At 73.2% G+C, this 57,077-nt stretch carries 56 protein-coding genes (1 of these 56 only partly in view); 28 read left to right on the top strand and 28 right to left on the bottom strand.

What is annotated here, in order from left to right:
* Both AB0B55_RS03100 and AB0B55_RS03095 read right to left on the bottom strand, forming a co-directional pair.
* Positions 1-773, bottom strand: the 5' portion of a protein-coding gene (locus tag AB0B55_RS03100) for an FUSC family protein (RefSeq protein ID WP_357169887.1). 352 nt of this gene lie to the left of the window's left edge; 773 of the gene's 1,125 nt are visible here — the first part of the coding sequence; its start codon is at positions 771-773; its stop codon lies beyond the left edge, outside the window.
* A gap of 159 nt (positions 774-932) precedes the next feature.
* On the bottom strand, positions 933-1,562 hold the full coding sequence (locus AB0B55_RS03095) for a TetR/AcrR family transcriptional regulator (protein ID WP_357118290.1): 630 nt from the start codon (positions 1,560-1,562) through the stop codon (positions 933-935).
* A 67-nt stretch (positions 1,563-1,629) separates the two neighbouring features.
* Between AB0B55_RS03095 and AB0B55_RS03090 the strand changes: the two genes are divergently transcribed.
* From AB0B55_RS03090 to AB0B55_RS03010, 17 genes are all read left to right on the top strand, one after another.
* Complete coding sequence (locus tag AB0B55_RS03090; RefSeq protein WP_357169884.1) at positions 1,630-2,793, top strand: FAD-dependent oxidoreductase; 1,164 nt, start codon at positions 1,630-1,632, stop codon at positions 2,791-2,793.
* 158 nt (positions 2,794-2,951) lie between these two features.
* Positions 2,952-3,758, top strand: coding sequence for a DUF3153 domain-containing protein (locus AB0B55_RS03085; RefSeq protein ID WP_357169881.1), 807 nt, complete (start codon positions 2,952-2,954; stop codon positions 3,756-3,758).
* Positions 3,759-3,906: 148 nt separating this feature from the next.
* Positions 3,907-4,242: a hypothetical protein gene (locus AB0B55_RS03080; protein WP_357118280.1), complete on the top strand. Its 336-nt coding sequence runs from the start codon at positions 3,907-3,909 to the stop codon at positions 4,240-4,242.
* 12 nt (positions 4,243-4,254) lie between these two features.
* Positions 4,255-4,863, top strand: coding sequence for a glycine zipper family protein (locus tag AB0B55_RS03075; RefSeq protein WP_357169878.1), 609 nt, complete (start codon positions 4,255-4,257; stop codon positions 4,861-4,863).
* Positions 4,860-5,558 (top strand): carboxypeptidase regulatory-like domain-containing protein, encoded by a 699-nt coding sequence (locus AB0B55_RS03070; protein WP_357169875.1) that lies wholly within the window; start codon positions 4,860-4,862, stop codon positions 5,556-5,558. The genes AB0B55_RS03075 and AB0B55_RS03070 overlap by 4 nt, the downstream gene beginning before the upstream one ends.
* Before the next feature lie 24 nt (positions 5,559-5,582).
* Complete coding sequence (locus tag AB0B55_RS03065) at positions 5,583-6,812, top strand: phage tail sheath subtilisin-like domain-containing protein (RefSeq protein ID WP_357118271.1); 1,230 nt, start codon at positions 5,583-5,585, stop codon at positions 6,810-6,812.
* 1 nt (position 6,813) lies between these two features.
* A complete protein-coding gene (locus tag AB0B55_RS03060; protein WP_355051208.1) occupies positions 6,814-7,296 on the top strand; it encodes a phage tail protein in 483 nt (160 codons plus the stop codon).
* Positions 7,271-8,596, top strand: coding sequence for a hypothetical protein (locus tag AB0B55_RS03055; protein WP_357169872.1), 1,326 nt, complete (start codon positions 7,271-7,273; stop codon positions 8,594-8,596). The genes AB0B55_RS03060 and AB0B55_RS03055 overlap by 26 nt, the downstream gene beginning before the upstream one ends.
* Complete coding sequence (locus tag AB0B55_RS03050; RefSeq protein WP_357169869.1) at positions 8,596-9,537, top strand: hypothetical protein; 942 nt, start codon at positions 8,596-8,598, stop codon at positions 9,535-9,537. The genes AB0B55_RS03055 and AB0B55_RS03050 overlap by 1 nt, the downstream gene beginning before the upstream one ends.
* Positions 9,534-11,126, top strand: a complete 1,593-nt coding sequence (locus tag AB0B55_RS03045) for a contractile injection system protein, VgrG/Pvc8 family (protein WP_357169866.1) — start codon at positions 9,534-9,536, stop codon at positions 11,124-11,126. The genes AB0B55_RS03050 and AB0B55_RS03045 overlap by 4 nt, the downstream gene beginning before the upstream one ends.
* Positions 11,126-11,464 carry a hypothetical protein gene (locus AB0B55_RS03040; protein ID WP_357118257.1) on the top strand — a complete coding sequence of 113 codons (339 nt, stop codon included), beginning with the start codon at positions 11,126-11,128 and terminating at the stop codon, positions 11,462-11,464. Before AB0B55_RS03045 ends, AB0B55_RS03040 begins: the two co-directional genes overlap by 1 nt.
* Positions 11,461-11,892, top strand: coding sequence for a GPW/gp25 family protein (locus AB0B55_RS03035; protein WP_355051213.1), 432 nt, complete (start codon positions 11,461-11,463; stop codon positions 11,890-11,892). Before AB0B55_RS03040 ends, AB0B55_RS03035 begins: the two co-directional genes overlap by 4 nt.
* A complete protein-coding gene (locus AB0B55_RS03030) occupies positions 11,889-14,540 on the top strand; it encodes a putative baseplate assembly protein (RefSeq protein ID WP_357169863.1) in 2,652 nt (883 codons plus the stop codon). The genes AB0B55_RS03035 and AB0B55_RS03030 overlap by 4 nt, the downstream gene beginning before the upstream one ends.
* Positions 14,521-15,066, top strand: a complete 546-nt coding sequence (locus AB0B55_RS03025) for a phage tail protein (protein ID WP_357118251.1) — start codon at positions 14,521-14,523, stop codon at positions 15,064-15,066. The genes AB0B55_RS03030 and AB0B55_RS03025 overlap by 20 nt, the downstream gene beginning before the upstream one ends.
* Before the next feature lie 9 nt (positions 15,067-15,075).
* Positions 15,076-16,008: a hypothetical protein gene (locus tag AB0B55_RS03020; protein ID WP_357118248.1), complete on the top strand. Its 933-nt coding sequence runs from the start codon at positions 15,076-15,078 to the stop codon at positions 16,006-16,008.
* Entirely contained in the window at positions 16,005-16,463 is a 459-nt protein-coding gene (locus AB0B55_RS03015; RefSeq protein ID WP_357118244.1) for a hypothetical protein, read from the top strand. The genes AB0B55_RS03020 and AB0B55_RS03015 overlap by 4 nt, the downstream gene beginning before the upstream one ends.
* 54 nt (positions 16,464-16,517) lie before the next feature.
* Positions 16,518-17,288, top strand: coding sequence for a hypothetical protein (locus tag AB0B55_RS03010; protein WP_357169860.1), 771 nt, complete (start codon positions 16,518-16,520; stop codon positions 17,286-17,288).
* 39 nt (positions 17,289-17,327) lie between these two features.
* On the opposite strand, the gene AB0B55_RS03005 is transcribed toward AB0B55_RS03010, so the two are convergent.
* From AB0B55_RS03005 to AB0B55_RS02980, 6 genes are all read right to left on the bottom strand, one after another.
* On the bottom strand, positions 17,328-18,212 hold the full coding sequence (locus tag AB0B55_RS03005; protein WP_357169858.1) for a PmoA family protein: 885 nt from the start codon (positions 18,210-18,212) through the stop codon (positions 17,328-17,330).
* Positions 18,209-18,892, bottom strand: a complete 684-nt coding sequence (locus AB0B55_RS03000; RefSeq protein ID WP_357169855.1) for a hypothetical protein — start codon at positions 18,890-18,892, stop codon at positions 18,209-18,211. Before AB0B55_RS03000 ends, AB0B55_RS03005 begins: the two co-directional genes overlap by 4 nt.
* Complete coding sequence (locus AB0B55_RS02995) at positions 18,876-19,757, bottom strand: carbohydrate ABC transporter permease (protein ID WP_357118232.1); 882 nt, start codon at positions 19,755-19,757, stop codon at positions 18,876-18,878. The genes AB0B55_RS03000 and AB0B55_RS02995 overlap by 17 nt, the downstream gene beginning before the upstream one ends.
* A complete protein-coding gene (locus AB0B55_RS02990) occupies positions 19,757-20,740 on the bottom strand; it encodes a sugar ABC transporter permease (protein ID WP_357118229.1) in 984 nt (327 codons plus the stop codon). Before AB0B55_RS02990 ends, AB0B55_RS02995 begins: the two co-directional genes overlap by 1 nt.
* A 32-nt stretch (positions 20,741-20,772) precedes the next feature.
* Positions 20,773-22,116 carry an extracellular solute-binding protein gene (locus tag AB0B55_RS02985; protein WP_357169852.1) on the bottom strand — a complete coding sequence of 448 codons (1,344 nt, stop codon included), beginning with the start codon at positions 22,114-22,116 and terminating at the stop codon, positions 20,773-20,775.
* A gap of 91 nt (positions 22,117-22,207) precedes the next feature.
* The gene (locus AB0B55_RS02980) at positions 22,208-23,266 is read right to left on the bottom strand and encodes a LacI family DNA-binding transcriptional regulator (protein ID WP_357118223.1); all 1,059 of its coding nucleotides are present in this window, start codon (positions 23,264-23,266) and stop codon (positions 22,208-22,210) included.
* 240 nt (positions 23,267-23,506) lie between these two features.
* On the opposite strand from AB0B55_RS02980, the gene AB0B55_RS02975 reads away from it, so the two are divergent.
* The 8 genes from AB0B55_RS02975 (at position 23,507) to AB0B55_RS02940 (ending at position 34,166) form a co-directional block, all read left to right on the top strand.
* A complete protein-coding gene (locus AB0B55_RS02975; RefSeq protein WP_357169849.1) occupies positions 23,507-24,835 on the top strand; it encodes a Gfo/Idh/MocA family oxidoreductase in 1,329 nt (442 codons plus the stop codon).
* A gap of 20 nt (positions 24,836-24,855) precedes the next feature.
* Positions 24,856-26,289 carry a glucuronate isomerase gene (uxaC, locus tag AB0B55_RS02970; protein ID WP_357169846.1) on the top strand — a complete coding sequence of 478 codons (1,434 nt, stop codon included), beginning with the start codon at positions 24,856-24,858 and terminating at the stop codon, positions 26,287-26,289.
* The gene (locus AB0B55_RS02965) at positions 26,286-27,590 is read left to right on the top strand and encodes an enolase C-terminal domain-like protein (protein WP_357169843.1); all 1,305 of its coding nucleotides are present in this window, start codon (positions 26,286-26,288) and stop codon (positions 27,588-27,590) included. The genes uxaC and AB0B55_RS02965 overlap by 4 nt, the downstream gene beginning before the upstream one ends.
* Positions 27,581-29,074, top strand: coding sequence for a mannitol dehydrogenase family protein (locus AB0B55_RS02960; RefSeq protein ID WP_357169840.1), 1,494 nt, complete (start codon positions 27,581-27,583; stop codon positions 29,072-29,074). Before AB0B55_RS02965 ends, AB0B55_RS02960 begins: the two co-directional genes overlap by 10 nt.
* Before the next feature lie 61 nt (positions 29,075-29,135).
* Positions 29,136-30,314: a Gfo/Idh/MocA family oxidoreductase gene (locus tag AB0B55_RS02955; protein ID WP_357169837.1), complete on the top strand. Its 1,179-nt coding sequence runs from the start codon at positions 29,136-29,138 to the stop codon at positions 30,312-30,314.
* 55 nt (positions 30,315-30,369) lie between these two features.
* Positions 30,370-31,719 (top strand): polysaccharide lyase family 1 protein, encoded by a 1,350-nt coding sequence (locus tag AB0B55_RS02950; RefSeq protein ID WP_357169834.1) that lies wholly within the window; start codon positions 30,370-30,372, stop codon positions 31,717-31,719.
* Positions 31,720-31,800: 81 nt separating this feature from the next.
* The gene (locus tag AB0B55_RS02945; RefSeq protein ID WP_357169831.1) at positions 31,801-32,529 is read left to right on the top strand and encodes an HD domain-containing protein; all 729 of its coding nucleotides are present in this window, start codon (positions 31,801-31,803) and stop codon (positions 32,527-32,529) included.
* Positions 32,530-32,678: 149 nt separating this feature from the next.
* Positions 32,679-34,166 (top strand): FAD-binding protein, encoded by a 1,488-nt coding sequence (locus tag AB0B55_RS02940; RefSeq protein ID WP_357169828.1) that lies wholly within the window; start codon positions 32,679-32,681, stop codon positions 34,164-34,166.
* Positions 34,167-34,473: 307 nt separating this feature from the next.
* Here the strand turns inward: AB0B55_RS02940 and AB0B55_RS02935 are convergent, their stop codons facing one another.
* From AB0B55_RS02935 to AB0B55_RS02855, 17 genes are all read right to left on the bottom strand, one after another.
* Complete coding sequence (locus AB0B55_RS02935; protein WP_357169825.1) at positions 34,474-35,244, bottom strand: BTAD domain-containing putative transcriptional regulator; 771 nt, start codon at positions 35,242-35,244, stop codon at positions 34,474-34,476.
* 137 nt (positions 35,245-35,381) lie between these two features.
* Positions 35,382-36,509 (bottom strand): hypothetical protein, encoded by a 1,128-nt coding sequence (locus AB0B55_RS02930; RefSeq protein ID WP_357169822.1) that lies wholly within the window; start codon positions 36,507-36,509, stop codon positions 35,382-35,384.
* A gap of 13 nt (positions 36,510-36,522) precedes the next feature.
* Positions 36,523-38,868, bottom strand: a complete 2,346-nt coding sequence (locus AB0B55_RS02925; RefSeq protein ID WP_357169819.1) for a hypothetical protein — start codon at positions 38,866-38,868, stop codon at positions 36,523-36,525.
* Positions 38,869-38,879: 11 nt separating this feature from the next.
* On the bottom strand, positions 38,880-40,316 hold the full coding sequence (locus tag AB0B55_RS02920) for a baseplate J/gp47 family protein (protein ID WP_357169816.1): 1,437 nt from the start codon (positions 40,314-40,316) through the stop codon (positions 38,880-38,882).
* Entirely contained in the window at positions 40,309-40,812 is a 504-nt protein-coding gene (locus AB0B55_RS02915) for a hypothetical protein (RefSeq protein ID WP_355051237.1), read from the bottom strand. The genes AB0B55_RS02920 and AB0B55_RS02915 overlap by 8 nt, the downstream gene beginning before the upstream one ends.
* A 1-nt stretch (position 40,813) precedes the next feature.
* A complete protein-coding gene (locus AB0B55_RS02910) occupies positions 40,814-41,137 on the bottom strand; it encodes a hypothetical protein (RefSeq protein ID WP_355051238.1) in 324 nt (107 codons plus the stop codon).
* 10 nt (positions 41,138-41,147) lie between these two features.
* A complete protein-coding gene (locus tag AB0B55_RS02905) occupies positions 41,148-43,175 on the bottom strand; it encodes a hypothetical protein (protein ID WP_357169813.1) in 2,028 nt (675 codons plus the stop codon).
* Entirely contained in the window at positions 43,172-43,819 is a 648-nt protein-coding gene (locus AB0B55_RS02900) for a hypothetical protein (RefSeq protein ID WP_357169810.1), read from the bottom strand. Before AB0B55_RS02900 ends, AB0B55_RS02905 begins: the two co-directional genes overlap by 4 nt.
* Positions 43,819-44,319 carry a hypothetical protein gene (locus tag AB0B55_RS02895; RefSeq protein ID WP_053659787.1) on the bottom strand — a complete coding sequence of 167 codons (501 nt, stop codon included), beginning with the start codon at positions 44,317-44,319 and terminating at the stop codon, positions 43,819-43,821. The genes AB0B55_RS02900 and AB0B55_RS02895 overlap by 1 nt, the downstream gene beginning before the upstream one ends.
* Before the next feature lie 2 nt (positions 44,320-44,321).
* Positions 44,322-45,797, bottom strand: coding sequence for a hypothetical protein (locus tag AB0B55_RS02890; RefSeq protein WP_357169807.1), 1,476 nt, complete (start codon positions 45,795-45,797; stop codon positions 44,322-44,324).
* Positions 45,794-49,015: a hypothetical protein gene (locus AB0B55_RS02885; protein WP_357169804.1), complete on the bottom strand. Its 3,222-nt coding sequence runs from the start codon at positions 49,013-49,015 to the stop codon at positions 45,794-45,796. Before AB0B55_RS02885 ends, AB0B55_RS02890 begins: the two co-directional genes overlap by 4 nt.
* Before the next feature lie 2 nt (positions 49,016-49,017).
* Positions 49,018-49,272, bottom strand: a complete 255-nt coding sequence (locus AB0B55_RS02880) for a hypothetical protein (RefSeq protein WP_357169801.1) — start codon at positions 49,270-49,272, stop codon at positions 49,018-49,020.
* A gap of 28 nt (positions 49,273-49,300) precedes the next feature.
* Positions 49,301-49,729, bottom strand: coding sequence for a hypothetical protein (locus tag AB0B55_RS02875; protein ID WP_355051244.1), 429 nt, complete (start codon positions 49,727-49,729; stop codon positions 49,301-49,303).
* A gap of 16 nt (positions 49,730-49,745) precedes the next feature.
* Positions 49,746-50,915, bottom strand: a complete 1,170-nt coding sequence (locus AB0B55_RS02870) for a hypothetical protein (protein ID WP_357118171.1) — start codon at positions 50,913-50,915, stop codon at positions 49,746-49,748.
* 35 nt (positions 50,916-50,950) lie between these two features.
* A complete protein-coding gene (locus AB0B55_RS02865; RefSeq protein WP_357118168.1) occupies positions 50,951-51,916 on the bottom strand; it encodes a hypothetical protein in 966 nt (321 codons plus the stop codon).
* 127 nt (positions 51,917-52,043) lie between these two features.
* Positions 52,044-52,346 carry a barstar family protein gene (locus AB0B55_RS02860; protein WP_357169798.1) on the bottom strand — a complete coding sequence of 101 codons (303 nt, stop codon included), beginning with the start codon at positions 52,344-52,346 and terminating at the stop codon, positions 52,044-52,046.
* 36 nt (positions 52,347-52,382) lie between these two features.
* Complete coding sequence (locus AB0B55_RS02855; protein WP_357118162.1) at positions 52,383-52,832, bottom strand: ribonuclease domain-containing protein; 450 nt, start codon at positions 52,830-52,832, stop codon at positions 52,383-52,385.
* A 230-nt stretch (positions 52,833-53,062) separates the two neighbouring features.
* Between AB0B55_RS02855 and AB0B55_RS02850 the strand changes: the two genes are divergently transcribed.
* From AB0B55_RS02850 to AB0B55_RS02840, 3 genes are all read left to right on the top strand, one after another.
* Entirely contained in the window at positions 53,063-53,836 is a 774-nt protein-coding gene (locus AB0B55_RS02850; RefSeq protein WP_357169795.1) for a hypothetical protein, read from the top strand.
* A 61-nt stretch (positions 53,837-53,897) separates the two neighbouring features.
* The gene (locus tag AB0B55_RS02845) at positions 53,898-54,401 is read left to right on the top strand and encodes a hypothetical protein (protein ID WP_357118156.1); all 504 of its coding nucleotides are present in this window, start codon (positions 53,898-53,900) and stop codon (positions 54,399-54,401) included.
* Between the two features lie 15 nt (positions 54,402-54,416).
* A complete protein-coding gene (locus AB0B55_RS02840; RefSeq protein ID WP_357118153.1) occupies positions 54,417-54,884 on the top strand; it encodes a hypothetical protein in 468 nt (155 codons plus the stop codon).
* A 74-nt stretch (positions 54,885-54,958) separates the two neighbouring features.
* Here AB0B55_RS02840 and AB0B55_RS02835 read toward each other — a convergent pair whose 3' ends face one another.
* The 3 genes from AB0B55_RS02835 to AB0B55_RS02825 all read right to left on the bottom strand — a co-directional run bounded on the left by AB0B55_RS02835 (position 54,959) and on the right by AB0B55_RS02825 (position 56,812).
* Entirely contained in the window at positions 54,959-55,906 is a 948-nt protein-coding gene (locus AB0B55_RS02835) for a DUF559 domain-containing protein (RefSeq protein WP_357169792.1), read from the bottom strand.
* A 117-nt stretch (positions 55,907-56,023) separates the two neighbouring features.
* Positions 56,024-56,572 carry a hypothetical protein gene (locus AB0B55_RS02830; protein WP_357169789.1) on the bottom strand — a complete coding sequence of 183 codons (549 nt, stop codon included), beginning with the start codon at positions 56,570-56,572 and terminating at the stop codon, positions 56,024-56,026.
* Positions 56,573-56,812, bottom strand: coding sequence for a winged helix-turn-helix domain-containing protein (locus tag AB0B55_RS02825; RefSeq protein WP_357118144.1), 240 nt, complete (start codon positions 56,810-56,812; stop codon positions 56,573-56,575).
* Between the last annotated feature and the right edge of the window lie 265 nt (positions 56,813-57,077).

Genomic DNA, 57,077 nt, shown 5'->3' with positions numbered 1-57,077 from the left:
AGCACCCGGACGTTGCGGACCACGTAGTCGATCTGCCGGACCGACTCGTCCACCGACCGCAACCGGCCGATGTGCCGGCGTCGGCGCACGTTGAGCCGCAGCGCCTCGCCGGCGGCCAGCACGCCGTCCCGCAGCCCGTCGACCCGGGCGTCCATGCCCCGGGCGCGCGCCAGGGCGGCCACCGCCGCCGGCTCGTCGCGCCCGTCCAGCGCGTCGGCGATCCCGCCCAGCAGGCCGGCCAGCTCGTCGAACGTGCGCCGCACCTCGACGACGAGCGGCGCGAGCGGGTGCCGGGCGTCGACGAGCAGGCTGACGGCGAGCGCCACCGCGCCGCCGATCAGCGCGTCGACGAAGCGGAACGGCACCAGCGACCCGTCCGGCGGCGCGACCACCACCAGGTAGAGCGCGGAGACGGCGGCCTGTACGAGGGTGACGCCGGTGGCCCCGAAGGCGACCGCGAGCAGGACGGTGAGCAGGATGACCGTGCAGACCGTCCAGGTGCTGCCGGGGCCCAGCGCCTGCACGACCAGGTCCGCGACGAGCACCCCGGCGGCCACCCCGAGCACGACCTCGACGGCCCGCCGGATGCGCTGCCCACGGGCCTGACCGAGGACGATCAGCGCGGCGGCCGGCGCGAAGAACGGCTGCGGATGCCCGAGCAGGCGGGTGGCGAGCAGCCAGGCCACGGTCGCCGCGACGGTCGCCTCCAGCACCGGCCGCCACCCCTGCCGCAACCGGTGGCCGGCGACCCGCAGGCCCGCGAACCACGCCATCGGCACCTCCCACCGGTCGACCGACGCGTTGTGCGGCCGTCAGCGATCACCGGCGTCCGCCGGCTCGCCCTCCGCGATCGTCCACCATCGGCCGGCGGAGCCGCCGACCGGGCCGCCCGTCGGCCGCCGTCGCGTCCGGCGCGCGATCACCGGCTCCGGTCACCTCCCGGTCAGGGCGCGCAGCAGCGTACGGACGGCGTCCGCGAGATCGGCGCGGCTGTCCGGGGTGCCGGGGGTCGGGGCGGTGAGCGCTCCCGCGCCGACCAGCCGGTCGAAGAGGAGCCCGTCGACGTACGCGACGAACTGGTCGCCCTGCCGGTCCGGGTCGGTGGCGCCGGCGCGGGTCAGCAGATCGCGGGACTGGGCCCGGATGCCGATGCCGTGTCGCAGGATGCCGCGTAGTTCGGGGCGGTGCACCGCCTCCAGCAGGCAGGCGTAGCGGGTCAGGGTACGGCTGCGTCCGACGCCCAGCCAGCGGTCGAGCACCTCGGCCACCCCGGCGGCGAGCTGGTCGAGGTCGTCGCCGTCCAGGCGGGGGCCCGCCTGCGGGGCGGGCGGCTCGGTCGGCAGGTCGTACGCGGCCAGGTCGGCCCGGTCACGCTCGACGAGGCGCCGCACCACCGCCTCGATCAGCGCCTGGCGGGTGCGCAGGTACGCCGAGGTGGTGCCGGGCGGCAGCTCGGCGCGGGCGTCGACGGCCCGGTGGGTGAGCGCCCGCATGCCGCCGTCGGCGATCAGCTCGATGGCCGCGTCGGTCAACAGCGCGATCCGGTGGGCGCGGGCGTTCAACGGGGTTCCTCCTCTGCGCGGTGCGCAGGTAGTATCCCCCTTCTACAGGTGTAGAAGGGTGGACGACATGGACGAGCCACACGCGGTGGTGGTCGGCGGGGGCATCGGAGGGCTGAGCGCGGCGCTCGCCCTGCACCGGCGTGACTGGCGGGTCACCGTCCTGGAACGCGCCCCCGAACTGCGCGAGGTGGGCGCTGGGTTGAGCCTGATGGCCAACGCGCTACGCGCCCTGGACGCCCTCGGCCTCAGCTCTGCCCTGCGGTCCAACGCACACGCCGAGGCCCCCGGCGGGGTCCGCGACCGGCGGGGCCGGTGGCTGTCCCGCATGGACGCGGCAGAGATGGTCCGACAGCTTGGCACCAGCGCGCTCGGCGTCCACCGGGCCACCCTGCACCGCATCCTGCGCGAGGCGCTGCCCGCGTCGTCGCTGCACACCGGGGCCGAGGTCGAGCACGTCGACTCCGACTCCGACCACGCGACGGTGCGCTACCGCGGGCCCGACGGCCCGCGAACCCTCCACGCCGACCTGGTGGTCGGTGCCGACGGCCTGCGCAGCCGGCTGCGCGCCCAGCTCTGGCCGGAGATTCCCGCCCCGGTGTACGCGGGCTCGACGGCCTGGCGGGCCGCCATCGCGTTCCCGGAGCCGATCCCGACGGCGATCACCTGGGGCCCGGCCGCCGAGTTCGGCATGGTGCCGATCGGCGACGGCTGGCTCTACTGGTACGCGGCCCGCAACGCCCCGCCCGGCGGCCACGCCCCGGACGAGCTGGCGGCGGTTCGGGAGCACTTCGGCACGTGGCACGACCCCATCCCCGCGCTGCTGGCGGCCACCCCACCCAAAGTGGTTCTCCGCAACGACATCCACCACCTGGCCACGGCGCTGCCGTCCTACGTGCGGGGACGGGTGGCGCTGCTCGGCGACGCGGCCCACGCGATGACGCCGAACCTCGGGCAGGGCGCCGGCCAGGCCATCGAGGACGCGGTGGTGCTCGGCGCGGCCTGCGCCGGGGGCGCGCAGGGGTTGCCGGCCGCCCTGGCGGCGTACGACGAGCAGCGTCGCCCCCGCACCCAGGCCATCGCCCGCGCGTCCCTGCGCGCCGGGCGGTACGGCCAGCAACTGCGGAACCCTCTCGCCCTCGCGGCCCGTACCGCCGCGCTGCGCCTCGTCCCGGCCAGCGTCACGCTGCGGAGCATGACCTGGTGCGTCGACTGGCGGCCGCCGCAGGGCTGAGTCGCCCGCCATTCCGGCCGGCGGCGCAAAGCTTCAGTCTATTCTTCGGGGCCGCTCTCCGCCTCGGCCAAATACGACAGTGCGCCGGTACAATCGGCGACTACCTTGTGACCAATCGCTGACTGCTCGTGGTGAATTGGATCACACACACTGAGCGCATGAACAGGAGCGTCAACCGCGGTAGGGCACTCCGCGTCGCGGTGTGCCTCCTTCTTCTCGTCGCGTTGAGCGGCTGCATGCAACTCAACATGGGGCTCACCGTGAACGCCGACGACACGGTCGACGGGCAGTTGCTGCTGACCGCCCAGAAGTCGGTGCTGAGCTCCCAGAACAAGAACATCCCGGCCGCGTTCGCCGAGCTGCGGAAGAACATTCCGGCGCTGCCTCCCGGCGAGGAGACCGGCTACGAGGACAGCAAGCTCTTCGGCGCACAGATCAATTATCGCAAGGCGCCGCTGGCCGGCTTCGACAGCGAGAGCGTCAAACTGGTCCGGGACGGCGACTTCTACCGTTTCACGTTACCGCTGGATCCGAAGAAATACGGCGGGAAAGCCGCCCAGCAGAATCCGCAACAGCAGCAGGCCTTCCTCAAGCTGATGTCGTTCGAGATCTCGGTGACCTTTCCCGGACGGGTGATCGACACCAATGGCACCGTCAACGGTCGATCGGTCACCTGGAAGGTCGACGCCAACCAGGACAAGCCGATGGAACTGCGCGCCGTCGCCGAGGCGCCGCCGCGCCCCTCGGCCTCGCCGGCAGCCGCCGACACCGACTCGGGTGGTTTCCCGTGGCTGCTGGTCGTCGGCGGCGTGCTCCTGCTGCTCGTCCTCACCGCTGTGGCCGTACTCCTGTTGCGTCGCCGTCGCTCGACGGCGCCGGCGGCAGCCGGTCCGACCGCGACCGACCCGACCGCGCCCGGCCCGACCCCGCCGGGGCCGCCCGCCGGCGCGCCCGGGCCCGGCTGACGCATCCGGTGGCCGGCCTCCGCCGGCCGCGTCCCTGCTCCGGCCGCCCCGCGACGGCGGCGACCGGCGTCGGCACTCCCCGCGCGGGAGCGCCGGCCTCACCACCACCACATCCCGGTCGCACCACTGCAGAAAAGGGGGGATCGCCGTGAACGATCTCTTCACCTGGGCAGCCCTGGGCAGTCTCGCCGGAGCGAGCGCCGCCACCCTGCTGGCCACCAACGTCATCGGCGGGTTGATCGGTCCGAGCGGCGACAAGCTGCGCAAGTGGATCGCCATCGCCATCGCCCTGCTGCTGTCCTACCTCTCGGCGGTGTTCGCCGACGAGGTCGGCGGCGAGAAGTGGGTCATCGCGTTCTTCAACGCGCTGGTCATCTTCTCCGCCGCGCTCGGCGTCAACCAGTTCCCGCCCGGCAACCGCCAGGCGACACCCACCCAACTCGCGAGCGGTCGCGAGCCCCGCGTCTTCCGCTCCTGGGTCTGAGGGGGTGTCGTCATGATCTTCGGAATCCTCAGCGCGGTGATCCAGATGGCTGCCGGCGCCGTCTTCGGCCTGCTGGCCGGCGGGCCGATCGGCCTGCTCGTCGGGGCCGTCGTGGGCCTGCTGGTCGGGGCCGTGTTCGGCTGGGCGGTCACCTCCGCCGGGGTGTACGCCCCGGACGCCCGCGGCATCGTCCTCTTCGTCGTCGACCACACGTGGAGCCTGCTCAACACGGTGGTCGGGGCCGTCTACCTGGTCGTGCACCTCGTCTTCGGGCACTCGTTGGACCGGCCCACGTCGGCCGCCAGCGGCCGGGTCTGCGTGGTGCAGGGGGTCTCCCCGCGCTACGCCACCACCATCGGCACCGTCTGCGCGGGCTCCAACTCCGGCATCCAACGCCACGAGGACGTGCACATCTTCCAGGCGCGACTGCTCGGACCGCTGTACATCCCGCTGGTGCTGGCGAACTACGCGCTCTTCACCATCGCGCCGATCTGGCTGATCTACCACGACCACACCAACGCGCCGATCAACCGGTTCACCCGCTACTTCGAGATCGGCGTCTACCCGCACGTGTGGAACGAGGCCATCGCGTACCGCATCCAGGGGACGCCGCCGCGATGACCGTTGACGGGCGCGGACCGATCGAGACGGCCACCGCCGAGCTGGTCGAATGGCTGACCGGCGCGGCGGGGGAACCCGTCCCGATCGGTCCACCCCGCGCGGGTGGCGACGCCGACGGGCTGACCCTGTGGCCCCTCGAACTGCGCCCGGCCCAGCAGACCCGCTCCAGCGGCGCGGTCCGCGAGCCGTACCGGTTCACGGTCCGCTACCTGCTCAGCGTGGCCGGTCCGGCCGGGCTCGCCGTGCTGGACCGGGTGCTCGCCGCCACGACCCGGGACGGCCGCTACCCGGTGGTGCTGGAGGCCGGAGCGGCGGCGCTGTGGCACGCGCTGGACGCCGCGCCCCGCCCGGCGCTGCTGATCGACGTACCGGCTCAGGTGGACCACCCGACACCGGCCGCGCCCCCGGTCCTGCAGCCGCTGCGGCTGCGTCAGGTCGCGGTGCGCGCGCTCGCCGGCCGGGTCGTCGGCCCGCAGGACCAGCCCCTCGCCGCCATGCGCGTCGAGGTGCCCGGCACGGCGTCCGCGACCCGCACCGGGCCCGACGGCCGGTTCCTGATCGCCGGGGTCCCGCACGACCCCGAACACCCTCATCCGGTACGACTGCGACTGAGCGGTCGCGGGCTCGTGCTCACCGCCGACGTGGACGCGGACGACGACGACATCGTCATCGTCTGCGCGCCACCGACCCACTGACGCCCGCCCCACACAGGAGGACCGATGCCCAGCTACTTCTCCCCCGGCATCTACGTCGAGGAGGTCCCCAGCGGCGCCCGACCGATCGGACCGGTGAGCACCAGCATCGCCGCGTTCGTCGGCGTCGCCCCGAACCGCGACGCCCACCTGGGCAAGGCCGTACCGGTCAACAACTGGACCGAGTTCCTACGGCTCTTCGCCGACGGCGACCAGGTCGAGAGCACCCCCCTCGCGCGGGCCGTCTTCGGTTTCCTGGACAACGGGGGCGCGCGCTGCTGGGTGGTCAACGTCGGCGACGGCGGCGCGATCACCGGCGCCGGCAAGCAACGCGGCGGCCTGCAACTGCTGGAGGCCGTCGACGAGATCTCTATCATCGCCGCTCCGGGCTTCTCCGACCCGGTGTCCCACGACGCGCTGATCAGCATGGCCGAGCGGACCCGCACCATGGTGGCGATCTGCGACCCGGCCCCGGACATCGACGACATCTCCGCGCTGACCCGGGTCGCCACCCCGTCCTCCGGCAAGCCGCCGAAACCCGCCGAGGGTGCGGGCCCTGCCGCTGGTCCGGGCGGCGGGGAGGGACCGCCGGCGTACCGGCCCCGGCAGTCCGAGTTCGCCGCGTTCTACTACCCGTACCTGCAGGTCCGTGACCCGATCACCGGCGAGCTGGAACTGACCCCGCCGAGCGGGCACCTGGCCGGCATCTGGGCCCGCACCGACGCCCTGCGCGGCGTGCACAAGGCGCCGGCCAACGAACCGGTCCGGGGCGCAGTCGACCTCGGCTACCGGGTCACCCGCCCCGAGCACGACGTGCTCAACCCCAAGGGCGTCAACGTGATCCGCTACTTCGCCGGCGAGGGCATCCGCGTCTGGGGCGCCCGTACGCTCGCCGCCGAGGCCAGCGAGTGGCGCTACCTCAACGTCCGGCGGCTCAGCATCGCCATCGAACAGGCCATCGCCAACGGCACCCGGTGGATGGTCTTCGAACCGAACGACTTCACCCTCTGGCGCTCGATCCGGCGCGACATCGGGGCGTTCCTCACCCGGGTGTGGCGCGACGGCGCGCTGCTGGGGCGCAGCCCCGAGGAGGCGTTCTTCGTCAAGTGCGACGAGGAGACCAACCCGCCGGACGTCCGCGACGCCGGCATGGTGATCGCCCACATCGGCATCGCCGTCGTCAAGCCCGCCGAATTCGTGGTGTTCAAGCTCAGCCAGTGGGCCGGCGGCACCGAGACCGAGACGATCGGAGGCTGACATGGCCACCCCCGCCACCCCACAGCCCGGCGCGCCCGTCGACCCGTACCGGGCCTACAACTTCCGGCTGCTCATCAACGGCGTCACCAACGGCCACTTCACCGAGATGAGCGGACTGGAGGTGAACATCCCCGGGCAGCCGTACCGGGAGCACGGCCCCGGACCGACGCGGATGGTCCCCGGCCAGGCCGAGTACGAGCCGGTGACACTGCACTTCGGCCTCACCGCGTCCCGTGAGCTGTGGGACTGGGTGAACGCCACCGCCAAGGGCACCCTCAACCGCCGCAACGTGTCGGTGGTGCTGCTCGACGCGGCGGGCACCGCCGAGGTGCTGCGCTGGAACCTGATCGACGCGTGGCCCACCCGGTGGCGCGGAGCGCACCTCAACACGGTGAGCCACGAGATCGCCATCGCGTCGCTGACGCTGCGCTACGAGGGCCTCGAACTGGAGGCCGGCGGTGCCGCCGCGCCGACGCCCGCGTAGCTGGCTGGCCGGTCGCCTCCGCTCGGTGGCCGGCGCGGTGCAGCGCCTCGCCGGACGCGTCGACACCCCGACCGCCGAGCCGGAACGTCCGGCGGACCCGCCGCGTCGTCTCGGCGAGCCGCCGCAGCACTGGGTGGACCTGGTCGCCGCGCACGCCCCCGGCCTGCTCCGTGAGCTGGACCTCGACGTCGACCAGGCCGCGCCGACGCGGGACGAGACCCCGCCATCACGGCGGCAGGACCGCTCGGGCGACCCGGTCGACTCGGCCTCCCCTCGGGTCGCCGGTCGGACCGGCCGGCCGGTCGCCGCCGCCCACGGCCGACCCGGCGACCCGCACCCGCGCGCCCGACCGGGCGGCGCTGGTGATCACGCCTACCCTGGCCCCGGGCCGGACGGTCCCGGACACCCGGACGGCGAATCCGAACGACGGCTCCCGAAGATTCGACCAGCGACCCCGGACGGCGCGACATCGTCGAGCGGGACGGCCCGGTCCGACGGCGCAGCGTCGGCGAACGGGCGGGACGGCGCGGCGAGCGTCGGCAGGCCGTTCCGAGCGCCCGGTGTCGCCCACCCCGGGCAGACGGTCGCCACCCCCGGCACCGCGACACAGCTACCCCCCACACCTGTGCCACCCGGCGAAGGTTTCGACACCTCCGCAAGGGCTTCCTCTCGACGACCCACTCTGGACGCCACGACGGCGCGGCACGGACGCGGCGGCGGGAGGGTGGACGGACCATCCTGGCCCGCTCTGCCGGGCGAGCCGGCCAGGCCGGCCCGGCTCGGAGAGCACCCCACCGAGCGGCACGCCCGGCCCCACGCCGGCCACCATCTCGAACAGCACCGCGACCGGCTCCCCGACCAACGGGCCGGGCGACTCGGAGAGCACCACCGCCGGGGACGCTCCAAGCCGTTGCCCGAGCAGCACGCGAACCGGCTTCCTGACCAGCAACCAACGGGCCGGCGCGGGGGGCCGGAGGGGCCCGACCAGCACGACACACCGCACCACGGCCAGCACACCCGGCCGGACCGCGACCAGCGCGCCGACAACCCGTACGCCGATGGGCGGCGCGGCGGCGAGGTCGGGCGGTGGGACGCTCAACCGGGGTACCGGACGGGCACCGCCGAGGTCGACAGCGCCGGGCACTGGCCGGTCAGCGCGCCGTTCCCGTCGGCGGCCGTCGCGCCCGGCGTGGACCCGTGGCCGGCGCTACCGGATGACGGACCGCTGTGGACGGTGCCCGGCGCGACGCTCGACGCGGGCCACGAGCGCCGGCTCGACCGGGAGCAGGCGGGCGGCTGATGGAACGTGTGGCCTTCCTCATCGACTCCACCGGGGAGCGGGTGGACTGCCTGCTCAACCCGGAGACCGTGCAGGTGACCCGGCTCGCCGGCGTACGCCATCGGGGTGCGGGCGGCGCGCAGCTCACCGGTTCCGGTCTGGCCGACGACCCGCTGGTCTTCACCGGCGGTGGCCGTACGGAGTTGGTGCTGGATCTGCTCTTCGACGTCGACTTCGTCCAGGCGCAGGCGCGCCCCACCGACGTACGGATGCTGACCCGACCGTTGTGGATGCTGGCGGAGAACTCCGACGTCGAGCACGGCTGGCTGCGTCCGCCGCTGGTCCGGGTGGTCTGGGGCAAGACGTGGAACGTGCCGGGCGTGATCGTGGCGGTGGCCGAGCGGTTCGACGCGTTCACCGGTACCGGCTCGCCCCGGCGCTCCTGGCTGCGGCTGAAGCTGGTCCGGACCGCCGAGAGCGCCGACCAGGCGCAGGCCGGGTTCGCCGAGGAGCTCGCCGCGGCGAGTACGCCGGTGGCCGCGCCGGGCAGCGCCGTGGTCGCGGCCGGCGACGGGGCCACCGAGCCGGGCCACGCCGGGGTCCGTTTCGACCTGCTGGCCAACGACGCGCTCGGCTCGCCGCTGCGGTGGCGGCTGCTGGCCGAACACAACCGGATCACCGACCCGCTCGCGGTGCCGGCCGGTACGACCCTGGCGGTGCCCCCCGTCGGCTCGGGCGGCTCCGCGCCGGAGTCGACGCTCGGCGCGATGGCACGGGCCGGGGGGTCGTTCGTGGACGCCTCGATCGCCGCCGCCGCGAGTTGGGCCGCCTCGATCGCCGCCTCGACCGGGGCCGGCCCGACCGCAACGGCCGCCTCGACCGGGGCCGGCCCGACCGGAACGGCCGCCGCGAGCGGGACCGCGTCGACCGGCGGCGCACCAGTCGCGGGGGGTACGCCGTGACCAGCGTCGCGCCCCGGGCGCTGACCGTTCTGCTCGACGGCGTCGAGCTGAACGCCGTGGCCCGCCAGCGGATCCGCTCGCTGCGGGTGGCCGCCCGGCTCGACCAGCCGACCCAGGCCGAGCTGGTGCTCGCGACCGCGGCCGGCACCGCGGCGCTCGACCCGGCCGTGCGCACCGGAACGACCCTCGACGTACGGCTCGCCGACCACACCGACGCGCTGTTCGTCGGGGAGGTGACCTGCGTGGAGGTCGAGTACGCCGCTGATGGCGCGGTCGTGCTGCGGCTGCGGGCGTACGACGCGCTGCACCGGCTACGCAAGCGGCAGGACCTGCGGGTCTTCACCTCGGTGACGGCGGCGGAGCTGGCCCGGGACCTGTGCGGCGGGGTGGGGCTGACCGTGACGGCCGAGGACGACGGCCCGCGGCTGGAACGGTTGGTCCAGCACCGGCACAGTGACCTGGAGCTGCTCTGCGAGGTCGCCGGGCGGGCCGGGCTGCACCTGGCCGCCGACGGCGACGGCGTACGACTGGTGACCCTCGCCGGCTACGGTGAGCCGGTCCCGCTGACCCTCGGCGCGGGCGTGCACACCCTGCGGTTGTCCACGAACACGGACCAGGCCAGCGGCCCGAGCGTCGCATTGGGGTGGCACCCGCAGCGGGCCGAGCCGATCAGCCAGCGGGCCGACGAGGCGCGCTGCGGTCGGCCGTCCGGTGACCGTCCGGACCCGGCCGACGTGGGGGCCGACGGCGTCCGCACCAGCGTCGACCAGCCGGGACGCAGCGACGACGAGGTGGCCGCGCTGGCCCAGGCGCGACTGGACCTGCGCGCCGCCGCCCTGTCCACCGCCGAGGGGGTGGCCGAGGGTGACCCGGCGCTGCGGCCGGGCCGGCGGATCGACCTGGCCGGGGTTCCCGACCCCCTCGCGGGGGCGTACGTGCTGACCGAGGTGGTGCACACCGTGGACGGCGAGGGGTACCTCACCCGGTTCTCGACCGTGCCGCCGGTCGTGCCGCCGACGGCGGTCGCCGGCGCGGTCGTCACCCTCGGCACCGTGACCGACGTGGCCGACCCGGACGGGTTGGGCCGGGTACGGCTGACCCTGCCCGCGTACGGGGATCTGGACGCCGGTTGGCTCGGCGTGCTCTGCCCGGGTGCGGGACGTGGCAAGGGTCTGGTGGCGCTCCCCGATCCGGACGACACCGTGCTGGTGGTGCTGCCCGGCGGCGAGCCGGCCTCGGGCATCGTGCTGGGTTCGCTGTTCGGGGCCGTCGAGCCGTACGACGCGGGCATCGACGACGGTCGGGCCCGGCGCTGGACGCTGCGCACAGCCGGCGGACAGTCGATCGTCGTGGACGACGTCCAGCGCAGCCTGCGGCTCGGCACCGAGGGCGGCAGTTGGCTGGAGCTCACCCCCGAGCTGGCCACCCTGCACGCGGCGACCGACCTGGTGATCTCCGCACCGGGCCGGGCCATGGTGGTCCGCGCCCGCAGCGTGGACTTCCTGCACGCCGAGGCGACCGAGGACCCGACCACCGCGGCGCGGCAGGCCCGTTCGCTCGCCCGCGCCCACCACGAAGGAGGCGGCTGATGCGTTGGATCCACCGCGACTCGGTGATCGCCTGTGACCACGACGGCCGGGTCGAGAACCAACCGTCGCAGCGGTGGGTGACCGTCACCGCCGTGCCGGTGCTGGTGGACGACGACCCGGAGGGACGGAAGATCGTCGCCTGCCCGAACTACGGACCGACCATCAAACCGTGCGCGAAGACGCTGACCGTCCGCGTCGGCTACAGCGACTGGCTCCGCGTCGACGGACGCCGGGTGGTGCTCTCGCACCTGGAGGGGTTCACCGACGGCACACCGCCGGACGCGATCCACCACACCGTCCGCGACCCCCGACAGCGCTTCCTGGGGGCGGACCGGTGAGGGCGTTCCGCTTCGTCGGGGCCGGCTTCGACGCCGGCCGGGGCGGCGGGTTGGCCCTCACCGCGGCCGGCGGGCTGGCCATGACCGAGGGCGACGAGAGCGTACGCCAGGCGCTGTTCCTGCTCTTGTCGACGACGCCCGGCGAGCGGCTGATGCGGCCCGGGTACGGCTCCCGGCTGCACCGGCTGATCTTCGCGCCCAACGACGACACCACGGCCGGGCTGGCGATCCACTACGTGCGGCAGGCCATCGCCCGCTGGGAGCCCCGGGTCGAGGTCATCGACGTCGACGCCGGGCCCGACGTGGACGACGCGTGGCGGCTGGTGATCCGGCTGGACTACCGGGTGCGGGCCAGCCTGACGCCCGGTCAGTTGGTGTTCTCCGTGGATCTGCTCCCCGCCGACGACGAACCGGGAGAATCGTCATGACGCTGCCCGTGCCGCACCTGGACGACCGAGGTTTCCTCGACCTCGTCACCGAGGCCCGCGAGCGGATCCGCCAGTCCTGCCCCGGCTGGACCGACCTGTCGGCGCACGACCCCGGCATGGCGCTGGTGGAGGCGTTCGCGCACCTGACCGAGGTGATGATCTACCGGCTGAACCAGTTGCCGGAGAAGGCGTACGTGCAGTTCCTGAACCTGCTCGGGGTGGCGCGGCACGCGCCCACCGCGGCCTGGGCGGACGTGGTGTTCAGCCGGGCCGGCGTCGACACCTCGGCGGTGCGGATCCCGGCCGGGCTGCGGGTCGCGGCGGCGCGTGGCGCCGACCCCCGGCCCGTCGTGTTCGTCACGACCGAGCCGGCGACGCTGCCGGCCGGCGAGTCCTCGGTGACCGTCCGGATGCACCACTGCGAGCCGGTGGACGCGGAGCTGCTGGGTCTCGGCACCGGCCAGCCGGGGCAGGTGCTGCGCGCGGCCCGCGCTCCCCTGGCCCACACCGCCGAGCCGCTGGACCTGCTGCTCGGCGTGGAGGTGCCGACCGGCTCGGTGGAGCTGGGAGCGGCGGCCCGCGAGCACGAGGGCCACACGTTCGAGATCTGGCAACCGGTGGACAGCTTCGCCGGGCTCGGCCCGCAGGCCAAGGCGTACCTGGTGGACCGCTGCTCGGGCACCGTCACCTTCGCCCCGGCCCTGGACCTGCGGCCGTCCGCCGACGGCACCGCCGGGCCGACGCCGGTGGCCGCCGTGCCCCCGGCCGGGCGGCAGGTCCGCCTCTGGTACCGGGCCGGCGGCGGTCCGGCCGGCAACGTCGCCGCCGGCACGCTGACCACCCTGCGCGATCCACTGCCCGGGGTACGCGTCGACAACCCCACCCGGGCGGCCGGCGGCCGGGAGATGGAGGCGTTGGAGTCGGTGCTGCTGCGCGGCCCGTACGAGTTCTTCGCCCAGCAGCGCGCGGTCACCGCCCGCGACTTCGAGGTCCTGGCCACCAGCTCGGGCGCGGTGGCGCGGGCCCGCGCCTTCACCCGCTCGGCCGTCTACAGCTTCGCCCGCCCGGGTGAGGTCGAGGTGGTGCTGGTGCCGTACGTGCCACCGGCGGCCCGACCGGGCGGCCGGCTGCCGGTGGCGGTGCTGCGCGAGTACGAGGTGCCCGAGGCCCGCCACCGCGTCGAGGCGGACCTGGAACAGCGCCGGATGGTCGGTATCCGCTCGCGGGCGAGCTGGGCCCGGTTCAAGGCGGTGTCGGTGCGGGCCCGCGTGGTGGTGCGGCGGGAGGAGGACGTGGACGCGGTCCGGCGGCGCATCCACGACCGGCTGCACCAGACGCTCAGCCCGCTGCCCACCGCGCTCAACCCGAGCGGGTGGCCGTTCGGTGAGCCGCTGCGGGCGTCCAACGTGTACCGGCTGTTGGAGCAGGCCGAGCCGGGCGTGCGGTACGTCGAGTCGGTGCGGTTCGTGGTCGACGAGGCGCCCGACGCCAACGTCCGCGCCCTCGCCGTCGACGCGTACCAGCCGCGCACCTGGTACGCCGGGCGTGGCCCGGTGCTGTTCCGCTCCAGCAACGCGGGCTCGGGCTGGGAGCCGGCCGGCCGGTTCGACGACGACGAGACGGTGCTGCGGGTCGCGCCCGCCCCCGCCCCGGTGCGGCCCGGCATCGTGGCGCGTCCCGGCTCGGTGGCCGTGGTGACAGTGCGCGAGTCGGGCGGCTCCCGGGTACGACTGAGCACCGACCTGGGTGAGACGTGGTCGCTGCTGACCGACCTGGACTCGCGGATCTCCGACGTGGCGTGGCTGGACCGCGACGGCGCGGGAGCGCTGCTGGTCGCGACCGACACCGGGCTGTACGAGGTGTCGCTGCTGCCCGGCGCGGTGCCGTTGCAGATCCTCGTCGACCCTTCCGACGCCGACCGGGGCTTCTACGCGGTCCGCGCCTTCGTCTCCGAGCGCGGCGCGCCGGGCGTGGCGGTCGCGGCGCAGGCCAGCTTCGGGGTGTACCTGTCGACGGCCGGCGGCCGGCCGGGCAGCTTCACGCACGTCGGGCTCTCCAACGTGGACAACCGGGTCCTCGCGGTGCAGTACGACGGCCCGGCCACCCTGCTGTGGAGCGGCGCGGGCGAGCCGGACCCGAAGAAGCCCGGTCAGGGCTGTCACCGCACCCGGCTGTTCGAGTCCGACGTCAAATGGCAGTCGGTGCAGGCCGGCTGGATCGGCGGCACCTGCCGGGATCTGGCGTTCGCCGGCCAGCAGGCGGTGGCCGCCACGCAGAGCGGCGGGGTGCTGCGGCTGGACACCCTGGCCGCCCAGCCGCAGTGGCAACCGGTCTCGGTCAACTGCGGGCTGCCGTTGCGCGACCGGACCCGGTTCGTGCCGGTCGACGCCGTCGCCGTGAGCGGCCCTGCCGCGGCGGCCGTCGGCACGGGCGGTCCGGCGGCCTCCGGCGCGGGCGGTCCGGCGGCGGACCGGCTGGTGCTGGCCTGCGGCGAGCGCGGCGTCTACCGCAGCGCCGACACGGTCACCTGGACCGCCAGCGCCAACCAGGCCACCGCCGACGTGGTGACCGTCCCGGACACGTGGCTGCTCTGCTCCGGCGAGCACGACATCGAGGTGGTGCGCCAGGATGCGACGCTCGGCGATTGAGCGGCTGCTGCCCGCCGCGTACCAGCGGGCATGCGTGCCGGGCAGCGTGCTCTGGGCGCTGCTGGACGTGATGGAGGGACTGCACGCCCCGGACGAGGCGATCCTCGCCGAGGTGGACGCCCTGTTCGACCCGTACCGGGCCCCCGAGGACATGGTCGTACGCCTGACCCGCTGGGTGGCGATGGACCACGTGGTGGCGTCGCACCGACCGGACGCGCCGCTGCCCCTGCCGGTCGGGCGGCTACGGGACCTGGTGGCCCACGGCGCGCTGCTGGCGCGGTGGCGCGGCACCCCGTACGGGATGCGACGGGCCCTGGAGGTGGCGACCGGGGTGAGCGGCTTCGCCATCGACGAACCCGACGAGAGGCCCTTTCACATCGTGGTGCGGGTGCCGGCGGACGCCGCCGACCACCTCGCCGTGATCACCCGCATCGTCGAGGCGGAGAAGCCGGCGGCGACCACCGCCGAGGTCGTCCTCGCCGCCTCGCCACCATCGGATCAGCCGACCGCGGCACCGTCCGCTTAAGGAGCCTTCATGACCACCGAATGGGCCGTCGTCGGCGCCGCGTCGCAGTTCACCCTGGACGCCGCCAACCACGGCGAGCTGACGTTCACCGTCTCCAACCCGGGCCTCGCGCCGGACACCGTCGTCTTCGACGTGGCGCCCGGCGAGGGCAGCCAGCGGGCCTGGTTCACCGTCACCGAGCCGCAGCGGGTGGTGCCCGGTCAGGGTTCGGTCTCGTTCCTGGTCCGCCTCGCGGTGCCGGCCGGCACCGCGCCCCGCCGCTACGACATGACCGGGTTCGCGTACTCGGCGAACACCGCGCCGGAGGAGAGTTCGCGCTCCAGCGGCCGGGTGACGTACGAGGTCCGGGCGGTCGCCGCGCCGAAGCGGACGCCGTGGCCGTGGATCGCCGCCGCCGCGGCGCTGGTGCTCGTGGTCGCCGGGGTGGTCGGCTACCTGCTGACCCGCTCCGACGGCCCACCGACGCCGGGCACGCCACGGGTCGTGACGCTGGAGGCGGAGAGCCTGGTCGACGGGGCAAAGGTGGAGTCCCCGGCGAAGACCGCGGCGGGCATCGACGCGCAGCCGAACTGCTGCGACATCACCTGGTCGGACGACGCGCAACTGTTCTTCACGGGCCTGGCGCCCGGTGACCGGGTGAACGTCACCGTCGAACTGCCGGCCGACGCCCTCTGGCGTTTCTCCACCACGCGCACCACGAGCTTCGACTACGCCAACACCATCTGGCAGATCGACGGCGTGCAGCTCGGCAGCACCTTCTTCGGCTTCAGCCCGACGGTGATCCGGCAGGACTTCACCGACGTGGGCACCGTCCGGTTGGCGGCGGGCCGCCACACGCTCACCCTGGTCGCCGTCGGCAAGACGCAGGGCTTCGACAGGTACTTCGCGGGCGTGGACCAGATCCGCTTCACCGAGGTGCCCGGGGCGGTCGCGCGGCGATGAGCGGTCGGCAGAAGGTCGTCCTGGTGACGCTGGCGGTGCTGCTGGTGGCGTTCTTCGCGCTCGCCGTCGGCGTCGGCGGCGGCGAGCAGGGCCGCGCGAGCGATCGGCCGGGAATCGTGCAGCGGCTGGGCCGGCTGGCCGGGGCGAGCAGCACGATCGACCCGACGACCGTGCAGGCCGACTGCGACCGTACCGGCGACGTGCTCACCTTCGTCGGCGGCTGCGCGGTGCGGGTCGCCGACCCGGGCGAGTTGCGGACGTTGGTGCTGCGCAGTGGCCGCACGTTCGTGGTGAACGCCCCGGCGCCCGGGGACGCCGACCTCACCGTGCGGTCGGAGGTCGAACCGGACGACGGCGGCGAGGCGGTCGCCCGGATCGCCGTCGACAGCGCGACCACGGTGCTGCTGGGCTGCCCGGGAGGTGTGGGATGCACGGTCACCGTCGCCGCCGGGTGACAGGTCCACCCACCGGCCCGAGCCGCGCGCTCCTCGACCGTAAGGAGGCCCGCCATGGGTGACCTGCGTAAGCCGTTCCTGCTGCTCGCGCTGGTCGCGATCACGCTGGTGGTCCTCGTCGAGGTGGGATCGTCGCTGCTCACCGGTGGCGGCGACGCCACCGGCGCGCTGCTGGTCGGCGCGGCGGACCTCGGCGTGGAGGTGGACGCGGCCGGGGTCAGCGAACCGTCCGGACGGGGCACCAGCTACCTGGCGCTGATCGACGCGGTGGCGCTCTGGACCACTGGCCTGTTCTGCCTGAGCCTGGTGGTGCCGGAGCGGGTGCAGGGCCGGATCCAGGGCGTCGCGACGCTGATCTTCTCGATCCTGCTCATCCTGGGCTCGCTGATCCTGCTGATCATCGCGTTCGTGGAGCTGATAATCATGGTGTCGCTGTTCCTGGCCGTGCCGTTCGGCACCCTGGCGTACCTGGCGCTGTGGGGCTTCTTCCCGGTCGGCGACGCGGCGGTGCTGCTCGGCCTGGCGCTGCTGCTCAAGCTGGTCTGGGCGGGGCTGTTGGTGCTGGCCCAGCCCCGGTTTCTGCAGAACAAGGGCCTCGTCCTGATAATCATCACCACCCTGCTGTGCACCGTCGTGCTGGAATTCCTGCACAATCTGGTGCCGGTGATCCTGGTGAGCATCCTCGACGACATCGGCGCGATCGTCTTCGCCATCATCGCCATCATCTGGGGGCTGGTGCTGCTGATCGGCTCGATCCCGGCGATAGTCAAGGCCATCCGCGTCACCGCCGCCGCCGTCCCCGCCGCCCTGCCCCGTCGATCATGAAGTTGTTGTCACCGCGCCCGGCGTGTCGGGACAACAACTTCATGATCGACGCGCGCTGGCGAGGGTGGCGCATTGGGCTGGAGACAGGGTGCCGTCGGCGATCCACACCTGGTAGCTGCCTTGGCGGGTGGTGGCGGCGGGGACCTCCGCCGGTTGGTCGAAGGCGAAGGCCACGCAGACGCCGGGATACATCGCGGTCCGCGCGAACCACCGGTCACCGAGGCCGAGGCCCGCGAAGACCAGGGTGTACGCGCCACCGCCCGGCCCGGTGCCGGCCAGCGCCAGCCACGGGGTGGCGCTGCCGTTGATCGCCTCCTCCCCCGTCGCCTCGGCGGTGAACACCGTCGCCTCGCCCCCGGCGGCGACCGCCCGCCAGAAGAAGCCGCCGTAGCCGGCCCCGCCGGGACGACCGTTGGTGGCCGGACTGCCCAGGCGCACGGACCTGTCGGCCGGCGCGGTGAGCGCGGAGTCCAGGTCGAGCCGCCAGACGTCCGGCGTCACCGCCGACGCGGCCAGCTGACGCCGCTCGGCGAGCAGCACCCGTCCGCGCGGGTCGCGCCACTGGAGCTGATGGGCCAGCCGGTCCGCCGAGCGCCGCGTCCAGCCGGTGTGGACGATCCGCCCGTGGTCCTCGCGCCACGTGTAGCCGACGTCGCGCACGTAGGTGCGCCCGCCCCACAGGTTGACGCCGTCGACGTCCTGCACCGCGAGGGAGGCTCCCAGGTGCCACACATGGTCGGCGGGGAGCGCGTCGGTGACCACCGTGCCGCCGAGGGTGCGCACGGGGTGCAGGTACGGCCGGGGGCCGTGCCGCGCGTCCAACGCGGGGTCGACGACGTACCGGGCCACCTCGGTCCCGCCGACCAGCAGCCGAGCCGGTTCCTCGGCGACCGGAGCGGGGTCGGTGGCGGGATCGGTGGTCACGGCAGCTCCGGCCGGACGGCGGCCGGCTCGCGGCTGCCGACCTCGGCGGCGAAGGCGCGGCCGACGTCCGTGGGGACCGGCATCCGGTTGGCGACGGCGTGCAGGGCCGCCAGGGTGTAGCCGGCGAGGATGGGCACGGCCACCGGTGTGACCAGGACGGCGAGCAGCCCCGCCAACGCCGTCACGCCCGTGAGGGCGGCCCACCGGGTGGGCGCGTCGAGGCAGGCGCGGGCGCTGGACCGGGCCGCGACCCGCCACCGCCCGCCCCCGTTCCGGCCCGCCTCGACGACGACCAGGCCGGCGTACCCGGCCAGAGCGGCCGCGACCAGAGCGGTCACCGCCAGCGCCGGTGGGCCACCGGGCACCCGCCCGGCGGTCAGCGCCGCCAGGTCGGCGGCGAGCAGCCCGAGCACGCAGAGCGCGAGCAGGCTGACCGGCACGCCGGGCAGCACCGAGCGGCCGAACCGGCGCAGGCTCGTACGCGCCGACGGCCAACCGCCGGTACGCGTCCAGTCGCGCACTGCCGCGCTGGCCGTACCGGCCGCCCCGGCGGCGGTGAGCAGCGGCGCCGCCGCGAGGGTCAACAGGATGCCGAGCAGCGCCAGGTCCGCGGCGTCGCGGGCGACGTCCCGCCAGTCCCGCCGCTCGGCGTCGTCGACGGGTTCAGCCCTTGATGCCACTGGTGTTGATCCCCTCGACGAGCATCCGTTGGAACGCGACGAAGAACAGGAAGACCGGCAGCAGCGACAGCACCGACATGGCGAACATCGGCCCGACCGCGCTCTGACTCGTCGAGTCGATGAAGAGGGTCAGCGCCACCGGCACGGTGTAGTCCTTCAGTTGGGACAGGAAGACCAGTTGGCGGAAGAAGTCGTTCCAGGTCCAGATGAACGAGAAGATCGCGGTGGTGACCAGCGCGGGTCGGCTCAGCGGCAGGATGATGTGCCGGAAGATCCCGTACGGGCCGGCGCCGTCGATCCGCGCCGCCTCGTCCAGCTCGCGCGGGACGCCGCGCATGAACTGCACCATGAGGAAGACGAAGAACGCCTCGGTGGCCAGGAACTGCGGGATGAGCAGCGGCAGGTAGGGCCACTCGCCACCCACCAGACCGAGGGTGCGGAACAGGATGTACTGCGGCACGATCAGCACGTGCTGGGGCAGCAGCAGCGTACCGATCATGACGGCGAACCAGAGGCCACGCAGCCGGAACCTCAGGCGGGCGAAGGCGTACGCAGCCAGCAGGCAGGAGAGCCCGTTGCCGATGACGGTGAGCAGGCTGACCAGCGCGCTGTTGAGGAAGAACCGGCCGAATCCGACGTCGAAGTTGGACCAGCCGGCGGTGTAGTTGCCCGGGGTGAACCGCTCCGGCAGCAGCCCGACGTTGTTGACGATCTCCTCCTGGGACTTCACGGAGGTGCCGACCATCCAGATCAGCGGGTAGAGCACCACGGCCACGATCACCACCAGGATCAGCAGCCGCAGCACGGGCCGGCCGCCGGGGCGTCGTCCCGCTCCGGGCAGCGCCGCCGCCGTCGGAGTCGCCATCACCGGTCCTCCCCGTCGGAGTAGTGCACCCAGAACCGCCCGGTGCTGAAGAAGATCGCGGTGAGCACCGCGATGGCGAGCAGGAACACCCAGGCCATCGCCGAGGCGTAGCCCATCTCCAGGTCGGTGAAGCCGGTGATGTAGAGGTTCAGCGTGTACATGAGGGTCGAGTCGACCGGGCCGCCGGTGCCGTTGCTGAGCACGAACGCGGCGGTGAAGCCCTGGAAGCCGTTGATCGTCTCCAGCACCAGGTTGAAGAAGATGACCGGGGAGAGCATCGGCAGGGTGACGGCGCGGAACTGCCGGAACCGACCGGCGCCGTCGACGGACGCGGCCTCGTACAGCTCGGTGGGCACCTGTTTCAGCCCGGCCAGGAAGATCACCATCGGGGCGCCGAACTGCCAGATGGCCAGCACCATGAGCGTCTGCAGGGCCCAGTCCGGGTCGTTGACCCAGGGCCTGCCCTCGATGCCGAAGAGGCTCAGCAGCGAGTTGAACGCACCATCGCGGTTGAACATGTTGACCCAGACGATGGCCAGCGCCACGCTGCCGCCGAGCAGCGACGGCAGGTAGAACAGGCCGCGGAACAGGCCGACGCCGCGCCACGCGCGGTTGAGCAGCAGCGCCACGCCGAGGGCCGCGGCCAGTTTCAGGGGTACGGCGACCAGCGCGAAGGTCAGGGTGACCCGCACGGCGTGCCAGTACGACGGGTCGGCGGTGAACATCCGCTCGTAGTTGGCCAGCCCCACCCACCGGGCCTCGGAGAACGGGGTGAGGATGTCGTAGTTGGTGAAGCTCAGGTAGAGCGACAGCAGCATGGGGACCGCCGTGACACCCATCAGGCCGATGAGCCACGGCGACAGGAAGACGTACCCCGCCAGACCCTCGCGGTGCCGGATGCCGCCGGACCCACGCCGGGTGGGGTGGGTCCGGACGGATCCGGGGCCGGGTCGGGTCGGGTCGGGCGCCGTGGTCAACGCCACGATCGGCTCCTCTCCTCGCCTCGTGGGGCGGGTCAGGCGATGGCGCCCTTGCACGCCTCGATGAACTGGGCGGCGGCCTGCGCGGGGGTGGCCCGGCCGTACTGGGCGCTCTCGGCGGCCTTGACCAGCTCGGACTTGACCGTGCTGTGTCCCTTGATCGGCACCTGTGGCGACTCGCCGAACTTCTGGGTCAGCTCCGCCTCGACGGCGATCGACTGCTTCATCGCGGGGTCGGTGGTGCCGTCGCTGACGACCTGACGCAGGTCCAGGTTGGACGGCAGGCCCCGGTCGGTGCCGAGCAGGGTGACGGCCTCCCGGTCGTTGACCAGGAAGTTGATCACATCGACCGCGACGTCCCTGTTCTTGCTGCCCTTGAACACCGACCAGTACATCGAGGCCCGGGCCCACTGCGCGCTCGGATCGCCGGGGTAGGCGATCACTCCCAGCTCGTCCTTGGTGTTCTTCTTCAGGTCCGGCATCTGGTTGGCCCAGACCCAGGACGTCGCGGACTTGCCGGTGACCACCAACTGCTTGGTGACGTCGCTGGAGTTGCCCTCGTGGATGACGTCGGCGGTCGGGGTGGCCTTACGGTCCCGCGCGCCCTTCCAGAGGTCGAACCAGGCGGTCACGTCCTCGGCGGTGAAGCCCAGATCCTTGCCCTGGTAGAGGTCCTTGCCCTGCTGGCGCAGCCAGACCCAGAACGCCTTGTAGTCGGCGCTCGGATCCTGGGTGCCGGGAACCCCCGTCCTGGCGGACACTCCCTCGGCCCAGGCGATGTGCTGCTCCCAGCTCATCCCGGTGGTCGGTTCGGGCAGGTTGTGCTTCGCCAGCAGCGTCTTGTTGTAGACCAGACCCTGCGTGTTCTCCCCGGCGGCCAGGCCGGCGAGCTTGCCGTCGACGACGCCGTACTGCCACAGGCTCTTGGGGAACGTGGCGGTGTCCAGCTTGCCGGACTTCTGGTACGAGGTGAGGTCGAGCGTGGTGTTGCGAGCCGCGTACTCGGCGAGGTAGTTGTCGTCGATCTGGAACAGGTCGGGCGGGTTGCCACCGGCGGTGAGCGTGGCGAGCTTGTCGAAGTAGCCCTGGTTGGCCTGCCAGGTCTTCTCGAAGGTCACGTTGGGATGCTTCTTTGTGTAGAGGGCGAGGGCGTCCTCGGTCAGCTTGGCCCGGGCGTCACCGCCCCACCAGAAGATCGAGAGCTTGACGGGGGCGTTGGGGTCGGCGGCGTCGTCGTCGCCGCACGCGGCGGCGCCGAACAGCAGCGGCGCGGCGACCGTCGCGGCGAGCAGGCCGCGCAGCAGCCGCCGCCGGGGCAGCGGGGTGGCGGGCGGACGCCCGACGGGCGTGCCGGTGGTGGGGGACGTTGCGGGGTGCATGTGCGCTCACTCCTCGGCTTTAGGAGGCGACGGCATCACCCGAGGCCGCGGTCGGGATGCCCGGACCCGCAGGGCAGTGCGGGTCCGGGCCTTAGGGCGCGGCCAGGGGACGTGCCGGCCGGGCATGCGGACCCGGCCCGGTCGAGTCGCGGATGACCAGGTCGGTCTGGAGCATTACCTGTGCGGTGGTACGCCGGACGCCGACCGCCGTGCCGGTACCGGGCCCCCGCGCGCCGCGCGGTGACTCGATGTCCTGTTGCAGCAGCATGTCGACGGCCGTCCGGCCGGCGGCCCCGGTGGGTGTGGCCACCGTCGTCAGTTTGGGTCGGGTGAGCCGGCTCAGGGCGATGTCGTCGACCCCGACGACGCTCACCTGCTGCGGCACCCGGACCCCGAGCGCGTCCAGCCCTTCGATGAGGCCGATCGCCATCAGGTCGTTGTAGGCGAGCACGGCGGTGACGCCGCTGTGCCGCACCTGCTCGGCCACGGCGGAGCCGCCGGTCTCGGTGGGAGCGTTGGGGCCGAGCACGGTCAGTTCCCCGCCACCGGCCCGGACGGCCGTGGTGGCGGCACGCCGCATCTCCCGGTTGGTCCACGAGCTGCGCGGCCCGCCGAGCAGGGCGATGTCGCGGTGACCGAGACCGATCAGGTGCTCGACGGCTGCCCGGGCGCCCTGCCCGACGTCCATCAGCACGCAGGCCAGGCCGGTCACCTGACGGTTCACCACGACCAGCGGCACCTCGCGGCTGAGCTGTTCGATCAGGCTGTTGCTCATCCGGGGGCTGCACAGCAGCACCCCGTCGACCTGCTTGGCGAGGGCGTGGACCAACTCCTCCTCGGCGGTCGGGTCCTCGTTGGTGTCGGCCACGAAGACGTGGTAGTCGCGGTGGCGTGCCTGGCTCTCCGCCGCCTTGATCAGCGGTGGGAAGAACGGGTTCGCGATGTCGGCGATGATCAGCCCGATGTTGTGCGTACGCCCGGTGATGAGGGCGCGGGCGGCCCGGTTCGGCCGGTAGCCCAGGTCCTCCGCGCAGGCCAGCACCCGGACCCGGGTCTCGGGGTTGACGAGGTGCGGGGCGGAGAAGGTGCGGGACACGGTGGAGATGTGCACCCCGGAGGCGCGGGCGACGTCCCGGATGGTGACTGGCACGGCGGCCCCTTCGTCCGAGTGCGGCGGTGGTCACGCGGGTGCCGCCAATTAATGCAAACGGTTGCTCCACTGTCAACGGTCAATGTTTGCAGCTTTGTTGCATCGAGACGCCCAGTGGTGGCCTTCAACCCCGCAAAAACCCACAATTGCCGCCGGTTGTGCCGCTGTCGTTGACGCCATCACATTGATCGTGGTTACTTCACTGCAAACCTTTGCAGGGGTCATCCGGAGGGCGATCGCATGTCACCGAGATCCGGCGGGCGGGTCCGCTACGCCATCGTGGGCACCGGCGCGCGAGCGGAGATGTTCGTCCGGGCCCTGGTGCTCGACCACCCGGACTCCGCCGAGCTGGTCGCCTTCGCCGACGTCAACCAGACCCGGATGGACGCGCACAACCGCTGGCTGGGCGAGCTGGGACACCGGCCGGTGCCCACGTACCCCGCCGGCGGATTCGCCTCCATGCTGGACGCCGAACGCGTCGACGTCGTCCTGGTGACCAGCGTGGACGTCACCCACGACGAGTACGTGGTGGCCGCGCTGCGCGCCGGCCGGGACGTCGTCACCGAGAAGCCGATGACCGTGGACGCCGCCCGCTGCCGGCGCATCCTGGAGGCCGTGGCCGAGACCGGCGGCAGCGTTGCGGTCGCCTTCAACTACCGCTACAACCCGCTGCACGAGCAGGTCCGCCGGCTGCTCGCCGAGGGCGCGGTCGGCGAGATCGGCTCGGTGCACTTCGAGTGGCTGCTCGACGTGCGCCACGGGGCCGACTACTTCCGCCGCTGGCACCGCGACAAGGCCACCTCCGGCGGCCTGCTGGTGCACAAGGCCAGCCACCACTTCGACCTGGTCAACTGGTGGCTGGCCGCCACCCCGGTCGAGGTGTACGCGGCCGGTCGACTCTTCTTCTACGGCGAGAGCGGCCGCCGGCACGGCTACGCCCGCGACTACGACCGGGCGTACCGCTCCCCCGCCGCGGTTGACGACCCGTTCGCGCTGCGGCTCGACGCGCACCCCCGACTGCGCGAGCTGTACCTCGACGCCGAGGCCGAGGACGGCTACCAGCGCGACCGCAACGTCTTCGCCCCCGGAGTGAGCATTGAGGACGACATGGCGGTGCTGGCCCGCTACTCCACCGGCGCGACAATGACCTACCACCTCACCGCGTACGCCCCCTGGGAGGGCTACCGGGTGATGGTGAACGGCAGCCGGGGACGCCTCGAACTGGAGGTGACCGAGAACGACTACGTCGACCGGGGCACCGCCGGCGCCGTCAAGGGCGCGGCCCTGCACGGCGTCGAGGCGCCGACCGAGGGGGGCGACGCGACGCTCACGGTGCGCCCGTTCTGGGAACCGCCCCGACGGATCCTCATCGAGGGTCGTACCCGCCAGGGGCACGGCGGCGCGGACGCCCGGATGACGGCGGTGCTCCTGGGCGGTCAGCCTGATCCGTTGGGCCGCGCCGCGACGGCCGAGGACGGCGCGCTGGCCCTGCTCACCGGCCTGGCCGCCAACCGGTCCCTGGAGACCGGGCGAGCCGTGCGCGTCGCTGACCTGCTCACCACCCGCTGAGAAGCAGAACGAGGAGCCCCGTGCCGACGTCCGACCACACCGACCTGCTCCTGCCGGCCGAGCCGGGCCAGCGCGCGCTGGCCCGGGAGCTGTACGCCCTCGCGGCGCGGCAACCGATCATCTCGCCGCACGGGCACGTCGACCCGGCCCTGCTCGCCGAGGACCAGCCCTTCCCCGACCCGGCGCGGCTGCTCATCGTGCCCGACCACTACCTGACGAGGATGCTGCTCAGTCAGGGCGTACCCCCGGGCGACCTGGGGGTCCCCACCCGCGACGGCAGCCCGGTCGAGGCCGACGGGCGGGTGATCTGGCGGCGCTTCGCCGCACACTGGCACCTGTTCCGGGGCACCCCGTCGCGGCTCTGGCTGGAACAGACCCTCCGTACCGTCTTCGGGGCGCACACCCCGCTGCGTCCCGACACCGCCGACGCCCTCTACGACGAGATCGCCGCGCGGCTCGCCGAGCCGGAGTTCCGGCCCCGGGCGCTGTTCGAGCGCTTCGGGATCGAGGTCCTCGCCACCACCGAGTCACCGCTGGACGACCTCGCGGCGCACGCCAAGCTCGCCGCCGACGGCTGGGGTGGGCCGGGCGGTCGGGTGGTCACCACCTTCCGCCCGGACGACGTGGTGGACATGGAGTTCGACGGCTGGTCGGCCAACGTGGCGCGGCTCGGCGCGCTGGCCGGCGAGGACACCGGCACGTACCCCGGCTATCTGGCCGCGCTGCGGGCCCGCCGGGCCGCGTTCGTCGCGGCCGGGGCGACCTCGTCGGACCACGGGCACCCCACCGCGCGCACCCTGGACCTGAGCCCGGCGCAGGCCGCCCGCCTCTACGACCGTGGGCTGCGCGGCGCGGCGGACGCCGCCGACGCGGAGGCGTTCCGGGCGCACATGCTGATGGAGTTCGCCCGGATGTCCCTCGACGACGGACTGGTGATGCAGCTGCACCCCGGCGCGGTGCGCAACCACAACCGCTGGCTGTACGAGCGGCACGGCCGGGACGTCGGCGGCGACGTGCCGCAGGCCACCGAGTACGTGCACGCGCTCGCCCCGCTGCTGTCCCGCTACGGCAACGACCCCCGGCTGACGGTGGTGCTCTACACCCTCGACGAGGACACCTTCACCCGCGAGCTGGCGCCCCTGGCCGGCGGGTACGCCGCGCTGCTGCTCGGAGCGCCCTGGTGGTTCCTGGACTCCCCCGAGGCGCTGCGGCGGTTCCGGGAGACGGTCACCGAGAGCGCCGGCTTCTACAACACGACCGGGTTCGTCGACGACACCCGGGCGTTCTGCTCCATTCCGGTACGCCACGACGTGGCCCGCCGGGTCGACGCCGGCTTCCTGGCCCGGCTGGTCGCCGAGCACCGGCTCGCGATGGACGAGGCCGCCGAGACGATCGTCGACCTGGCGTACCGGCTACCCAAACGGGTCTTCCACTTCGAAGGGTCGAGCCAGTGACCACCACCATCACCTCCGTCGAGGTGCACGACGTCCGCTTCCCCACCGCCGCCCGGGGCGACGGGTCCGACGCCATCAACCGGGGCGACTACTCGGCGACGTACGTCGAGCTGGGCACCGACTCCGGGCCGGTGGGCGCGGGGTTCACCTTCACCAACGGCCGGGGCAACGAGATCACCTGCGCGGCGGTGCGGGCGCTGGCCCACCACGTCGAGGGTCGTACGGTCGAAGAGATCGCCGCCGAGCCGGTGGCGTTCTGGCGCTCGCTCAGCGCGGACGTGCAGTTGCGCTGGCTGGGCCCCGAGAAGGGCGTCATCCACATGGCGACCGGGGCGCTCGTCAACGCCGTGTGGGACCTGCGGGCCAGGATCGCCGGCAAGCCGATGTGGCGGTTCCTGGCCGAGCTGCCCACCGACGACCTCGTCGCCAGCCTCGACTTCCACCACATCAGCGACGCGCTGACGCCCGACGAGGCGGCGGCCATCCTCGACAAGGGACGCGACGGCCTGGCCGACCGGTTGGCGACGCTGGAACGGGACGGTTTTTCTTCGTACACCACCTCGGTCGGCTGGCTCGGCTACCCCGACGACAAGGTGCGGGCGCTGACCCGGCAGGCGTACGACGACGGCTGGCGGGCCATGAAGATGAAGGTTGGCGGCCCGCTCGCCGACGACCTGCGCCGGGCCCGGATCATCCGCGCCGAGATCGGCCCGGACGCGCTGTTGATGATGGACGCCAACCAGGTCTGGGACGTCGACGAGGCGATCACCGCGATGACCGCCCTCGCGGAGGTGGACCCGTACTGGATCGAGGAGCCGACGCACGCCGACGACATCCTCGGGCACGCCCGGATCAACCGCGCCGTCGCCGAGCTGACCGACGGCCGGTGCCGGGTGGCCACGGGTGAGGTCGCCGCCAACCGCGTCATCTTCAAGCAGTTGCTCCAGGCCGACGCGATCGGCGTGATGCAGGTCGACGCGTGCCGGGTCGGCGGCGTCGACGAGGTGCTGGCCGAGCTGCTGTTGGCGGCCAAGTTCGGGGTGCCGGTCTGCCCGCACGCGGGCGGCGTCGGCCTCTGCGAGTACGTCCAGCACCTGGCGATCTTCGACTACCTGCGGGTAGGCACGAGCCTCGACGGTCGGATGATCGAGTACGTCGACCACCTGCACGAACACTTCGTCGACCCGGTACGCACCCGCGGCGGCCGGTACCTGCTCCCGGAGCGCCCCGGTTACAGCGCCACCATGAAACAGTCGTCGATCGCGGAGTACCGGTTCCCGGACGGTCCGGCATGGCGGTGACCGTCGGCGCGTCCCGCCTCGGCCTGGGTGTGCTGCGCCACCTGCCCGTCGACTCCCGCCCCCTGGTGCGGCCGGGCACCGTGCCGACGGGCGTCGTACACCTGGGGTTGGGGGCCTTTCACCGCGCGCACCAGGCGGTCTACACCGAGGCGGCGGTCGGCGCGGCCGGCGGCGACTGGGGCATCGTGGCCGTCGCCCCGCGCAGCGCCGCCGTGGTCGACGCGCTCGCCGCCCAGGACAACCTGTTCAGCGTGAGCGCCCTGTCCGCCGCCGACGCCACCACCCGGGTGGTGGGCGCGCTGAGCGGCGTACGGCACGCGCCGAGCGATCCGGACGCCGTGGTGGCGTTGCTCGCCGACCCGGCGGTCCGCGTCGTGACGCTCACCGTCACCGAGAAGGCGTACCAGCTCGACCCGGTGACCGGCCGGTTGTCGCCGGACTCCGCGCTCGCCGCGGACCTCGCCGGTCATCGGCCCCCGGCCACCGTGCCGGGTCTGCTGCTGCGCGGGCTGGCGGCCCGCGCCGCCGCGGACGCCGGACCGGTCGCCCTGGTGAGCTGCGACAACCTGCCGGCCAACGGCCGACGGCTGCGCGGCCTGGTCGACCAGGCGATCGCGCGGGCCGCCGGGACGCCGGCCGGGTTCGTCGACTGGGTGGCCGCCAACGTGACGTGCCCGGGGACCATGGTGGACCGCATCGTGCCGGCCAGCACCCCGGAGACCATCGACACGGCCCGTCGGGCGCTCGGCGTCACCGACCTGGCCGCGGTGGCCGCCGAGCCGTACGCGCAGTGGGTCATCGAGGACGACTTCCCCGGCGGACGGCCGGGCTGGGAACACGCCGGGGCGGTGCTGACCGACGACGCCGGGCCGTGGGAGCGGTTGAAGCTGCGCGCCCTCAACGGTGTGCACTCGGCCGTGGCGTACCTCGGCGCACTGGCCGGGCGGGAGACCATCGCGGACGCCCTGGAGATCCCGCACCTGGCCGACGTGCTGCGCCGGCTGATCGCCGAGGACGTCGCGGCCAGCTTCACACCGCCGGACGGGGTGCGGGTCGTCGACTACGGCGAACAGGTCCTGGCCCGGTTCGGCAACCCGGCGATCCGGCACCGCACCCTCCAGGTCGCCACCGACGGGTCGCAGAAGCTGCCGCAACGCATCCTGCAGACCATCGCCGACCTGCGCGCGTCCGGACGGTCCGCGCGCTGGGGCGCGCTGGTCGTGGCGTCCTGGTTGCGCTTCGCGCTGGGGTACGCCGACGACGGCCGCCCGCTGCCGTTGCAGGACCCGCTCGCGGGGCCGATCCGGGCCGCCCTGGACGCCGGCGCGCAGAGCCCGGCCGGCGCGGTCGACGCCGTCTTCGCGCTCCGCGAGGTGATCCCGGCCGAGGTCGCCGAGGACGACGAGGTACGCGCCCAGGTGACCGCCTGGCTCACCGCGCTCGGACGACACGGCGTCGAGGCGACCCTGGCCGGCGTCCGGTGAGCCGGGCGGCCCCGGCCGGGAGGGCGGCGCTACCGGCGGTGGCGCTTTCGGTCGGTGTCGCGTGAACGGGTCGGTGCCGCCGACGACGGTGGCGGTGATCGGGGCGAACGGGCACGGTCACTGGCACCGGCGGGTGATCGCCCCGCTGCACGCCGACGGCCGCCTGCGACTCGTCGCCCTGGTCGACGTCGCACCGGTGCGCGACGAGCGGGAGGCGCCCGTGCCGCCCGGCGTCGGCGTGTTCACCGACCACCCGACGATGCTCGCCGCCACCCGCCCGGAGGTGGTGGTGATCTGCACTCCGCCGCACACCCACCTGCCGATCGCCCGCGACGCCGTCGCGGCCGGCGCGGACCTGCTGCTGGAGAAGCCGCCGGTGCTGTCGATGGCCGAGCATCACGAGCTGACCGACGCGCTCTCGGCGGCCGGCCGGGTGGCGCAGGTCGGCTTTCAGGCGCTCGGTTCGGCGGCGCTGACCGCGCTGACCGACGCGGTGGCCGCGGGCCGGTTGGGCACGGTCACCGGCATCTCCGCCGTCGCCGCCTGGCAACGGCCGGACGCCTACTACGCCCGCTCCCCGTGGGCCGGTCGACGAAGCGTGGACGGCCGGCCGGTGCTGGACGGCGCGCTCGTCAACCCGCTCGCGCACGCGGTAATGCAGTGCCTCGCGGTCGCCGAGGCGCTGGGAGGGGCGCCACCGTGGCCGGCGGCGATCGAGGTGGAGCGCTACCGGGTCCGGCCGATCGAGGTGGAGGACACGGCGGTGCTGCGCGTCCGTCTCCGCGCCGGCCCACCCGTGCTGGCGGCGGTCACGCTGGCCTCCGCCGAGTTCGTGGCCGGCGAGCTGGTGGTGACCGGCACGAGCGGGCCGGCGTCGCTGGAGTACCCGACCGACCGGCTGCGCCTGCCCGGCGACGCGGTGACCCGCCGCGTCCCCGGTCGACGGGGCCTGCTGGAGAACCTGCTCGCCCACCGGATCGACCCGGTCGGGGTGCCGCTGATCGCGCCGCTGGCCCGTACCGCGCCGTTCACCGCCCTGCTGGACGCGCTGCGGGCCGCCCCCGAGCCCCGACTGCTCGACGGGGAGCTGGTCGACGGGGTGGGCGACGGAGACCAGCGCGTCCGTCACCTGCGCGGCGTGGCCGACGTGCTGCGCGCCTCGGCCGAACGCGGGGCGCTGCCGAGCGAGTGGGGCGTGCCCTGGGCGACTGCCCCGTATCGCACCGAACTCGCGGAATAGCACCTCCGGACCCGACACCACGCCATCAGACACCTCAGCAGAACGGAGCGAAGCGATGCGCAAATCCCTCATCGGCGTACTGGTGGTCGCCCTGCTGCTCGTCGCCGCACCGGCCGCCGCCCACCCCGACGTTCCGCCCACCGACCGGCTGTCCTGGTCGGCCCGCCACCTCGGTCGGCAGGCCTTGCCCGAGCGCGACGGCTGGGCGGCCGAGGGCGACGGCACCACCGGCGGCTCGGCGGCCACCGCCGAACGGACCCGGGTGGTGCACAGCCGGGCCGAGCTGGTCGACGCGCTCGGCGGTGACAACGCCACCAACGCCACCGATGCCACGCCGAAGCTCATCTACGTGGACGGTGCCGTCGACGGCTTCGAAGCACCCGACGGTACGGCGCTGAGCTGCGCCGACCTGGCCGACCCGACGTACCGGCTGGACGCCTACCTGGCCGCGTACGACCCGGCGGTGTGGGGTCGGGTGGCCCCCGCCGGGCCGCTGGAGGAGGCCCGGGTGCGGTCGGTGGCGAACCAGACCCGCCAGACCCAGATCAACGTGGGCCCCAACACCACGATCGTCGGGCTGCGCGGGGCCCGGCTGACCGGCCTCACCCTCATGATCGACCGGGCGTCGAACGTCATCGTGCGAAACCTGACCTTCGTGGACGCCCGGGACTGCTTCCCCGCCTGGTCGCCGACCGACGGCGAGACCGGCAACTGGAACAGCCAGTACGACCAGATCTCGGTACGTCGCAGCGAGCACGTCTGGGTCGACCACAACACGTTCACCGACGGCGACAACCCGGACAGCGCCCAGCCCAGCTACTTCGGGCGGCCCTACCAGGTGCACGACGGGTCGTTGGACGTCACCCACACCGCCAGCGGAGTCACCGCCACCTGGAACCGGTTCATCGGGCGGGACAAGCTGATGCTGATCGGCTCGTCCAACACGGTCGGGCCGGACGTGGGCCGGCTCAAGGTCACCCTGCACCACAACCTCTTCGACGGCGTCCTGCAACGACTGCCCCGGGTGCGCTTCGGTCAGGTCGACGTCTACAACAACCACTACCGGCTCGGCGGGGACGGCTTCCAGTACGCCCTCGGCGTCGGGGTCCAGTCGGCGATGTACGCGGAGAACAACTTCTTCACCCTGGATCCGGCGGTCGACCCGGCCGACCTGCTCTACGACTGGGGTGGCACCGGGCTGACCGAGCGGGGCTCCTGGGTGCGCCAGGGCACCGGCCGGGCCCGGCCGGTCGACCTGCTGGCCGCGTACAACGCGGTCCACGATCCCGACCTGGCCGCCGACGCGGGCTGGACGCCCACCCTGCGTCGTGATCCCGTGCTACCGACGCCGCTGGTCCCTCTCGTGGTGAATCCCCTGGCCGGGGCCGACCGGTTGCCGATCTGACGGCTCGACCCGCCGGAGTTCGTGGTCGGGTCGACGACGTAAGGGCTCATCGATGTGGTGAAGATCGGCTATAAGTGACGCATGGACTTCCCGCCGCACCTGGGCAGCATGCCGATGCACGCGATCACCGAGATCCACGGCGAACCGGGCCTGCTGGAGCGCTTCCGGCTGGAGATCCAACAGTTCGACGACGCCGCCCGCGAGCGGTTGACCGCCGCGCTCGACCTGGCCGCCGAGTTGCACCGTGACGACCGGCGCGTCCGCGAGCCGTACCTGAACCACCTGCTGCGGGTGGCGATCCGACTGATGCACCACTACCAGGTGCGCGACGTGGACGTGATCGTCGCCGGCCTGCTGCACGACGCGGTCGAGGACCACCCGGTCGAGCTGGCCGGCGACGGCGCCGGCACCGACCCGACCGGGGCCGCGCTGGCCGCGCTCGCCGTGCGGTTCGGGACGCGTGTCGCGACGCTCGTCGCCGCCGTCACCAACCCGGTGTACGACCCCGAGCGGGACCGCAACACGCAGTACCGGGAGCACCTGGCGGTCAGCCTGGACCGCGAGCCCTGGGCCCGGGTGATCAAGGTGTCGGACTTCACCGACAACGGCGTCGGCGTGATCCACACGGTCGGGCCGAAGGTCGTCTCGTCGGCCCGTAAGTACCGGCCGCTGGTGCCGCTCTTCCGGGATCTGATCGGCCGGCCGGACACGCCGTTGTCGGCGGGGGTCAAGCGGCACATCTTCGGTCAGCTCGATCTTGCCGAGGAGCGGTTCAGCGCCATCCTGGACCAGCCCGCGCACGCCAACTGACCTGCCGTCGCGTCACCCGACCGGGTTCTGTGACAAGTTCTCGGATCTGCGCCGCAGCCTGCGGAATTACGGTGGTTTTGCGTCAGTTGGGAGGCAAAGGTCCTCTCGGTCGAATCTCTGACGCGACCCCCGTCGAGAGGATTCGGACCATGCGCGACCTTTCTCGTCGCGATCTGCTCAGGGCGACGGCCGTCGGCGCCGGAGCGATCGCCCTGCCCGGCGTGATGGCTGGCAGTTCGGCGGTGGCGGCGGACGGCCCACCCGTCGGCGACACCTACCCGCCCGCGACGTTGACCGGCCGGATCGTCCGCCCCCAGAGCCCCGACTACGCGGAGGCGAGCATCGGCTGGGACGAGCTGTTCGTGCGCTACCCGCTGGTCATCGTCTTCGCTCAGGAGACCCAGGACGTCGTCAACGCCCTCACCTGGGCTCGGCAGCACGACGTGGCGCTGCGGGTACGCAGCGGCCGGCACAGCCTGGAAGGTTGGTCGAACGTCGACAACGGCCTCGTCATCGACGTCAGCGAGCTGAAGGACGTCCACATCGACACCGCCACGCGCACGGCGAAGCTCGGCGCGGGGCTCAACCAGTCGGAAGCGATCACCGCGCTCGGGGAGTACGACCTCGCGGCGACGACCGGAACGGAGGGGACCGTCGGCCTGTCCGGCGCGACCCTCGGTGGCGGCTTCGGGTTCCTCACCCGCTACCTCGGCATGGCCTGCGACAACCTGATCGGGGCGGAGATCGTCGTCGCGGCGGGCGCCAACGGCGCCAGGGTGCTCGAGGTGGACCCGTGGAACCACGCGGACCTGCTCTGGGCGCTGCGCGGCGCCGGAAACGGCAACTTCGGGATCGTCACCTCCCTGACCTACCAGGTAGCCCCGCTGGAGAGCGTGGCGTACCTGCAGGCGACCTGGTCGGGCCTCGACGACCTGCACGACGTCTTCGACACCTGGCAGCGCGTCGCGCCGTTCGCCGACCCCCGCCTCGGCAGCCAGGTCGAGATCCACCCGACCGAGATCCTGGTGTTCGGGGTGCTCGCCGAGGGATCGGAGGCGGAGGTGAGAAGGCTGCTGGAACCGCTGCTCTCCATCGGCAACCCCGAGGTCAGCGTGCAGATCGGCGGTTGGAGCGAGACGTACGCCGGATTCCAGGTCCCGAACGACGAAGAGCCGGCGAAGTGGAAGTTCTTCTCCCAGTTCACCAGGGAACCCTTCCCGACAAGGGCGATCAGCATCGTCCGCGAGTTCATGGAGAAGGCTCCGTCGCCGGACAGCAACTTCTTCACCCAGGCGTTCGGCCGGGGCGCCCAACGGCAGGAGCCCTTCGGCGGCTCGGCGTTTCCGCACCGTGACGCGCTCTTCTACTCCGAGCCCGGCGCTGGTTGGGGCACCCGCGGCGAGCCGGACAGCGGCGACGCCATCACCCCGATCGCGCAGACCTGGATCGCCGAGTTCAGCCAGGCGCTGCGACCCTACGTGGACGGCGCGTACGTCAACGTGCCGAACATCGGCATGGCGGAGTGGGAGGAGGCCTACTGGGGGCGCAACTTCCCACGACTGCGCAAAGTCAAGGCGAAGTACGACCCGCACAACGTCTTCCAGTACGAGCAGAGCATCCCGCCCGCGACCCACTGACCCGGCTGACCAGCAGTCCGCCCGCCCGCCAACCCGACGCCCCTACCCCACCCCCTCGCGCGTCCCTTGCTCTGCTTCAACGGAGGCAACACTGACGGCGTCTCAGTGTTGCGCGGGTTGAAGCAGAGCAGAGGGCGCGCAGGAGACCCGTGGCCGCCGCCCGCGGGCGGCCGGGCTGACTGAGCGGACTGTTGGCGGGGGCAGACCGACGGCCGGGCAGGAGCCAGACAGGTAGCGGCCAGGCGAGACAGGTAGAGGCCAGGCGGGACACGCGGGGGCGCGTTGTCGGTATGGGTGGTGCGGTTGCTCAGGGATACGGGACCGCGGCGCCGGAGCGGCCAGCCTGCACCAGACGCTCCAGCCAGGGTGTCGGAGCGACGCCCAACTCCCGGCCCAGGTCGGCGCGGAACAGCTCGAACCGTCGCACCGCCTCGTTGATGTTGCTTTCGGCCAGGTGCACCGCGATCAGCGCGCGGGTGGCGCTCTCCCGCAGCGGCTCCAGGTGCACGGCGGTCAACGCCACCTGCACCGCCTCACTGAAGCGTCCCTGGGCGGTGAGGCGTTCGGCGAGAGCTTCCAGCGCGTACAGCCGGGTCTGGCGCAGCCGTTCCCGCTCCGTCAGAACCCAGTCGTCGTACCAGCCGGGCAACAGCTCGCCGGTCGCCAACGCCGGCACGGTGCCCACGGGTGAGCCGCCGGCCAGCAGGACGGCCGCCGCCGTGCTCAGGGCGGCCACGTCACTCGTGACGTCGGCGGCCAGGGCCAGCCCGTCGTCCTCCTCGACCAAGGGCTCGGGCGTCACCCGGTGCAGCCGCCACAGCATCGTGCGCAGGTTGGCCCGCGCCCGATCCTCGTGGGAGGCGGGCCAGAGCGTCCCAGCAGCCTCCGAGCGGGCACACCGCTGGCGTACGCCGAGGTAGGCGAGCAGCCGCCGGGCCCCCTGCGGCACCACCACGGACCGGCCGTCGCGTTCCAGCGCGAAGCCGCCGAGCAGCCGCAACGCGTACCGACTCGGTCGCACCGCCCCGGTCTCCGGCGCCCCGGAGCGCAGGTCGTACCTCGCCTCGTGAACTGCCATCCGCGCGCCCTTCGTGCCCGATCGCCCCGTGGGATTCTCACGGTCGGGTGTGGAGGGTCGGTACGCCAGCGCAGTGTCGTCACACCGACCCGGCGAACGGCGCGGATCAACCGTTCGCCGGAGTCGTCGCCGGCCGTTCAGCGCAGCTTGCTCAGCGTCTGGGCGTACCCGGTCCACTCGGCGGCGTCGCCGGCCTCGGCGCGTACCCCGGCCTCCTTCATGATGCCGAGCACCCGCTCGGCCGGCGCCTCGGCGAGCTTGCCCAGCGTGCTGATCCCGGCGCGGGCCAGCGCGGCGCGGGCCTTGGTCGGCACCCCGGCGAGCATCGCGATGTCGGCGTCCGCGACGTTCTCCAGCCCCGCGTCGACGCCGAGGGCCGCGGAGACCGCCGACTGGGCCCCGACGGTGGTCCGGACCATGACGGCCTCGCGCTCGCTGACCTCGGCGATCATCGCGTCCAGGCTCGGGTAGCTGCTGTCGGCCGGCAGCACCTTGAGCACGTCGCGGATGGTCCGGCCGTCGGCCACCTCGTCCTCGCCGAAGAAGCGGATGAACTCGACCACCTTCACCTCGCGCGGGAAGCGCTGCCGCACGTCACCGTGCTCGACGGCGTAGCGGGCGACCTGGGCGGCGCCGCGCACCTTCGGACCGACCACCACGTCCACGCCGAGGGTCTCCACGGCGGGCAGCACGATCGTGCCGGCTTTGGTCTGCCAGATGCTGACCTTCTTGTCCATGAACATCGTGGTGCCCATGTACTTGCCGAAGTCCAACGCGCCGATGTAGTTGGGGATCTGCTCGAAGGTGTACGGGCCGGGCACGATCTTGTTCTCGTGCACCGTCGAGTGCAGCCGGTTGATCTCGGCGCGGATCTCGTCGAGCAACCGGCGCAGGCTCACCCGCATCGCCGCCATGCAGGTGAACGCCTTGGCCAGGTCGGCGCCGAGGTGGTCCAGGTCGTGCTCGATGCGGTGGAACCGCTCGTTGAAGCCCTGCTCCCCCGGTGTCTGGCCGGCCTGTACGACGTCCTCGCCGTCCACCCAGTCGGTGTGCGCGAACGTGCGGGCGAACGGTGGTGGGGCGCAGCCCGGCTCCACCGCCGGGAACGACTCGGCGTAGCTGAACACCCGCTTCGCGGTGCCGACGTTCTCGTAGATCCAGGAGGAGACCAGCACGCTGGCGTCCGAGGCGGGAATGCCGTGGCGCGTGAACGCCTCGTACAGCTCGGTGACGGTCACCCCGTCGTAGTTGATCTCGTTCGCCATCGTGGTGTCCCTCTCAGAGCTGGTCGTACACGCCGCGGTGCCGGCGCTGCTGGAAGGTGCGGAAGGTCCGGGCGACGGCCGGGCGCAGCGGCTCGGCCGTCCCGTCGTCGTCGAGGTCGACGTGGTCACGGCGAATGCCGAAGGTGTTGATCTCCACCCCGAGCGGGCAGATCCTCGTCAGGGTGTTCATCAGCCGTTCGTACTGCTCCAGGGTCAACGTCACCCCGTCGGGCAGCTCGACCCGGAACTCGTACGGATCGGTCCGGCCGGTCCGTACGTAGGAGAGCGCCACCACGGCGACCAGGCCGGCGTGGGTGGGGCGCAGCGCGGTCCGCGCGCCGACCGCCTTGATCTCCGCCGTGCCGCCGCCGAGTCCCACCGTGTACCAGCGGAACCCGGTGGCCCGACGCTCGCTCAGGTTCAGCCCGGCCTGCGGCAGGCCGATGACGCCGCACACCAGCAGCACCCGGTTGCCCGTCTCGACGAGCGGAAGCACGGCGGCGAGGTGCTGGTCGCGCAGCAGCCCCACCAGCCGGGCCAGCCGGTCGGCGGCGGCCGGTTGGCCGGCGATCAGCGCGGACGCCAACGCAGCCGGCAGTTCGATGGTCTCCACCAGCTCGTCGGGGAGGCGGTTCAGCGCGGCCACCACGGGCGCCGGGTCGCGTACCGCGGGCAGGCCGGCGGCGGCGAGGACCGCGTCGACCGGCTGCCCGGCCGGTCGGGTCGGCACGGCCGCCCACCGGGTCCGGGCCGCCGCGTCGGTCAACGGGGACCACGCCGTCTCCCCGGCAGCCACCCAGGCCGTGCGTGCCGCGGCCAGACCGGCCAGCAGCAGGGCGTTGCCACCCGGGTCGCCCGGGGCGTGGAACTGCGCCTCGACCGGCGCGTCGACGCCCACCGAAGCGGTGAGCGGCGCGGTCACCGCGAGCCCTCGGGTGGGCAGGTGCGACAGGTACATCACGGTGGTGCTGACCCGGTGCGTGGTCGGCAACCCGCAGACCCGCCACAGCCAGGCCAGCTCGCCGTCGGCCGAGACGGTGGGCACGCCGGCGGCGCGGGCGGCGGCGATGAGCGCCTCGGCGGTCCGGTCGGCGGTCACCGTCCGGCCGGTGTCCAGCACCCGGTTACGCAGGTCGGTGGCCTGCGCCGGGGTCGGCCAGCTCACGTCGACGCCGAGACCCAACTCGTAGCGGCTCCCACCGGCGTCGTCCTGGGCGCGGCTGACCTGCCACACGATCGTCGAGCCGAGCGCCCGGCACACCCGCCCCGCACGGTCCAGGGCGGTCGCCAGCGGCGGCGCGATGCCGTGCGAGCTGTCGAAGGTGTACGACTGACGCAGGCTCGCCCGCAGTGCAGTGACCTCGGCGAGGCGGCTGGCCGGCAACGCCCGACCGGCGTGGACGGTGTTGTTCGGCGGGGTGTTGGCGGGCAACACCAGGCGGTCGCGGCGCAGTTGGGCGAGGAAGTTGCTGCGGTGCTGCGGGTCACCGACGGCGACCAGCCGGACCGCCACCGCGAACTGGTCGTCGTCCTCGCGCAGCGTGAAGCGCGCCCCGCCGGGCAGGTCGGCGAAGAGGCCCGTGTTCGGGTCGGTGTCCGCGCCGGGGCCGTTGAGCAGCCGGCGTACCGCGCCCGGGGTGGGCAGCAGGAACCGCCGGTACAGCCCGAGCCGGTGGGCGTACGCGTCGTCCGGCTCGCGGGCCGGTGGGGGCAGGCGTCGGGCGTACACCTCGCCGTTGGTCGGCTCGTGCACCAGCTCGTCGACGAAGCGGGCCACCCCGACGTCCGCGCCGATCCGGTCCAGCGCGTCGCGCCGGGCGTGGGCCAGGGTCCGGTACGCGTGCACCTCCCGGGCCGCCCGACGCAGCCGGTGCTTCTCGTACGACACCAGGTAGAGCAGGCGACCCAGGTTGCCCTCGACCACGGCCAGCTCGACGAGGGCGGGGAGCGCGGTGCCGGTGACCGCCGTGGCGGCCGTGCCCTCGACGGCCCGCTCGGCCGACACGGCGACCGCGAACGGCGCGACCAGCGGCTCGTCGGCGGTGTCCGGCACGTACGCCGGCACCGACGCGCCCTCGGCGGACCAGGGCGCGAACACCACCGGCGGCAGTACCCGCTGCCCCGCGCCGCCCGGGTCGACGGTGACCGTCACCCGGACGGTCTCCTCGGCCAGGTCGCGGCGCAGCACGACGGTGAGCAGCGGATGCCGGCTGGTCCAGTCCACGGCGGCGGCACCGGTGGTGGCGAGCGGCACCACGACCCGCCGGACGGTTCCCAGGTAGGGGCCTTCCAACTGGTCGATCAGGTTGCGTTCGACGGACGGGTCGACGCCGTCCACGGGTACCCGGATGTCGGTCATCGCGCCCCCGCTCAGACGATCCGGAACGGCCGGGGGTCGTCCCGGTCGACGTAGACGGGCACCTGGTTGGCGGCGAGCACCGCGTTGTCGCCGACCGGCAGCCGCTGCACCCCGTCGCCGGTGGGCGCGCTGCCGGTCACCACCACCGCCGAGTCGGCCGGGAAGCGGACCAGCCGCAGGTTGCGCACGTCGGCGACGCCCGGCTCGTTCATCAGCGTCCAGATCACCTCGGCGGCGCGGACCGGCTCGCCGAAGGGCAGTTCGTCGACGTACCGGCGCAGCCGGGCGTGCAGCCGGGCGCGCAGCTCGGTGGCGGCCGTGGAGGCGTTGATCGTCTCCTTCGAGCCGGTGGGCAGCGGCAGGCCCCGGATCACCAGGTCGGCCTCGACGCCGATGCCGACCTCGTCGGCGCGGTCCACCGAGGCGAAGATGCCCACCGGGCGCAGGTCCTCGATGACCGACTCGACGGCGGCGTGCAGGCCGTCCGGCCCGTCCCAGATGGCGGCGGCGGTCGGCGCGACGAGCACCGTGACGTAGTACGGGTTGCCCAGGTCGCGTTCGGTGCTGAAGACCCGCTCGATGAAGTTGAAGTTGCCGAAGATGGACTGGTTGAGGTCCAGTCCGCCCCGGCCGTCGAAGACCTGCACCTGGCGTACGCCGGGCACGGTGGCCACGGCGAGGCCGATCGCCTCGGCCGTCCAGATGGAGCGGGGCGCGGCGAGCAACAGTTGCCGGTAGCGGGCGTCGGAGACCTGCTGTTCGCCGCCGGTGAGCGCGACGGCGTGGGTGATCTCGACCAGCTCCTTGCCGGCGGCCTGCTCGGCGTCGTCCAGGTCGGCCAGCAGGGTGTCGGCGCGGTTCCAGCGGTCGATCTTCTGCTGCGGCTGGGTGGGGTCGAGGTTGTGCGCCGGGCCGGGATAGAAGGCGGCGACGGCCGGTTCGCGCTCACCGACGGCGGCGGAGAGCACCACCGTCTCGTCCAGGGCCACGTGGTGCCCGCCGGGGGTGGACAGTCGGGCGCCCCGGGGCAGCGTGAGCTGTGGGTGGCCGGTCGGCAGCGCGGCCTTGAGCTTGAGCTTCACCGTCCCCCGGGCCGGCAGGTACGGCCGGGGTATGCCGAGTTCCTCGCCGAGGCGGGTCAGCGCGTCGGCGGTCGCGGACACCACGAAGGAGTTGTCGTAGACCGCGCCGAGCGCGGCCCACATCCGGGCGTCCTCCAGGGCGGCGAGTTCGAGGACCTTGCGCAGCACCGCGCCACTGGTCAGGTCGACGTCCTCGCCGAAGAGCAGCCGGGCGGTGGCCAGCTTCTCGGCGAGCAACCGGGCGAAGGACTTGGGCACGAAGCCGGTCTCGACGACGCCGAAGCCCGTCGAGCCGGTGGCCCGCAGCGCGGCGGCGTCGACGGCGAGGACGTCGGCCAGTTCGGCCGGGAGGGTCGGGTCAGACACTTGGCAGCTCCCCGAGGCGCACCGAGAGCCGGTCGTCGGTGATGGTTTCGAACTGGACCTGGACCTGGAGGGTGCGCGAGGCGCGCAGCGCGGCGGCCGAGGCGTCGTCGGCGCGGCCCGCGCCGAGCCGGCCGTCGTCGAGGTTGACGTCGACGATCTTGCGGACCCGCGGATCGCGGTCGAGCAGGGTGATGATGCCGATGCGGACCTGCTCGCGGATGAGGTTCGGCTCGATCTGCTCGGCGAGGGCGTTGAGGCCGTCGAAGCCGAACGTCGCGTCGAAGACGTTCGAGCCGCGCAGCGTGGTCAGCGCCACCGCGAGGCTCTGCGCCACGTTGCCGGTGCCCTCGACCAGCGCCAACGTCCGGCCGTTCGGTCCATCGTCGAAGACGATGTCCCGGGCCAGGTCGACGCCGGGCATGGTGGGTTCGAAGGCGAGGCCCCAGCCGAGGTAGCGGCGCTGGGCGGCCTGCCGTTCGCGCTCGGTACGGTCCACGTCAGGCCGCCTTCAGCTTGCTCTGGCCGGCGCTGGCGGACAGTCCGGGGCTGGAGCCGTCGGTGGCGCCGCTGAGCGAGTCCAACGCCACGGCCACGTTGCCGACCGTGAGCTTTCCGGCCGCCCCGGTCGCGGACGTCACCGTGCTGCACTGCTTGGTGGAGTTGCTGGTGGTGATGGTGCAGCCGGCCACCGACTTGCCGTTGATGCCGTCGAGGCGGACCACCGGCTTGTGGTCGACGGTCAGCTTGCCCTGCCCGGTCGGAGAGACCTTCCCCTGGTTGGGGCAGTGCACGTCGCTCGACGTGGTGAGCACGAATGCCATGTCGCTCTCCTCAGTGGACGTTCATCGCGTTGCTGACCTGGACGTCGACGTCGTCGGCGGCGATGCTGACCGTGCCGCCGCTGATGTTCACCGCGCCGTTGCCGGCGTCCAGGTCGATCTGGGTGGCGGTGATGGTGATCGAGCCGTCCTGCTTCATCACGATCGAGGACCCGCCGCCGGCGTGCTCGATGGTGATGCTGTCGGCCTCGTCGGCGCGCGCCGGGCGCTGGCCGCGACCCTTGAGCTGGGCCCGACCCACCCGCACGGTCAGCTCGCCCAGCTCGATGACCCGGTTGCCGTCGCCGTCGGTGAGGTCGTGCGCCACCTTGCCGTCGTGGTCGGCGGGGGTTGCCGTGTCGGCGATGGACGAGCGGCTGCTGTCGGCCACCCCGACCGGCAGGGACAGCCACCAGTCCCCCGGCTCGGAGACCGGGGCGTGCCCGGTGGGCCAGAGCGCGCCCACCTCGACCGGGTCGTCCGGTGCGCCGTTGCGGTAGGCCAGCGCCACCCGGGTGCCCGGGTAGCGGGGCAGGATCAGCCCGCACCCGCCCCAGGCGAATGGGGTCAGGTAGGTCACCCCGGGCAGCGGAGCGGGTTGCTGCCGGCGTACCGGCAGGCGGCGGGAGCCGTTGGGGCGGCCGTCCGGGCGAACGAGGCCCTCCCACACCGTCTCGGTCTGGGCGGGCGGCTCGACCGCGCCGCTGGCGTTGGTGGCGACCGCGCGTACCTCGCCGATCTCCAGGCCGCGCGTCTCACCCCGGGCCGCGCGGGCGGCCCGGCGCACCGCCTCGGCGGCGGCCACCCCGGGCGACGACGCCGGGCCGGCCGGCTCGGCGGTCCCCACACCGGACGCGTCGCTCCAGGTGTCCCACGCCTGGGCGCTCGACGCGACCTCCACGCCCTGCACCACCGTGACGAACCCGGCGGTACGCGACAGCGTGTGCCGGGCGGCGCTGAGGTAGAGCAGCTTCGACCCCGCGCCCAGTTCCCCGGTCGACGGGGCGAACGGCGCGGCGAACGAGCCGAGCAGCGCCGCGCCGACGCTGCCCAGCGTGGTGGCCTCGTCGGTGGCGGGCGGGTCGAAGCGCACCAGGTCGCCGGGCTTCAGGTCGGGGCGGCCCTTGAGGGTCAGCGTCCACGCCCGGCGGCGCGGCGCGGCGGTGCCGCCGGTCTCGGTGGCCGCGTACGGGTCGGTGTCCTGGGTGCCGTTCTCGGTGCAGGCCAGCAGACCGGTGGCGAGGGTCAGCGGCTTCGGCTCGCCCTCCGGGTACGGGATGGGACGCTTGCCGACGTGCACGGTGCCGTCGCGGATCAGCAGCATCCCCCGCCCGTACGCGTTGAGGGACTGCTGCAACGCGCCGCCGAGGCGTTCCAGGGCGGCACGGTAGAGCAGCCCCGCCCCGAAGGCGACCCGCTCGTCGCCGGCCGCCTCGGTCGCGCCCCGGGTCATCGTGCCGTCCGGGTTGGCGCCCCATCCGGTCACGTCCACCCGGGTCCGCTCGCCGATGGCGCGGATCGCGGCGGTGAACGTGGCCGCCTCGAACCGTTCGGCGACCCGCTGCCCGAGCCGGGCGTACGCCTGCTCGACGAGGGTCAGCTCGGTGTCGTACGTCCGCTCGCCGGTGAGCCGGCGCACCTTCGTGACCCGCAGGACGGCGACCAGCGCCTGGGTCAGCTCGGCCGGGGTCGGGCCGGCGTTGACGCCGACCAGGTTGGTGAAGAACGCGCCGACGGAGGTGTTGGCGTCGCGCCAGTACAGGTGCAGCTTCGCCACCAGCGGCGGTTGCCCCTCGGCGGTGCGCAGCGCGGCGAAGTGTTCGTCGACGAGCCCCTGCACGGTGACCGTGTACGCGCCGGGGCCCAGCCCGTCGGGCAGCGCGGCGTCGATGGCCGCGTAGTAGTCGGCGCTGGACAGGGTGAGCGCGGCGTCCGGGCTGATGCCGGTCGGGGTCTCCCGGTGGAAGGTGATGGTCCAGCCGGCGTCGTTGCCGACGGCGCCCTGGCGTACCTGGCCGGTCTGGAACGGCGTGAGCGTCACCGCAGCACCCTCCGCATCTTCTTGTCGAGCAGGTAGCGGTAGCGCAGCCGGGCGGGACCGAGGTCGGATTCGACGCGCTGCGCGGGCGGCCGGCGACGCCAGACGAACTCGTTGATCGGTGGTGGCCCGAACTGGTCCACCGCCCGGTCGGCGGGCCGCCAGGCCACGGTCAGGTGGGAGCCGTAGTCGCCGGAGCCGCGGACCGTCCCGGCGTGCAGCAGCCAGGCCAGCACCAGCACCTCGACGGCGACCGGGGTGACGCCGGGGGCGGTGGGTGTGCCCGCGTCGGGGCAGACCCGGCGCAGGCCGGTGGCGAGCGGCACGGAGCCGAGGATGCGGGTGCCCTGGCGGACGACGAGACGCAGCGGCACCCGCCCGACCAGCGCCGGTGGTCGGGACGTGGCCGTCGGCGCGGGTCGGGGCGCGAGGTCGTCGGCGGAGCTGCTCACCACGGCGAGCGGGTCGGTGGACAGCCACTGTCGGGCCAGGCCGGTGGGCAGGATCAGCACCGCGTGCACGCCCGCGCCCAACTCGACGCGGTGTGGCAGGCCGGCGGTGAGGCTCTGCCGCACCTCGGTGAACCCGTCGGGCACCGCGATCGGTGTCTCCGGCAGCAGGTAGCGGTCGATCGGGAACGGTGGCATCAGTTGCCCAACCCGTCGGCGAGCGCGCCGACTCCGATGCTGGCCACGTCGAGCAGCTTGCCGAGCAGGCTGGGACGGGGCACGTGGACGAGGGTGATGGTGGTGTCCAGGACGTCGCGGCGGGCGGCCGAGGCGTTGAAGGTCAGCGACTGCACCTGCATGTCGGTGCGGATGGTCATGGAGGTGACCAGGATCAGCCCGCCGAACTTCCCGCCGGAGTACGCCGCCAGGGCGGTGCCGCGTTTGCTCGCCTCGGCCATCGTCTCCAGGGCGAACTTCCAGGCGTAGCGTTCCGCGCCGACGAGCACGCCGGTGAGCGTGATGGTGTCGTCGTGGGTGGCCACGATGGCCTTGTGCGCGGTGGAGCCGATCGGCGGCAGGTGGTACGTCTGCGCCAGGGAGATGGCGGTGACCGCCCACAGGGGGATCGGCAGCACCCCGTCGCTGATGATCGCCGACGGCACCGTGCCGTACCGCATGAAGCTGCTGGTGATCGCCATGCTCAGCGTCCTCCGGTGGGTGGCAGCGGCACAGGGGTACCGGTGGGTTCGACGGCCAGGCCGAGGTCGCGCAGCGCCTGGGTGATCTCGCGGACCTCGCCCGCGGCGCTGGTGACCCGCAGCCGCAGCCGGCGCTCGGCCAGGGCGGCGCTGATGCGGGCGGGCCGGGTGGACGCGGAGCCGCGCCGGTTGATCCGGTCGATCTCGGCGGCGGCGTCCTCCATCCGGGAGATCGCGTCGAGGATGCGCGGATCGGGGGTGAAGCCGGGGTCGTCGCGCTGGAGGCGGGCGATCGCCTCGCGGAAGTCGGCGGCGTCGCGGCGCAGGTTGACCACGAGGTTGTCGGTGAGCGCGCTGACCCCGCTGACGCTGGCGGCCCGGTGCGACTTGTCGTCGACGAGCCACACCCAGCCGTCGTGGCCGATGCCGACGAGGTCGGTGCCGGCGACCTTGACGTTGGCGTCCGGTCCCTTGAGGAACAGCTCGATGCTGCTCAGCGAGAACGCCGCGCTGTACTCGCCGAGGACGCCCCGGCCGTAGGTGACCATGTCGTGCCGCAGGTAGCGGCGGAAGCCGGGGCCGTCGTCGGCGCGTCCACCGCCGTCGCGGAAGCGCCGCCACAGGGTGGCCAGCGCTTCGGGGTTGTGCACGGCGAGCTGCTGGGTGAGCCAGACGTCACCGCCGGCCACCACGGCCCGCAGGTCCGGATCGCCGATCCGGGCGAGGGCGTCGGCGAGCCGGGCGTCGCTCATCTGCAGGCCACGCGAGCGCGCCCGGCCGAGGTCGTCGACGGCGGTGCGCAGCCGGGCCAGCTCGTCGGGGGTGAGCCGGCCGCCGAGACGGGCCTGGAGGTCGGCGACGGCGGACCGTTTGCCGGCCTCACTCTCGGCGGCGACAGCGCGCCACAGCGCGGCCGGTTCCAGCTCGGCGGCCCGGCGCAGCGCCGCCTGCCGGTCCGCCGGCATGGCCCGGAACGCGTCCCCGACGATCGCGGCCGGCTCGACGTGCCGGCCGGCCGAGCCGCCGCCGTCGAACTCCCGCAGCAGCGAGTCGGCGTACGCGCCCGCGTCGTCGGCCAGCCGCAGCGGCGCGTCACCGACGATGCCCTCGCGGGGTCGGCTCAGCTCGCGCATCTCGGTGCTGAGCTGGTCGAAGTACTCGCCGAGGGTGGCCACCCGCACCCCCTCGGGCAGGGTGCCGCCCTCCAGCACGTGGTCGAGGATCGCGGCGATGTTGTCGCGCAGCACGGCGATGCGTTCCAGCCGGTTGAGCGCGTTGCCCAGGTGCAGGTCGCCGACGTCGTCGACGATGCGGCGGATGAGGTGTTCCAGCAGCCGCCGGGAGCGCACCTCGCCGGCCTCGCTGTGCTCGGCGATGGTCCGCATGAAGCGCCGCAGGCGGGGGTTCGCGTCGGCGGCGGCGTGCACGGCGGCGGCGTCGAGGAACCGGCCGGCGCGGAACCGGCGGGGCCCGGTCACGGCCGCACCACCGGCACCCGCGGGCCGGCGGCGGCACCGCCGGGCTGCGAGTCGAGCACCATGAGGATGAACCGGGCCCCCTCCGGGCCGCCGACCGCGCCGCTGAGCATCGCCTCGCGCTCCACGTACGCGAGGATCGGCTCCATCAGCTTCTGCACGACACGTTCCAGCACCTCGTTGAGCAGGATCTCGGTGAGGAACCCCTGCAGCAGGTCGCGGGACGCGGCCTCGACGATCTGCCGGGTGACCCGGCGTACCACGTACCCCCGGGCGGCGCGCAGCCCCGCGCGGACGCCGAAGCGCAGCGCGACCCGGCCGCCGCGCACGGCCGCGCCGCCGATGGTGCCGGCCTCCGGGATCAGCGACATCGCCAACCCGAGGTACGCGGCGAACAGCTCGACCTCGACCTCGGTGCGGGTGAGCACCAGCTCCGGGTCCAGCATCGAGGAGTAGAGGCGCTCGCGTTGGTGGGCGTGTGCCACGTCGACGGCGGCGACGGCGACCCCGACCACGAAGCCCAGCGGCGGGCAGAGCAGCGACAGCGCGATGATCCCCACCATGACGGCGAACGCGCTCAGCGCCTCCCGGCCCAGCTCGGTGCTGAACAGGCTGTCGACGCCGGTGGTGTAGTAGGGGTTGCCGCCGAAGAACTCGCCGAGCTGCTGGTGGGTGACGAGATGGATGCCCTGCAACGCGTAGCGTCCGCCGGCGATAGTGGCCGACGGAATGTGTTCGCTGATCCGGCTGGACCGGAAGGCGAAGTGCGCGTCGGTGCGGGCGCGGCCGAGCATCTCGGTGTTGTGGCGTCGCATGTCCTGCAACACCCGCCACAGCTCGTCGCGGATCGCCGACCGGTTGCCGGCGAAGCGGGCCAGCACGTCGGGCAGGTCGCTGATCTGCTTGACCAGCGGGTCGACGCCCTCGGCCTCGCCGCGCTGGATAACCAGCGCCTGTTCGATCTCGGCCAGGGTCCAGAGCACCGCGTGCGAGTCGCGGATGCGGGTGACGCCGTCGCGTTCGACGATCTCGCCGGCCGCGCCGGGACTGGTCAGGGCCGCCTCGGCGGCGAGGAACGCGCTGGAGATGGCGCGGGCGGCCCCGTACCAGGCGGTGGACGGGTTCAGCACGCTCAGCGTGGCGACGGCGCCGCCGCCGACGTCGGTGTGCTCCTGCGTCCACCGGGCGGCCTCGTGGCGGCGCAGCCGCTCGCGCAGCCCCTGCAACTCGGCGTAGTCGGTGAGCTGGGAGACGATCAACCGCTCGAAGATCGGCGCGTACGCCTCGAAGCGGGCGATCCGCGCCTCGATACCGTTCCGCGAGCTGAGCAGGAGTTGCACCAGCATGGCCTGGCTGCCGACGACGAACAGCTCACCCACCGCGGCGTTCACGGCCGGGCTGAGCGCCTGCGCGAAGTGCAGGTTCCAGGACGCGGACGTGTCGATCCAGCCGCCCTGGATCCGCGCGAAGTGCTCGGGCTGGCGGTAGCGGCGCATGACGAGTTGGGCGAGATGGTCGAGGCGGGGCACGACGCCGGCCAGGTGACGCAGGAACTGCACGGCCGGCGAGGCGACCGGTCGGAAGTCCAGCGGGCCGAGTCGCCCGCTGCCCTCGGGCACCGGCCGGGTGAACGCCTCCCGCTCGGCCGAGCCGACGAGCAGGCTGATCGCGGCGGCCCGGCCGCGCAGCACGGCGGCGGCCTGGAGGCAGAAGTTCGCCGGGTAACGGCACGGCTCGCCCATCTGCAACCGGAACGCGATGTCGTCCATCAGTCGGCGCAGCTCGTCGCCGTCCGGGCCGAGCGCGGCCAGCTCCGGCTCCTCGTTGAACGACGCGCAGGCGGGCATCGTGGAGTGCCCCGCCCCGACGGCGGGGAACCGCCGCCCCTCTACGCCCGGCGGTGCGCTGGGGCTGCTCGGGTCGAAGACGAAACCGCCCCGCCGGGCGGCGGTGCCACCGTCGCCGGTGCCACCGGCCCCGCCACCGGGACCGCTACCCGTGCCGAGGCCGCCCGAACCGGTTCCGCCCGGTCCACCGCCACCCGGGCCGCTGCCCGCTCCGCCGCCGGCTCCGTTCCCCGTGCCGACTCCGGTGCCCGTGCCGGCCCCGCCGCCGGACGGCGCGTTCGGATCGGGCGGGGCGGCCGGGCGCTGCTCGACGCTGATCGGCAACAGGTTGGCCGTGCCGGTGAAGTGCAGCGTGGCGTCGGTCTCCTCGGTGCTGACCAGCAACAGGGAGACGCCGCCGATGTCGACCACCACCAGGCTGGTCGGCGTGGCCCCGCCCACCGACGCGAGGATCGCGTCGACCCGCCGCGTCACCTCGGCGTCGACGGCCCGCTCGATCTGCGCCTGGTACTCCTCGACGCTGGTGGTCTCGCCGCGCGGCGAGGCGATCCGCAGCCGCCGCCGGATGTCGCCGCTCAACTCCTCGTCCACCATGGCGACCAGGGCGCTGCGGTCGGCGACCGGCCGCCGCTGCACCGTCCCGGGTTGCGGGCTGGGCACCCGCGCCTCGACCTCGAAGTGGGGTTGCGGGGTGGCCCGGAACACCGTCTCGCCGAACTGCTCGAAGGTCAGGACCGACAGTGGAGTGGTGGTCACCATGATCGCCCAGACCGGGCGGCCGTCCACGTCGATGACCCGGGCGATGATCCCCTGCGGGGCGCCCGACGGGAGGCCGCCGTGCTGGCGTACCGCCTCGCGGGCCAGCTCGGCGAAGTGACCGGCCAGGTAGGCGGCCGGGCGCAGCAGCCACTGGTAGGTCACCCGCGGCGGCTCGGGGCCGTCCACCGGCACCTCGGCGGCGTCCCCACCGGCGTCGTAGGACGGCACCCGGTACACGGCGAGCAGGTGGCGCATCCGCTGCGGGTCGAACAGCTCGGTGGCCGGTTCGCTCAGCGGCAGGGGCACCCCGGGCGGCAGGCCCGGGTCGAGCCGCGCGGCGGCGACGACCTCGTCGACGCGCCGGCGCAGCCGGGCCTCGAAGGCACGCCGCTCGTCCGGCGTCACGTGCTCCCGGGCCGCGCCGGTCCAGCGGAACTCCGGCGCGTCGGTGCGTACCTCCAGGTAGCCGCCGTGTGGCGCGACCGCCTCCTGGCGGGAGCGTTCCAGGGCGCGGGCCAGGGCGGCGGCGAGCGCGTCGGTGACGGCCTCCGGCCGCTCGGTCACCGACCGCGCGTCCAGCCGGATCCGCACCGGCACGTGCACCGAGATGGCCACCGTCAGAACCGCCCGTCCAGGTGCTCGGCGAGGCGGGCCAGCGCGAGGTCCGCGAGCGCGTCGGCGTCGAACGCGCCGCCGGCCGCGACCACCTCGATCTCCACCGGGAAGTGGTACGCGATGACGGCGCGATCGTCCTCGGTCACCTGCTCGGCCTCGGCCTCGCTGCCGGCCGCCGGCAACACCAGCTCGCCCGCGTGCACCAGGGCCAGCCCGGTACGGGTGACCCGGGCGGCACGGCCAGCTCCGGTCGCCATCTGTTACCTCCGGTTGATCCTGGTGCGGTTACGGCAGGACGGACGGGTCGCCGGTCTTCGGGTCGACCGAGGCCGCCAGGCTGAAGCCGCTGAACGTCGCGGCCGGCGCGCCGGAGATGGTGGCGGTGGTCGGGGTGGCGCTGGTGATCAGGCAGTCCTGCAACACGAAGGACGAGAACGCCCAGTCGTCGCCGGTGTGCTCCAGCAGCGCGATGTCGAACAGCTCGCCGTCGAGGGCCAGTTTGGTGAGCCGGCCGGCGACGTCCCCGATCGCCTTGACGGTCATCGTGAAGTTCATCGACACGGGCGCGTGGATGGCGCCCATGTGGGTCACCTCGCACGAGTGCAGCGCCTCGACGTTGAGCGAGAAGGACGGGCTGAACGAGTCGATCGGGCTGATCAACACCGTCTCGGTGCCCTTGGTGTACTGCACCGCGAGGCGGGTCTTCCACTCCATGGTCTGGTTCCTCCGGTCAGAACTTGGCCACGAGCGTGACCAGCAGGCGGCTCACGGCCGGGCCGTAGGTGACGGTGACGACGAGGTCGACGGTGCGGTCGGCCCGGGCGGTGGTGACGATCGACGTGTCGGTGGCGGTACGGGCGACCTCGGGGATGGTGAGGATGTCCAGCACGGGGATCTCGATGCGGTAGTCGTCGATCACGGCCTGCCGCTTGAGCGGGCCGAGGATGCCGTCCACCTGGGTCTTGAGCAGGGTCATGCCCGGCTTGGTGATGCGGGCGTCGCCGACCAGGCCGATGAGTCCGGCGCGGAGCATGAACTCGATCTGATCGAGGGTGCGTACCAGGTCGACGTGCAGCAGGCTCGCGTCGGTGGTGAAGAGCCGCCCGTCGGCGAAGTGCAGGCTCTCGCCGGTGATCAACGTGGGGTCGATGATCGGGGTGAGGTTGGCCTCGGAGAGGCCCTTGATCTCGGCCGGGCTGTACTGCTTGGCCACCGGGATGGCCACCCCGCGGATCTTCTTCAGCACGATGCTGTGGTGCACCGGCAGCCCGGCCACGGCGGCCATGGCGGCGGTGGCCGCGTCGCCGTCCGCGCCCCGGGCGGCGATCATCAGCATCCGGCTGGTGCTGCTCTTGAGCGGGTTCGCGGCGGTGGTGATGTCGGTGACGTAGGTGGGGCTCTTCTCCGTCGCCGGGTTGACCATGGCGAAGCCGATGCGGCGTTGGCCGGCAGCGGACATCGTCTCCACGTGCGCCTTGAGCGCGTGCAGCCCGGTGGGCGCGCCCGCGCCGGCAGGGTTGCCGACGGTCGACTCGTTGGCCAGCGACACCATGGTCACGTCGTCGGCGGCCTCCAGACCGCTGAGCGCGGCGGCGTAGTCGTCGCCGGCGACCTTGACGCCGTACACCTTGGCCGGGCGCGGGTCCTGCAGGAACGCCAGTTCGAGCGAGTTGTAGAGGGCGTTGCGGACCACGTTGCCGGCCTGTCGGCGGGCGAAGTTGGTCACCGCGTCGTCGAGGGTCTCGATCCGGACCGGTGTGTTGGCCGGGGCGGACCCACCGTCGGCCGTGGACGGCGTCTTGCCCACCACGGCGATGACGCCCGGCGAACGCTGGGCCAGCGGCGCCGGGGGCGGCACGATCCGGACCTCGATGAACGGGAATGCTGCTGTCGGTGCCACGGGTCCTCCCGGACGAAGTTGCTGCTGGTCTGATCTCAGGTCGGGACGGCGGCGAGCCCGATGCCGCTGCGGGCGAGCCACTGGCCGGCACGGGCGAACCGGTCGGCCCGCTTCTGCGCGGCGGTGCCGGTGTCACCGCCGGGCCAGCCGTCGTCGTCGAACGTCTCGACGGGCACCACCCACACGGCGACCACCCGGTGTCGCCGCCGGACGTCCTCCGGCGCGGGCACGTCCAGCCCCAGCTCCTCGGCGCGGGCACGGACCAGCCGCGTCTCGACGAGCAGGTCGGCCAGGGAGAAACCCTGGTCGCGGACCAGCACGGCGGCGGCGAACGGCAGCGGGCGGGGTGTGGGTGGGGTGGCCGGCGGCGCGGCGTAGCGCAGCCGCACGGTCGCGCCGGCGGCCTGCCCGCGCATCCGGTCCACCAGGTCACCGGCGTTCGCCGCGCCGACACCGGCGAGCAGCCGGTCCAGGTGCGCGTCGGTGAAGGCGGCGGGCTGGTGCAGGCCCGCCCGCAGCCGGGCCACCAGTCGGGTACGGCGCTCGGTCTCCAGCAGCGTCGGATCGGCCGGCAACGCGCCCAGGTCGGCGATGATCTGCGGGTCGACGTCGAAGGCCGGCGTCGCCACGTCGAGGTCCTCGACCCGGTCCCGGGCGGCGCTCGTGCGCACCACGAGGCTCCCCCGCCAGAGCGCGTCGATGCGCAGCGCCGACCCGCCGAGTCCGTGCAGACGCACGCGCAGCTCGGTACGGGCCGTGCCACCCTCGCCCAGCCACTCCCCCTCGGCGAGGGTCACCGGCGCGGCGGCGAAGCCGAGGGTCAGCTCGTCGAAGACGGCCGCGTACGGGGGCGCGACGGGCATCGCCTCGGTGTCGTACGCGGCCTCGACCAGGTGGGCCAGCGAGGCGTCGTCGAAGAGCGCGGCGCGGGTGCCCGGGTCGGCCAACCGCACCAGCACACCGTCGACGAAGTCCACCGCTGCGGCCTCCCCGCTGCCCACGCCGGGGCACACCGCCCGGTCCGGCACGAGGATCGCGAAAGGGCCGTCACCCGAGCGTCACCGCCACCGTCACCGCACCGGTCACCGGCCGAACTGTCGGCAGCCCGACCGGTGACCGATCGCGACCTCAGGGGCGCAGGACCACGCGCAGCGGGTGCGGGGCGGTGCTGGCGAGGTCGTCGAGCACGGACCTCAGCAGCGCGTGCTGGCCGGGCGGCTCGTCGGCGAGGAGCTGACCGGCGTCGGTGACCAGCAGGGCCAGCGGGCCGGCGTCCAGCCGGTCCCGGAGCACGTCGGCGAGGGCGTCCCAGGTGTCGCCCAGGTACGCCGGCAGGGCCAGCGCCTCCGCCAGCGTGGCGAAGAGCGCGGGTCGGGTGCGGGCCGCCGCCCCGGCCAGTACCACCGCGCCAACCTGCTCAGCGTCGTCCATGCGGGTGCCTCCTGGACCGGCTGGCCACCGGGTCGGTCAGAGCCGGTAGAAGTCGGTGTAGTGGTTGGGCGAGAACCAGGTGACGCCCGTGCTGCGATTCACCACGATCCGGTACGCGTCGCGGGCCGCGCCCTGGGTGCGGGGATACACGTCGTACTCGTAGTAGGTGGCGTTCGTGGGCAGTTGACCCTCGTAGTTGTAGAACCGGCCACCGGCGAAGTTGGACAGCCCGCCACTCCAGGAGTACCAGCCGCGGCTGGTCGGGAAGCCCTTGGCGGACCAGCCGGAACGTGCGGTGCGCGCGTCCGCGCAGCGGCTGATGGTGCAGGAGCTGTAGACCGCCGCCGACGCGGAGTCCGTCAGCCGTGGGGTGAGCACGGACGGGCCGACCAGCGCGGCGGCGACCAGGGCGAGGAGCAGGGCGAGGGTGGTGGTACGCCGGCGGATCGCGCCGAGCGTGGCAAGCGGGGACACGAGGGTGGACACAGGCTGCCTCCAGACCATCCGATCCATCGATCCACGTGAGTGGCGGGTCGCGCTCAGTCTGGCCGTTGCCCGCGGTCGGCGACAGTCCCGTCGGCCCAACTGCTCCACAATGCCCGGTGAACCGCGGGCAACCGGCATTGTGTCGCACATCGGCGCGGCGGCGGGCATTTCGGTCATCCGTTGTTAACGTGAGCTGCGGGCGCGCGGACCCGTGACCGTGAAGGGGTGCCATGACGGACGCTCCCGAGCAGGAACCGAGGCCCGCGGATCTGTGGCGGCAGCGGGTCGTCCGCGCGCTGAGGATCACCCGGAACGGCAGCGTGCGCGGCTGGCGGTGGTGGGCGCGCACGTGGGACCGGCTGGTGGCCGCGCTCCAGGACGAGGCCCCCGTCGGCGTCGGCGCCGGCCCGTCTCCGCCCGGCCCGCTGGTCGAGCAGCGCGACGCGCCCCGGCTGATCGCGGTGCCCGCGCAGGGGTACGTCTACTCGTTCTACGTCCGCGCCACCTTCGCCTGGTCGTCACCGGCGAGCCTGCGGGCCGAGGTGCTGAACTGGTACGTGGGGTACTTCCAGCCGAACGCCGTCCAGCGACTGACCCGGCTCGCCGCCGATGCCGCCCGGGACCTGCCCCCGCACCGGGCCGCCGATCTGGAGGTGGCGTTGCAGCGGGCGCTCGCCGGGGACCCGGAGTGGTCCTACCGGCGCGGGGACGTCCTCGTGACCTGCCGACCCGACGCCGCCGTACGCCTCGACGAGCGGATGATGCCGGCGCTACGACCCCACGTCGACGCGATGGTGCGGATGGAGTACCAGTTCGACGAGCAGATGCGCCGGGCGACGTACGCCGAGGAGTTGAGCCGGCGGTGGGCGACGATCCTCGGCGACCGCCTCGACGAGGACGCGGACCAGGAGATGGCGGACGCCCGCGAGCACCTGCTCGCCGCCCAGCGGGAGGCCGCGCGCTGGATCGGCGACCTTCTTCACCACCGGGTCACCAAATCTTGATCGCGAGTGGTTAGCATCCTTCCGTCCTTCCGCCAGGGAAGGCACGGGGGAGGAACGCACGATGCAACTTGAACGCAACTGGAAGCCGTACGCGAAAGGCCCCGCGCTGCTGGTGCTCGCCGTCGTCCTGCTGTTCTCGCCGGAACTGCTGGCGATGATGAACCAGGAGTTCACCTTCGGCAACTGGGTCGGGTACGCGATGGCGGCGCTGGCCCTGATCGGCGGCCTCGGCGCGGTGCGGGAGAGCCGCGAGGCGTTCGCCGTCCGCATCGGTGAGCAGGGCATCACCTGGACCAAGGGACCGAACACCACCGAGTTCGGGTGGTCGGAGGTGACCCGGGTGGCGATCGAGAAGAAGCCGAACGCCGGCAAGCTGGAGAAGCCGAGCATGCTCACCGTCTGGGTGGCCGACCAGACGCAGCGCGCGGTGCCGCCCGACGTCGAGCTGACCGGCCTGCGCGGCTACCGCGTCGCCGACCTGCGGAACACCCGGCAGTCGCGCGACGAGGTCGCGGCCGCGCTGCGCCAGTACGGCGGGGACCGCTACCCCACGCCGGCCGCCTGAGTCTCGGAGTCATCAATGTCGACAATGCCCACTCCCGCGCCCGTGCCACCCCCTGCCCTGCGGCCACCCGCCGACGGGGAGTGCCAGTTCTGCGGCAGTCACCCCGCCGCGCGGGTCTCGTTCCAGTCGATGACGAGCATCGTGATCCTGTACGTCGTCTCCTCCCAACGCGGCTGGATGTGCCGCGCCTGCGGCCTCTCGCTGTACCGCCACCACACCAACAAGACCCTGCTGGCCGGCTGGTGGGGAATCGGCATCATCGGCATTCCGATCTTCCTCGGCTTCGACCGCTTCCGGTTGCGGCGCATCCTGCGGCTCGCCCCGCCCCAGCCGACGCCGGGCGTCGCGGCGCACCTGCCCGCGCCCCTCGACCCCGGCAAGCCGGTCATCCAACGCCCCGGCGCGATCGTGAGCCTCATCCTGCTGACCCTGTTCCTCCTGATCGCCGCCTGCGGCGCCCTAGCCTTCGCCACAACCCCCTGACGCGGCTTTGCATGATCACTTGATGGTGACCAGTTGTCAGAGGTCCCGGAGAACTGGTCACCATCAAGTGATCATCAGGATGAGCGGCGGCTGGCCAGGATCGCCAGGGTCTGCTGGCGGACCTCGGCGGGGTTCGCCAGCAGGCGACGGTGGGTGAAGCGGACGACGAGGATTCCCGTGGTTGCCAGCAGGGCGTCGCGGCGGAGGTCGATCTCGCGTTTGGCCGGGTCACCGTGGCTGGTGGCACCGTCCAGCTCGACGTTGACGCGCTCGGCCTCGGCGAGCATGTCAAGGTAGATGGTCCGACCGCCGACTCGCACCGGTGCCTGGCGGACGAACGCCGGCATGCCCGCCCCCGTGAACACGTGATCGTGGCCCCAGATCTCCAGCGGGCTACGGCAGCCGGCGGCGAGCCGGTCCACCAGGCCACGCAGCGCCGCGCGGTCGGTCAACCGGGGCTCCTCGGCCAGGGCGGCGACGAGTCGCTGCGGTGTGGTGCGCCGGTCGTTCACCGCGCGGATGACCGGCCCGGGACGGTCGCCCGGTGGCGGCAGCGGCCAACAGTCCACCAGGGTCCGGTCGAGTCGCGTCACGGGGAACCCACCTCGTACCACCACCTGCGGCGGTTCGGCCGCGAATCCCGTGCGGTGACGCAGAATCAACCCGGGCCGGCCACGCAGACCCGAGCCGATCGGTACGTCCACGTACACCGGCTCGCCGGGTGGCTGGCGGCGCAGGCCCCACACGTCGAGCGCGGTCAGCCGGCAGAGCGCACTCCGACCGTCGGCGTACGCGAGAGCCGCCCGCCGCGCCACTTCGGGTTCGACGCGGGCCAGGAGCGGTTCCGCGGTGCTCGTCCGGGAGAGCAGGGTGGCGTCCAGGTAGACCCCGGGCAGCGCCCGGACCAGCCGACCAGCCCGGCACGCGGCCTGAACCGTCCACTCGGGTGCCGCCCGCACCATCTCCCGCCAGGTGCACACCCCACCACCGGAAGCCACGAGCGCGCACAGTCGCGAGTCCATGGGCCGAACCTGCCGTACCGCGCCCCGGCACACCGGCCGCGCGGGTGCCCCTGTGGACAGCGCGCACTCCTGTGGACGACGTCCCAGACCGCGCCTCGATGTGGTAGGCGGGACCTGTCAAACGCGCTCGTCACCTGGCGAGTGCACGGGGAGACCGGCACGCCGGAAACCCAGCGCCCTTCGGGAGTCACGGTCCGCCTTGTACGCGGCGCCGAGCACGAGGTTGATCGCGACCCGGTTGGCAATGTCGTCAAAGTCATCGATACGGAAGGCCCGGAACAGCTGAATGCCGTCGGTGGGCCCGTTCCGGACCTCGATCCGCCCATCCACGTCGAAGTAACTGGACGCGGTGACGGACTCCTTGTCGAAGACGTCGTTCGGGCCGGCCACCACCGGCTTGTCCACGACATCGGTCAGCTCGTGCGGGGCCGCGATGAACTGCTCCAGCCGGGCCGAAGCTCGCCGCGCCCCCGCAGCATCATCCGACTCGAACACCCACACCCAGATCTTGCGAGGGTGTGCGTTCCAGCAGATGAGTTCGGGCCCGGAGAAGTTTCCGTCAACGTCGCACGTCACGAGTGCGTCCGGAAAACGCTGCCGCAGGTCTGCCACACGGGTGGCGAGACCGCCCGCGTAGGCGGCGTGTTCCGAGATGTCCCACGCCACCTACGGCTCCCGCATCCAGGTCTTCGGGTCGGTCACGAAGACGCCCTTGCCCTGGTGCCGCCGGATGACCCGCAGCGCTTCCAAGCGGACGTAGACCATCTGAATGGTGGACGAGCTGACATCGAAGCGGTCGGACATGTCAGCGATCGAGGGCAACTTGTCCCCCGGCTTGACCTTCCCGCTGCGCAGGTCCCCGATGATCTCTTCCGAGATCCGGATGTAGTCCGGTGTCTGTGGCATGGCACTCCTCGCGTGGCACGCCAATTTGATCACGACACGCACTGGCCAGACAACTAAGCGTTGCGGCTGACCACTTAGGCATATATGTTTAAGTGCGAGCCGGTCCTCGCGTGGCAACGAGTGCGGCTCATCCCCTCGGTCGGGGGGGGGGGGGGGGCCCCCCCCCCCCCCCCCCCCCCCCCCGGCGCGCGGGGGGGGGGGGGGGGGTTTGGGGGAGCCCACCCCCGCCCCCCCGCGGCCCCCCCCCCCCCGCGCCCCCCACCGG

The organism is Micromonospora sp. NPDC049107 (assembly GCF_040648595.1).
Taxonomy (GTDB): Bacteria; Actinomycetota; Actinomycetes; order Mycobacteriales; family Micromonosporaceae; genus Micromonospora.
Note: the sequence above shows the minus strand (reverse complement) of the source record. Positions and strands in the feature narration are given on the sequence as shown.

Coding starts and splice junctions, on each gene's coding strand:
- AB0B55_RS02995 (WP_357118232.1), bottom strand. CDS start 19,757: ATGGCGACTCCGACGGCGGCGGCGCTGCCCGGAGCGGGACGACGCCCC.
- AB0B55_RS02930 (WP_357169822.1), bottom strand. CDS start 36,509: ATGGCGAACGAGATCAACTACGACGGGGTGACCGTCACCGAGCTGTAC.
- AB0B55_RS02910 (WP_355051238.1), bottom strand. CDS start 41,137: ATGGCATTCGTGCTCACCACGTCGAGCGACGTGCACTGCCCCAACCAG.
- AB0B55_RS02825 (WP_357118144.1), bottom strand. CDS start 56,812: ATGCCACAGACACCGGACTACATCCGGATCTCGGAAGAGATCATCGGG.
- AB0B55_RS02950 (WP_357169834.1), top strand. CDS start 30,370: ATGCGCAAATCCCTCATCGGCGTACTGGTGGTCGCCCTGCTGCTCGTC.
- AB0B55_RS03030 (WP_357169863.1), top strand. CDS start 11,889: ATGACGCTGCCCGTGCCGCACCTGGACGACCGAGGTTTCCTCGACCTC.
- AB0B55_RS02835 (WP_357169792.1), bottom strand. CDS start 55,906: ATGGACTCGCGACTGTGCGCGCTCGTGGCTTCCGGTGGTGGGGTGTGC.
- AB0B55_RS03070 (WP_357169875.1), top strand. CDS start 4,860: ATGACCGTTGACGGGCGCGGACCGATCGAGACGGCCACCGCCGAGCTG.
- AB0B55_RS03085 (WP_357169881.1), top strand. CDS start 2,952: ATGAACAGGAGCGTCAACCGCGGTAGGGCACTCCGCGTCGCGGTGTGC.
- AB0B55_RS03015 (WP_357118244.1), top strand. CDS start 16,005: ATGAGCGGTCGGCAGAAGGTCGTCCTGGTGACGCTGGCGGTGCTGCTG.
- AB0B55_RS03090 (WP_357169884.1), top strand. CDS start 1,630: ATGGACGAGCCACACGCGGTGGTGGTCGGCGGGGGCATCGGAGGGCTG.
- AB0B55_RS03065 (WP_357118271.1), top strand. CDS start 5,583: ATGCCCAGCTACTTCTCCCCCGGCATCTACGTCGAGGAGGTCCCCAGC.
- AB0B55_RS02940 (WP_357169828.1), top strand. CDS start 32,679: ATGCGCGACCTTTCTCGTCGCGATCTGCTCAGGGCGACGGCCGTCGGC.
- AB0B55_RS02985 (WP_357169852.1), bottom strand. CDS start 22,116: ATGCACCCCGCAACGTCCCCCACCACCGGCACGCCCGTCGGGCGTCCG.
- AB0B55_RS02925 (WP_357169819.1), bottom strand. CDS start 38,868: ATGACCGACATCCGGGTACCCGTGGACGGCGTCGACCCGTCCGTCGAA.
- AB0B55_RS03075 (WP_357169878.1), top strand. CDS start 4,255: ATGATCTTCGGAATCCTCAGCGCGGTGATCCAGATGGCTGCCGGCGCC.
- AB0B55_RS03040 (WP_357118257.1), top strand. CDS start 11,126: ATGCGTTGGATCCACCGCGACTCGGTGATCGCCTGTGACCACGACGGC.
- AB0B55_RS02880 (WP_357169801.1), bottom strand. CDS start 49,272: ATGGCGACCGGAGCTGGCCGTGCCGCCCGGGTCACCCGTACCGGGCTG.
- AB0B55_RS02945 (WP_357169831.1), top strand. CDS start 31,801: ATGGACTTCCCGCCGCACCTGGGCAGCATGCCGATGCACGCGATCACC.
- AB0B55_RS02900 (WP_357169810.1), bottom strand. CDS start 43,819: ATGCCACCGTTCCCGATCGACCGCTACCTGCTGCCGGAGACACCGATC.
- AB0B55_RS02935 (WP_357169825.1), bottom strand. CDS start 35,244: ATGGCAGTTCACGAGGCGAGGTACGACCTGCGCTCCGGGGCGCCGGAG.
- AB0B55_RS02845 (WP_357118156.1), top strand. CDS start 53,898: ATGCAACTTGAACGCAACTGGAAGCCGTACGCGAAAGGCCCCGCGCTG.
- AB0B55_RS03025 (WP_357118251.1), top strand. CDS start 14,521: ATGCGACGCTCGGCGATTGAGCGGCTGCTGCCCGCCGCGTACCAGCGG.
- AB0B55_RS03050 (WP_357169869.1), top strand. CDS start 8,596: ATGGAACGTGTGGCCTTCCTCATCGACTCCACCGGGGAGCGGGTGGAC.
- AB0B55_RS03010 (WP_357169860.1), top strand. CDS start 16,518: ATGGGTGACCTGCGTAAGCCGTTCCTGCTGCTCGCGCTGGTCGCGATC.
- AB0B55_RS02850 (WP_357169795.1), top strand. CDS start 53,063: ATGACGGACGCTCCCGAGCAGGAACCGAGGCCCGCGGATCTGTGGCGG.
- AB0B55_RS02860 (WP_357169798.1), bottom strand. CDS start 52,346: ATGGACGACGCTGAGCAGGTTGGCGCGGTGGTACTGGCCGGGGCGGCG.
- AB0B55_RS03020 (WP_357118248.1), top strand. CDS start 15,076: ATGACCACCGAATGGGCCGTCGTCGGCGCCGCGTCGCAGTTCACCCTG.
- AB0B55_RS02840 (WP_357118153.1), top strand. CDS start 54,417: ATGTCGACAATGCCCACTCCCGCGCCCGTGCCACCCCCTGCCCTGCGG.
- AB0B55_RS02960 (WP_357169840.1), top strand. CDS start 27,581: ATGGCGGTGACCGTCGGCGCGTCCCGCCTCGGCCTGGGTGTGCTGCGC.
- AB0B55_RS02895 (WP_053659787.1), bottom strand. CDS start 44,319: ATGGCGATCACCAGCAGCTTCATGCGGTACGGCACGGTGCCGTCGGCG.
- AB0B55_RS02875 (WP_355051244.1), bottom strand. CDS start 49,729: ATGGAGTGGAAGACCCGCCTCGCGGTGCAGTACACCAAGGGCACCGAG.
- AB0B55_RS03060 (WP_355051208.1), top strand. CDS start 6,814: ATGGCCACCCCCGCCACCCCACAGCCCGGCGCGCCCGTCGACCCGTAC.
- AB0B55_RS02975 (WP_357169849.1), top strand. CDS start 23,507: ATGTCACCGAGATCCGGCGGGCGGGTCCGCTACGCCATCGTGGGCACC.